We start from the raw sequence: 57274 nt of genomic DNA, 5'->3' as shown, positions 1-57274 counted from the left end.
CCGGCGAAGAACCGCCATTTCCCACCGACGGCGTACGCCTGTTCTCGCCACAGCCGCAAGACTACCCAGCAGCGAATGGCCGCGTGATCGCCGCTGATATCCTTGCCTTATCTAGCGGCCAGCGCACACTCAGCATCACCTTTGCCAGCGCCCCCAACTGTACATTGCAAGCCGCAGTCAGCACGAAGCAAGGCTGGCTGGCGCTGCCGCCCGTCACCGTGAGCAGTAGCGCCACAACCGTGGCATTCACCGTGGCCGCCGATCAACCCGCCCTCAGCCCGCCGCAGGGTTTGGATGGATTCATCGACACCACGCCGCTACTCAAACTCAGCCGCAATGACGGCCTGACAGTACCGGTCGTCAATCAGATTGAGGTCACTGTCACCCTCCCCGCCGATGTCGCCTTTCGCACGCAAGACGGCGTCGCGCAGCCGGATCAACCCTGCCTGCCTTTCGGCGCCGAGGTGCCACAAGGCTCGGCGGTACGGCTGATGGCGCCGGACTGGTGCCGAAAATCCCAAGCCATCCAAGTCACGCTGACGCCGGAATGGCAAGGCTTGCCGGAAGGGCAGAGCTTTGCGCAGTGGTATGCCGGCTATACCAATGCGCCTGTCAACGACGACACATTCAAAGTGACGGCGGCCGCGCTGAGCGCAAACGGTTGGAAGACGCTCGACGCCGGGCAGCCCTTATTCGCGAGCAATGCCAATGCCGCCACCGCGCCCGCTGGCCGGCCGCTCACATTCACCTTCACCCAACTGCTCTGCGACGTCGTCGACAGCGCCGACCCCGATGACTGGGCCAGTCGCCTGCGGCTGACCCTGGAGCCGACCACCTTCTTACATCAGCAATACTGGCAACTCGTCAATGCAGGGGCAACCGGCTTGACCCCCCCCTACACCCCGCAATGGGCCGGACTGGACATTGCCTACACTAGCACCCAGCTTATCGAAGTTAACGCACAATACCGGCTCACCCCATTCGGCCACCAAGCAGCCGGCGCAGAGGAAGACGAACCCGCACAGCCGCAACTCTATCTGGGCCTCAGCGACATACTGCCCGGCCAGCAGCTGTCCTTGTACTGGAAACTGTGCAGCCCGCAAGCGCTGGATGTGGACTGGCAATACCTGAACCAAAACAACCAATGGATTGCGCTCAACGCCGACGTGCTGGACGGCACCGACGGCCTGTTCGCCTCCGGCCTATGGTCCGCCACCTTGCCCAACGACGCCGGCGACCAGTCCGCCCATATGCCGGCCGGCCGTTACTGGCTGCGCGGCGTAATGACCCCCACTCAGCCCCAGAAGTCGGATCTAGGCGCAACCACCTCTGACTACCCGCAGCTGCAAGGCCTGCTGGCCAATGCCATGACCGCCACCCTGGCCGACCCGGATACCATGGCGGCTGATCATTTCGCCCAGCCTCTGCTGGCCGGCCGCGTGTCGAAAACCATGAATGCGGTGCTCGGCCTGGCCGGCGTCACCCAGCCCTGGCCTTCGCAACACGGCCGCCCGCTGGAAGCCCTAGACGACTTCAACCGCCGCATCGCCCAGCGGCTGTCCCACCGCGGCCGCGCGCTGCGCCAACACGATCTGCAAATGCTGCTGCGGGATCTGTTTCCAGAAGTGGGCTCCGTCATTTTGCCGGAGGGTCCCGGCACACCTGGCAAGCAATTGCTCACCGTTATCCCGGCGCCGGACTGGCGCGACAACGACGACCCCAAGCGTCCGGCATTCAACCCGGCCCGGCTGGATCGCATGCGCCAGGCTATGCAGCGCCTGACCTCGCCTTGGGCGGAAATCGATATTCTCAATCCTGTCTACATCGGCGTCCTAGTGACATATGCAGTTACCTTTGTCGAAGGTATTAGCCCGGCTTTCGGCAATCGCCAAGTGGATGAGGCGTTAGTGCGCCAATATATCCCTTGGACTGGGAATAAAAACCGTACAGTCATCTCAGACAATATACTGGACTACTACGAAATATTATCTTTTATACAGCGGCAGCCATTGGTAGAAACTGTGCACACACTGTTTTTGAATGGAAAAACCGAGTCTATCACGGCTGCACGGGGTGTCGTGTTGATTCTAGAGCCAGGACATGAAACAGTTAAAATTCAGTTGGCAAACCCAGCCAGATTTTAATTAGATGGGACGTATTTGATTGGGGAAAACATGAACCATCACACATGTAATATCGACACCACTTTAGGACCTTTGACCACAATAACCTGCTCCTGCCAAAGTTACGGCAACAGTCTGGTGGCCAAGGCAAAAGTCAGCAACACCCACGACAATCCGATCATTGCCGACAGGTATAACAACCAGATCCGCAAGATCAACGATTTCTAACGCACGCCCCACACCCGGCAACCTTTTGAAGAAAGCCGCCCATGACCCAACGCACTGTGGTCGACCCCGTCGTCCTCCAGGCCATCCACTTCGACACCCTGTGGCAGCAGGCACAAGACACCCTGAAGCAACAGTCCGGCCAGGTGTGGACCGACACTGACGAACACGATCCCGGCGTCACCCTGCTGCAGGCACTGAGCTATGGCATGTCCGACCTGGCCTACCGCCACATCCTGCCGTTGCGCGACATACTGACACCCGCGCCTGACCTCCAAAACGGGGATGGCTTGTTTCCCCATTCGTTCAGCCCAAATGAGGTGCTAACCGTATCGCCCATCACCGAGGAGGACTACCGCCGAGCGCTATTAGATCTCGTGGGCAAGGTCAACGGCGTCACGCGCTTTTTATTCCGCAATGCCCTGCTGCTTCCGGAAACCATCGATCAAAGATATACGTATTACTACGATCCAAAACTGCGCGAGTATCATTTCACCAGCGACGAAGACGAGGGCAAACAGAAGTTCACCGTACAAGGCTTTTACCGCTTGCAGGTAGAGTTGAACCGTGACGTGCCCCAAGCAATAGCCGAGCCTATCCTGCAGGAATTTTTACAGAACCACCATAATGTGTGCGAAGGCGTGCGCGGAATCGTCTGGCTAGCGGCACAACCCGTCAATGTGGAAATCACGCTGGAGTTGGAAGACGATTTCCAGAACTACGCCATCCTGATGGCCCAGCTGTATCTATGCGTGGAGAGCTACATCAGCCCGCAGGCACAGCGCGCGACGGCCGCGGAGCTACGCGCCGCGGGCTGGACCAATGATGAAATTTACCAAGGCCCCAATCTGGCGCATGGCTGGATTAGCACGCTGCCGCCCGTAGAGGATCATAATACGGCGCACACCCTGAACCTTAACCCCCTGGCTTCGCCGCTCCAGATGCTGACCGGCGTCAAAAGCCTGCAGGCCTTGCGATTTGACAACGGGACTTGGGAAGTCAGTATCCCCGCCCAAAAGTACCCGCAGCTTTGGGGCCGCACGCCGCTTCAGGTCTTGGCGGCAGGGCAGCGAGTGAAACTGATGAAGCGCGGTCAGAAGGTAACCATAAGTGAAGAGGAAATCAAGCAAGCCCTCCCCTCCACCCCCGTACTCAACGAAGCCTGGGTATCCCTTGAGTACGGCCGCCACCGCACCCCAGAGCGTTACTACCCAGCCAGCGCAAAAATCCCGCCATGTTATCAACTGCAAGACGACTTGGCGTTGCACACCACACGGCATCTTCACCAGTATCTCTTGCCATTCGAGCAATGGCTGGCCAGCGGTTGCGACCAACTGCGTCTGCTACCGAGGTTGCTATCGTTTAACCAACAGCTCGACACCACGGTCTGGGGCAATCAATGGCCCTTCGTCAATGACACCGTGGCCTATGCCGTGCATCAGGCATATCAGCCGGCACTGTTGGCTAAAACCACCATGCAAAGCCAAAACGAAGAGCAGAAATTAGCGCTGCTCAACTACCTGCTGGGCTATTTTGGCCAGCAGCGCGCCGACCGCACCTTGCTCAACGCGCCGGACTACTTATCATCACAATGCTCGCTGATTCGTCTGAACAGCCAGTTGAATTACCAGGCCGGCCAATTCTCCGCCAACGCCATGTCCAGCATACAGCGCCGCATTGCTGCGCGCTTGGGTTTTGACGAAGGCGTATTTAATGAGCCGCCGGATTGGACTCACTTGCCTTTCTACTTGATGGAGCACGCTGCGCTCTTGACCCCGCCGCCAGGAACGGCAAATCTCTCGTGGCAAAAAATCACCCATCTCCAGACAGAAGACGAGTCCTTGGCCCTCACCTCGGTCACTCCTGTGAACAGCGTCTTCCAAGGACAATTGCTGGAACTGCAATACACTTCCGACTCCAACGCAACGCCAATCATCCTAAACGCCTGCGTGGTATTGAAAGTGGATAGCGACACCAAGACCATCGCCCTAGAGATCAACCCAGCGCTACGCTCCTTCCTACAGGAACTCCTAGCCGCCCCAAGCGCAGTGCAATGGCGCACCAGCCGCCTCTGGATGCAGGACACCACCTTTCCCCTGATCTATCCACCCGCTAACGTGCAATCACCCCAGCTGTCCCCTCAGCCGGGGCAGAAAATCATCACGGCGGACAACTTTCCGTCCAGCTTGGCGGTAGGCGACAAACTCGTGCTCTATCGCCATTTTTCACCGGAGGGCAACTTACAACATGCCCCCTTAGCCGAGGGTGATTGCGTTGCGATCGTGCGTGGCATCGATACGCTACGCCGGCAGTTACTCATTGAGGCAGACGCAAACTACACCTTGCCGGAAGACCAGCATCAGAATCGTTACCGTTGGTATTTCGATCGAGATCGCGAGTCCGCCCTGCCAGACCGTTTTTCTTTCATCGTAAGCGCAATATTCAACGAAGACTTGCTACTGGGCCCGCAGAGCCATGTCACAGAGCCTCAAGTCACCGCAGCCTGGGTTGAGCAGATTGTACACGAAGAGCTGCCATGTCATGTCTGCGCCGAAATGCATTGGTTGGAAAGCCGCTATTTCAACAACTTTGCGCATACCTACGCCAAGTGGATAGCAAACGATAGACTCTTAGGAGTGTCATCGTTCCATCTATTGGACTACCTCGCCCTGGGTACCCTGCCTTCCGGCCTGGAGGGTATTGGCAACATGCGCATCGCCACCGACGCCCAATTCAAAGAGGTATTCGCGGGAGCCGCGCCAGGAGAGTGGAACGCAGAAGTCATTCATGACAATGCATTATTTTATGTTCCCGCCGAGCCATCTAGCACCTCAATCATACTAGACTCAGTTGGAGAGGCCGCCGCGCCAGGGCCGATTCAACACTAGTCCAGCTACATATTTATCACCGCCAACTCACAGACCGGAGAAAGAATATGAAAAAGAAAAATCAAAACCAAGGCCCCTTGGAAGGCACCGCAGACTCGATAACACCCAGGATCAATGTGAGCTCAAATGAGCTCAAGGCCAAATTCGCGGCACGGTCGATTCCGCTGGAGGGCGATTTTGCAAATCTGATCGATATGGCGGACGCGGGCTGCCGAGCGTTGGGACAGGGGAAGGGCCAGACCGGGCCCGGTGCGGGCTTACAGCTGGATACCATCAGTGGGCTGTTGTCGGCGAAGACGGATACAGCGGCAGGCCTATCAGTGAGCACGAGCGGGGTCGGCATTAACACAGCCGTCTCCAAGGGATTAGCGGTAAGCTCAGCCGGACTAACTGTCCAACTAGATGGCACGGCCTCGGGGCTCGCATTAAACTCGGGAGGTCTGGCGATTAAAGCGAACACAGCGGCAGGCCTAGCAGTGAGCACGAGCGGGGTCGGCATTAACACAGCCGCCTCCAAGGGATTAGCGGTAAGCTCAGCCGGACTAACTGTCCAACTAGATGGCACGGCCTCGGGACTCGCATTGAACTCGGGAGGCCTGGCGATTAAAGCGAACACAGCGGCAGGCCTAGCAGTGAGTACGAACGGGGTCGGCATTAGCACAATCCCCTCCAAGGGATTAGCAGTAAGCTCAGCCGGACTAACTGTCCAACTAGATGGCACGGCCTCGGGGCTCGCATTAAACTCGGGAGGTCTGGCGATTAAAGCGAACACAGCGGCAGGCCTAGCAGTGAGCACGAGCGGGGTCGGCATTAACACAGCCGCCTCCAAGGGATTAGCGGTAAGCTCAGCCGGACTAACTGTCCAACTAGATGGCACGGCCTCGGGACTCGCATTGAACTCGGGAGGCCTGGCGATTAAAGCGAACACAGCGGCAGGCCTAGCAGTGAGTACGAACGGGGTCGGCATTAGCACAATCCCCTCCAAGGGATTAGCAGTAAGCTCAGCCGGACTAACTGTCCAACTAGATGGCACAGCCTCGGGGCTCGCATTGAACTGGGGAGGCTTGGCGGTGAAGGTTCCCCCTACCTCAGAGCTGAAGCTTGGGCCTGAGGGGATAGAGCTGGATGCGAGGGTGGCCTTAGCCCGAGGAATGGGAGCGTCACATGTGGCCTGGGGACACGGGGCGACGGCGTTCTATGGTAATAACAACAGCGTGTATTGGATGCAGTTCGTAGGGGCCCCAATATCCCAGCTCGCCCCGCAATCGGGGACGTTTGGTCCGACGATTATTATCCACGGGGACAGCACCGGAAATTGGTTTTCACGTGTGATGTCAGTGACAGGCCATGAGAGCGATTGGATTGACTTCATAGGCAAATTGATTTGCCATGTCCTAGCGAACCCCAACGCCAGCTATTGGGGTTGGAAGCCGGTCTGGAACGCGGTATAGCCGCATGCGCGAGCAAATTTAGGCGAGGAGACGCGAATGCAATGCCTCCATTTTCGAAGATATGCTCCAATACGTTCATTCGACGCCCTTTACTCATAAAGCCGGGCAATCCGCATCGCGCCGCCGTAAAGCCTCCGCAGAGATGAGTCCGGGGCGAAGCTGAGCCCCAAAAGCAGACGCCGCGCCTGACGCAAACGATAATTCCATATCCGAATACTGGCGCAGTGTCAAACCGGAAAAACGGTATTGACCTGCGCCGCAACGCGGCGCAGCTGACAGCGGCACTGGTCTGTCCCGAGCTCGGTGGACGGTTGGTTAAGCTCTGAGCAGCGCCTGGCGCTGCTCAAATTCTATCGGGCTCAGATAGCCTAGCGTTGAGTGGCGGCGCTGGTGGTTGTAGAACCGAATGTAGTCAAATATATCCCACCGGGCTTCGTCGTAGCTCCGATAACGAGTCAGGTAAACCCGCTCCGCTTTCAGTGAACGAAAGAAGCTCTCCATTGCCGCATTGTCCCAGCAGTTTCCTGCACGGGAATGGCTCGGCAAAATGCCGTGCCGTTTGAGCAGGACCTGATAGTCGTACGCGCAATACTGACTACCCCGATCGGAATGCAGCAGTACTTCCCCTTTCGGCTGACGTCGAGCTACGGCCATCGTTAAGGCAGCATGGACCAGCTCTTGCTGCACACGGTGATGCATCGCCCAACCCACCACTGCACGCGAGTGCAAATCCAGCACGATGGCCAGGTATAGCCATCCTTGCTCGGTCCGAATGTAGGTCATATCCGACACCCAGCGTTGATTCATCCCGGGGGCCGCAAACTGGCGCTCCAGTCGGTTCGGTGCCACCGGCAGCACATGTTTGCTACCAAGAACAGGCCGCCAGCGTTTACGTGAGCGCACCTGCAAGCCACTTTCCCGCATCAGACGAGCGATCCGATGCCGTCCGCAGTTCATCCCCTGTGCGAGCAGTTCGGCATGAATCCGCCGATGCCCATAAATGCCGCTCACCTCGGCAAACACCAAACGGATTTCCCGTAACAAGCGACGATTGGCCATCTCTCGCGCTGAAGCGCGGACGCTGCCGCCATGCATAGTAGCCACTGCGAGAGACACGCAACAGCCGGCACATCAGCGCCACCGGATACCGTTCGGCTAGCGCTTCAATGACCTGAAACCTTACTTCGTGGGGTGCGAGAAGATGGCGAGCGCCTTTTTTAACACGTCGCGCTCCATGGTGACGCGTGCGAGTTCGTCGCGTAGCCGTTTGAGTTCAGCGGCTTCTCCGAGCTGTTTACCGTTGCCAGGGAAGGCCTGTTCGCCGGCCGTTAGATACTGGCGCTTCCATTTGCCCAGTAATGCCTCAGTGATGTCGAGCGCCTGGGCCACGTGACGTAGCGAGCTGCCGGCCAGCACTTGCTCGACGGCTTCGCGTTTGAAAGATTCGGGAAAGCTTCTACGGGTTTGGGTCATGAACACTCCTTGGTGGAGATTATCCACCTTAAGTTAGTGTCCACTGAGCCCGGGACAGACCATTCGGCATCCCCATTGTGCCAGACTGGCGAGTCGGTCCTCCAACACGAGGGCAGCAGCAGGATGGCATGCTTAAGCTTCTGCAGTGGTTGTGGGGCTGGACCCATTTAACAAACCAAACCATCGGAAAGTTTCCATTCGATGATTTGTGGCGGGATCTTGAAGCTGATATTGAAGCTGAAAGTGGTTTTTGGTGAGTTTATTGCTGCCAGATAAAAGATATCGAGCCCACTTGCTCCAGAATCATCTCTGAGCGATTACGACTCATCTTTTTCCTTCAGCCAAGCGTCTTCGTAGCTCTGCGCGCTTTTTGGCGAAATAAATTTCAGCCTCCTCATGTGGGACACCAGGAGCAGGGTCATCTATGGCCGCTTGGACTGCTTGGCGTACATAAGCGTCATAGGCCTCGGAGGAGGAGGTCTCCACGGGAGCTGTTGGTTTGGGCTTTTGCATGGTTTGTATCCTTGCTGGCAGGGGTACGACTTTGGTCTTGGTTAGACCGAGAGCCTTCAGAACATCAAGTAGAGATGTCTGTTTGATCCGCGTGGCACCGAGGGTGTTGTCCTCAGTAATTCCAACGGGCAGCCCATCTTCGCAGATAGTGGTTGTTTGTCTACTTGCAAGCCAGCCGCATGAGAACTCAGCATCGTGAGTCCTGAAGAGCGACCTGCTCCGAAGGAGGGCCATCGATTCATTTTACCTGTTGTATTTCCCACCTGACACGTAAAAACACCATAAATATCAGCAATTTAAATTTTAATTTGCATAAAAATGCGTATGATTACAGTGTAATCAATGAGTGCGGCACATGACAACAACGCGAAAGCAGCAACTGGCCACAGCCCAGGACGGATATCGCAAGCGCCGGCGCAAAGAAGGTTTTTCATGTCTACAGACATGGCTTCCGGGAGAAGCTATGCAGAACCTAGCGGAACTCAGAAAAACCTTGGGGCTAGGCCAGGCAGAAATACTGGAGTTGGCAATTGCCAAGTTGCAGAAAGAGTTACAAAATCGCGATAATGAGGTGCAATTATGACAACGGCAAGCAAAATAGAGTGGACTGAGCGAACTTGGAACCCGACAGTGGGGTGCACCAAGATTTCCCCTGGGTGCAAGCACTGCTACGCAGAGGGTATGGCCGGTCGATTACAAGCGATGAAGACACCCGGTTACGAGAACGGTTTCGAATTGACACTGTTGCCACAACGTTTGGATGACCCACTGAAGCGTAAAACGCCGACCACCTACTTCGTGAATTCCATGTCGGATCTGTTTCATGAGGACGTACCGTTCGACTATGTGGCGAAGGTTTTCGATGTTATCGAGCGCGCACACTGGCACACCTTCCAGATCCTGACCAAACGGGCAGATCGCTTGGAGGCATTTTTTGCGGGTAGAACGGCTCCGCCCAATGCCTGGCTCGGTGTGTCGGTCGAGGATCGCAAGTACGGTGTGCCGCGCATTGATCACCTGCGCCGCGTCGATGCGGCGATTCGTTTCCTTTCAGTTGAGCCGCTGCTTGAGGATGTCGGCATGTTGGACTTAACCCACATTCACTGGGTCATCGTGGGTGGGGAGTCCGGACCCAAAGCACGGCCGATGAAAATCGACTGGGTCGACTCGATTCGCGGCCAATGTGAAGATGCAGGCGTCGCATTCTTCTTCAAGCAGTGGGGTGGCTGGGGTGCCGATGGTGTGAAACGTGCGAAGAAGTACAACGGTCGTGAACTGCATGGCCGCACTTGGGACCAGATGCCGGATACAGAACAACGAATCTAAGATAGAGAAGCCAGGACGGGATGACAGCCAATAACAAGTATTTGTGGAAGCTGGGGTCCCGGCCTCCAGCGTTGCAACAACACAGCGCGGTCAAACACAAAATTATTCAGTCCTATGTGCGCGACTACATCATGACACTGATGAAACGCGCCAGCATCCCCAAGCTACAACTAACCTTGGTGGATGGCTTCTCTGGCGGTGGTTGCTATCTGGACGAGGGAGGCCTGCCAGTCGACGGCTCCCCTTTGCTGATGATGAGGGCTGTGCAAGAGGCACGTGCCCTTCTCAATCTTGATCGGACTATTCCTCGTGAGGTCAATGCCGACTATGAATTCATCGACATCTGCCCCGATACGGTCGAGTACCTGCGCTATTGGCTGAACGGTCGCACAGAAGAGGGAACCATCTCTTCCTATGACACTCAGCGCGTGCGGGTGCAATGTGGTGACTTTCTCAAAGAGTTGCCACGGCTGATTGATACGATCCAACGCCGCAAGATGGGGGAGCGAGCCATTTTCGTGCTCGACCAGTACAACTACTACGATTTGCCGCTCCCCTATATCAAGCAAGTCTTGCACTCTCTAAAGAACGCAGAGGTGATCCTGACTTTTAATGTTGGTGCGATGATCACCTTCCTGTCGGATCGGGCCGCCAATCGGAAGCCGATTGAACATATCGGTCTGGATAAGCACATTCCCTGGAAAGATATCAAGTTGATTAAGGCTGAAGATCAGCAGACTTGGCGTCGCACACTACAGCGCTATATCGCGCATGGCATACGACAGGAAACCGGTGCCCACTATGCGACTCTATTTTTTGTGAAGCCACATGGCCTCAACAAGTGGGACTACTGGCTGATTCACCTCTCCAAGCACTACAAGGCCCATGAGGTGATGAAAGATCTGCATTGGCAGCACGCAACTGAGTTTGGTCATGAACTGGAGCCTGGGGTGTTCATCCAGGGCTACGATGCCAATCAGGATCAGGAATACACAGGGCAAGACACATTTGACTTTGGTAAAACGTCCAGGGACGCATGTGTGGACGGATTACGCGAGCATTTTGGCCATCAGTTGGCCGAATTGCGACAACCGATCCCGCTTGGTCAACTCGTATATGCCTGTGCTAGCCAGTCACCTGGTTCAACTCAACATTTCCTCGAGGCGGCCAAGCTGCTACACCACTCAAACGACGTGATCATCACCAGTGCCGATGGCAGGAAGCGGCAACATTCCAAACATTATCACCTGGATGATGTGATTGAGTTTTCCCCTCAGATACGGCTGATCTAAAGGCAAATCTTCGCACAGATGACAAAGCCAAATTTGTGCCAGAAACTAGCCAAATAAACCTTCCGAGGCAATCACTGGCCCAGTACGCAGTGACTTTGTTTTTAGCTTCCCGGTCAACTGCATGTTCAACAGATGGCCGGCAATACGTTTGGTGAGCTTAACGGCACTCGGGCTGGAGTTGGCTGATGCAAAAAACAAGGCAAATATGGGAGACCCTTGATCTGGTAGCTTGATTGGGTCCAGCACAACCGGAAAGATGGTATGTAACTGTCGTTGCATGTACGCCAGAATCTCGTCTTGGCTGAGCACCCGTTGCCGTTTTGTTGCAGTCTCTTCTGCCGCGAATAAGTCAGTTTGATCGGTATCCCGGTAAAAGTCCTTCATCCAATCAGTCGTGCCGAACAAGCGTGTCAGTGCTTCTGACTTGCTGGCATCGACCTTGTCGAACTGATTCGCTGCCTGCCGACACACGGCGTTGAGTGGGAATAGATACCAGAGGTCAATGGCACTGGTGGCCGCGATCTGTTGCAAGGTCTCCCAGCGCACCGCCATTCCATAGGGATCCAGAAACATGACGGCGCGACTATCCTTCCAACTGATCTTCCGGAGTAACTCACTGACTCGAGCATTGCCGTCCCCGGCCAACACCTCGACTCGTTTACCAGGATAGGCCTGCGCCAGCTTGTTGAGTGCTTTGACATGCTTGGCTTTGATATCGATGAAGTAATAATCGTCAAAGCCAGGTTGGACCTCGAGAGCTCGCTCGGCAGAGCCACTGATCCGAACGGTTTTTCCATCAAGATTGATCGCGCACTCGCCGGTGCCGGCGAAGGCGTCTATGAACACCCGCCTAAATGGCGAGCGAGGCAGTGGCTTGTCCTGCAGGGCGGTGTTAAACGCCTCCAGGTAGCGCTGCAGCATTTCCAGCTTGATCACCGTCCAGTTACCGCCAAAGCCGTGGTAGTGCAGATCGCTCATTGCCAAAGGTCCGTACCATACCATTGTCATGGTAACTCATAATCACTATGCATGACAAGGTGGAAGGCGATGGTCTCGGGGGGGATAGCAGAAAAGCGAGTGGCGTCTTGATAGTGACCTTGTTCTATTCATCCATGTAAGTTTCCTCTTGCGCCGTTCTATAACCGCTCAAAGCCAATGACAAATTCATGTTACTGAGTCGGTTCACATGGTACTCATGGGTTGGAGCAAATGATTGTCAAAACCACATGACATATTGCTATAGTATCTATTGTACGTTGAGTTGCAAGCTATTCTATCCAAACCAATTAGTTCTAACTGAAATATAGTTGACCAATTTCATTGGGGTTAAGTATGGCAGAGCGAAAGGAAATTGATCTTCGGGCCGCAATTAATGCGATTTCGGATGTGGTTCAGAACCGCCCCCGCCCACTAAGGGAAATGGACCAAATCTATATGAAAACTGGGGATATGGTTCTCCAAAGTGAGATGGTCGCTAAGTGGGCCGACGGAAAGAGGTTAGCTTTTATCGGGGACGGGGATGCAATCAGTGTGAGCGTTGCTTACCTGATGAGCCGTGAGATACTGAACTACGGACCTGCCAAGATTCAAGTATTCGATTTCGACGAACGTATCTGTGGTGCCATCAAACGCTTTGCGGACCGCGAGGGCATCGAGATGCTTGATTCAACCCTCTACAATGTGCTGGAAGCCTTCCCAAACATTGGAGAATTCGACTGTTTCTATACTAATCCCCCATGGGGGGCTAGCAACGGTGGTGACAGTGTCAACGTTTTTTCCCAGCGAGGGATGGAAGCAGTTGGAAACAAGGGGGAAGGCATGATTGTGATCGCTGACGATCATGAGCTTGAATGGCCACAGCAGGTTCTGGCCGCAGTCCAGAAGTTTGTATTGAGTGCTGGGTTTTACGTTCAGCGCATGGCTTCCAAGGTGCATCAATATCACCTAGATGATAACCCCGATCTACGCTCGTGCAATCTGATGATCAAATCTTTGCCGGGCATACTTCCACCTCAGAATTCGGAGCCGATTTCCGATCAGGCCCGCCTTGAGCACTTCTATGGTAGAGATCATCCGATCAAAATTAGGTATGTACGCGAGAAAAAGCGCGTTGATTATGGCAAGGCGCACGATGATGAATATTGCTATGAAACATTCGTTGAGGAAGGAAAGTAATGGCCGATATCATCCAGCCCAATCGGGGAATTCTATTCATGAAAGTAGGTGTTCATGCTCAAGAGACTCTTGAGGACATAATTGAACGTAAGACCAAGGAAATTAAAGATGCCGGTTTTGCTTTTTGGGGCTACGGAGGCAATACTTGTCATCCAACTACGATGGTACAGCCTTTTGTTGAAGGCCATGCGGCACGCGGAGAGAAGGTAGTTCTGTGCATGAATGAGATACTATCGAAGCACTTTGCCGACCCAGTTCGGGCCGAACTCTATTCGACCGATGGCGTCAGATGGCAAAAGGTACCTAACGCTATCAATGTCCTGGGTTCCAGATATGCGTTGGCGATCAAGGATCTTCGGCGTACAAATCTGGAGCTCCCCTTGGCAAAGTCCGCAGTCGCCATCGGAAATAGCAAGGGAATGCTGGGTGTGCAATATATCAGAGGTCGAGTTGACAAGGCATGCCTTGAGTTATGCGAAGGTGCCGATATTCCGCGAGCTCCCGACGAAAAATCTGTACAGATCGATTTAGTGGCCGAACTGTGTGAACCCTACGCTGTCTTCCTCAAAAACTAGATTGGATAGGCAACTAAGACTCCTGGCGCATCTGCTTGGCTACTGTGGATGTAGCTAACGAGACCATCTTGGCATGACTCGAGCGGACTACCACCAGAGTAGCAGCCCAGAGCCATCGTTAGGCTTATATCGATAGTTTTTGGCAGGGCGCATATGGAAGGTTGTACTGACTCTAAGCCAGACTTTTCAATCATCCATAACACCAACTGCTCAAGGGAGGCAACCTTTCCATGAATATGTTCACATGCTTCGTGCTCCCGCAGGGCTGCTATCGCTTTGATGGCACGTTTGTCACCTGTCATCATCAACTCGATTTCGCGGGCAAGCATCAAGGCGCAAAGTTGACTCTCACCCAAGTCCAAATCTACGCCGAATGCAATAGCGGCACTTTCAAGTTGAGCGGCTAGCTCCAGTTCTTCAGGATTGGGCTCAATAGCAGCAATAGAGGTTATAGCTTCTAGGAAGTGTATTTTTACTTCTTCTAACTGATGACCTTCCAGTTTCTTCTTGAATTTGCTGGCCACGACGAATTGTGCTGCAGCAATCATTCCAAAATCTTTACTCCCGAAGGGTTCAGTTTCAAGTAGAAGTTTCAATAGTTTGTATGACGTAATTTTGAGTAAAACATCTGTATCAATCAATGCCCAAGCCATTCGCGCCCCCCATAACGGCTTTCACAAAATGCACGCTCTCATCGCTTAGATTTTGCCAATCCATCTGGTGGGATGCTATGCGGTTGACGACCTTCCAAGCGGGTATGGGGTCAGTGTAAATATGCTTCATCGCATTCTGTACAATTGCCCATTCTCCAGTGGCATAACCGTAGCATAGCGCAAGCGTCCCAGGCTCAATACGGTTGTGGGAGCCTAAGGTCAATGCCTTATTGGCAAGCTCGCGTGCATTGTGGCCTTGCCCTTGTTTCGCTATCTCAAAATCAGGATTACCAGTGAGCAGCTCCAGAGCGTAACGATCCGCCTCAATCTCTTCATCGTCCTTCTCCTGTGAGTTATCATCCTCTTCCATGTCGAGGAGTGCAGACCCTGTCTCAACGTGGCCACAGGCAATATGGCCGATCTCATGTGCCAAGTAAAACGCAATCGAAGCAGGGTACAGTGAGTCTTTGGCTAGTAAAATGGCGTAGCGATCCTTGAGGCGAGCTACCATTGCGCTCATTTTTTTTGCCGCCAGTGGATACACGCGCAGATGAATCACTGGTACACCAATGCCCCACATTGTTGCTAGTAGTTCCAACAACCCCACGTGCGGGTTATTTTTAAGAATTAGATGACGTAGTTTTGAGGCTGTAACGCCATCTAGAATTTCTACCTGTTTGACTGACTTGACAAGCATTCTGGCAACCGATTTGCCAAAAGCTGTGATCGCAGGTTTATCGTGCTGGTCATTACCCCTGAAATTCTTATATTTCGCTGAGTCGTCCCAAATAAATTGAGGAGACTGTTCATCGAGCACAGTTAACGGATCGAGGCCTAGATTTCTAGCCAAAGAAAAGCGTAGCTCTGCTTGCGCCGAAGGCGAAGCATCTGCTGCGTCGCTCCACCATTCTGGCCAAGCGGCATTAATCGCGGAATCAGTCAACCCGGTAGACTTTGCAAGGCGCTGTCTGAACTCTTGTGATTTACTCGCCAAAATGTCTCCACAAGTATGATGAGCTAGTCCTAGCTTTGGCTCTTTCGCTCTTCTACGATATATGACCTTGTGCTCTCTATCAATTTTGCTAGTAGCGCTGCATGTGAGGGGCTGCCATCCCACACCTCGTCTATAAGCTTATGCAGGTCGCTAATCTGTGCACTTTCTTCAACTTCTATTCCAAAAAATGCACACAAACGAAGGGCGTTTGTTCCCTGGCTTTTTACTCCCTGTCCCAGAAGCCGGCGCACAGCATAGAAATTCACTCCACTAGCTCTCGATAGAGCAGTAGGGGAGCCTGTGTACTGAGCAAGCGCCGCATTTAATTTAGCTCTGGCAACTTCCCACTTGATTTGCGATTTGTGCATATTACTGTATAATAACAAAAAATTGCACATTTGAGACTTCAATGTTTTACAACCATGCCAGGCCACCTGCTACAACCAGCCATAGTGCCGGAGATTCCGTTCCTGATATCTTCTGCTGGACAAAGATGGGGGCTGAAGCTGGGCAAACACTCGATGCCATCATTCGGCGTAAAGAGCTGGAGCGCCTAGCGGGCAATGGAGTGTTTGCATGGGGCATCGGTAACTCCCTTGGTACAAGTGTTGACTTGGCTCGGCAAATGAGCCCCAGTGGCAGAGTCGACGTGCTATTCACGCCGATGAAGAGCCCTCCAAAACAGATTGATGCCTCACCTTCTCAAACCTTCTTATGGCTCTACTACATCGAGAGCGATGGCCGTATTGCCTCCCTTCCAGGGCACCTCCTGATCACCAGCCGGGGTGGGGAGCACAAGAAGGCGCACTATGCGCTCCTTTGCCATAGTGAAAGCAGTATTGAGGATGATGTGCTGGAGCATTACATTTATGCAGCAAGTGCACGTAACCTAGCTAGTAGTAACCGTATCGGCTCATCGCAAGTAACCTCTGTGGTGCGTTACGGTTTGGATGCTGTTGCACCCGATGATGCACCTTACAAAGTCGCTTTCCGAGCAGCGTTGCACCAGCAAGGTTTCTTGAAGTTGGTTAGTCCAGTTTGTTTGGAGGGGGCGATTGCCAAGCTATACCATCAGGCGTGTGCCGCGACATCTGCGATGGAGTGGCTCTCTTTAGCCTCGGAGGTACGCAAAATGGCTGAGGAGCTCGTTATACCAGTGCCTGGAACGGATCTATTTGCCTAGTCTGTCCAGGAGAGGCGACAAAGTGGTCAGAAAAGTGGGTAAGCATGACGCTTGCGACCTCGGGGCTGGAGCCTTATAAGTATCAAGGAAAGAAAAATGGCCTCCAATCTTGGAGGCCATCCTTCTCACCGCCTAGGCTGCGTGTGAAATCCCAAAAATCTAGAAAAGTGGGAAAAATCTAGATACTCGTGGGATCCTACACCCTCACACATCAATATTCCGCGCAATCAAGGCATTGCCCTCGATGAAGTTCCGGCGCGGTTCCACTTCGTCGCCCATCAGGGTGGTGAACACGTCGTCCGCACTCATCACGTCTTCAATGCGCACCTTCAGCAGGCGGCGCACGGTGGGGTCCATCGTGGTTTCCCACAGCTGTTCCGGGTTCATCTCGCCCAGGCCTTTATAGCGCTGGATGTTCATGCCCTTCTTCACTTCCGCCAGCAGCCAGTCCAGCGCTTCGCCAAACTCCGCCACCGGTTTCACGGTTTCGCCGCGTTTGACGTGGGCGCCTTCGCGCAGCAGGCCGCTGAGCATGTCGCCGGTTTTCTTCATTTCCGCGTAGTCGCCGGATTCCAGGAAGTCCTGGTCCATCACCGTCACCATCACGTTGCCGTGCAGTTTGCGGATGATTTTGATCAGGTGGCCGTCGTTCTTTTCATCGCGCAGCAGTTCCAGTTCGATGGCTTCCGCCGGCAGCAGCGCGCTCAGTTTGGCCAGCGCGGCGTCCGCTTCTTGCTGGCTGCTGAGGGACAGCGGGCCGGTCTTGAGCATGGCTTCCAGCACCAGCGGGTCGATTACGCGGCTTTCGCGATCAATCACGGAGCGGGTCAGCAGGAACTGACGGGCAATCTCGCCCAGGGTGTCGCCGGACAGCGCGGCGGCGCCTTCCGCCGGGATCAGTTCGGCCTTTTCCAGCGCCAGTTGCAGCAGGAACTGATTAAGCTCGGAGTCGTCCTTGAGGTAGCGCTCTTGCTTACCCACTTTGGCCTTGTACAGCGGCGGCTGGGCGATGTAGATGTGGCCGCGCTCCACCAGTTCGCTCATTTGGCGGTAGAAGAAGGTGAGCAGCAGGGTGCGGATGTGCGCGCCGTCCACGTCGGCATCGGTCATGATGATGATGCGGTGGTAGCGCAGCTTGTCCGGGTTGTATTCGTCCTTGCCAATGCCGCAGCCCATGGCGGTGATCAGGGTGGCCACTTCCTGGCTTTGCAGCATTTTGTCGAAGCGGGCGCGTTCCACGTTCAGGATCTTGCCCTTCAGCGGCAGGATGGCCTGGAATTTGCGGTCGCGGCCTTGTTTGGCGGAGCCGCCGGCGGAGTCACCCTCCACCAGGTACAGTTCGCACTGAGTGGGGTCTTTTTCCTGGCAGTCCGCCAGTTTGCCGGGCAGGCCCAGGCCGTCCATGATGCCTTTGCGGCGGGTGATTTCGCGGGCCTTGCGCGCGGCTTCACGGGCGCGGGCGGCTTCCACGATCTTGCCGCAGATGATCTTGGCGTCGTTGGGGTGTTCCAGCAGATAGGTTTTCAGCGCTTCGCTGATCACTTCATTGACCACCGGGCCAATTTCGCTGGAGACCAGTTTGTCCTTGGTCTGGCTGGAGAACTTGGGGTCCGGCAGTTTGACGGACAGCACGCAGGTCAGGCCTTCGCGCATGTCGTCGCCGGTGGTGTCCACCTTGGCCTTTTTGGCCACTTCGCTCTCTTCAATGTACTGGTTCAGCGTGCGGGTCATCACCTGACGCAGCGCGGTCATATGGGTGCCGCCGTCGCGCTGGGGGATGTTGTTGGTGAAGCACTGGACGCTTTCCTGGTAGGAGTCGTTCCACTGCATCGCCACTTCTACCGTCATACCGTCTTTTTCGCCCAGGCCGTAAAACACCTTGGGGTGCAGCACGTTCTTGTTGCGGTTCATGTATTCCACGAAGCCCGCCACGCCGCCGGAGAAGGCGAAGCTTTCTTCCTTGCCGCTGCGCTTGTCTATCAGGTTGATGCCCACGCCCTGGTTCAGGAAGGACAGCTCGCGGATGCGCTTGGCCAGGATGTCGAAGTGAAACTCCACCAGGCCGAAGGTTTCTTCGCTGGCGCGGAAGGTCACTTCCGTGCCGCGGTGATTGGTGTGGCCGGTGACGGTGAGCGGGGCCACGGCGTCGCCGCGGCGGAATTCCATTTCATGGACTTTGCCGTCGCGCCAGATTTTCAGACGCAGCCAGTCGGACAGCGCATTCACAACGGAGACGCCCACGCCGTGCAGGCCGCCGGAGATCTTGTAGCTGTTGCTGTCGAATTTGCCGCCGGCGTGCAGGATGGTCATGATCACTTCCGCCGCCGATCGCCCTTCTTCCGGGTGGATGTCGGTAGGGATGCCCCGGCCGTTGTCTTCCACGGTGATGGAGTTGTCGGGGTTGATGATGACCTTGATGGTGTCGGCATGGCCGGCCAGCGCTTCGTCAATGGCGTTGTCCAGCACTTCAAACACCATGTGGTGCAAGCCGGTGCCGTCCGAGGTGTCGCCAATATACATGCCGGGGCGTTTGCGTACCGCATCCAATCCTTTGAGGACTTTGATGCTATCCGCGCCGTATTCCTGTTCGCTCATCTGCTGCTTTCTGTATGGAGAGGGGCCGGGCGGGCCGGGAGTGACTCCTGGTGCCGCGCGGCCGGCCTCTGCCGGTCAATCTGAAAATCCGTTTGCCGGGGCGGGGGCTGGGCCTCCGCCGCCGGCGGGCTGCCGGGTGGCGGCCGACGTCAAATCCGCATGGGCATGACGATGTATTTGAAATTGCTGACGTCCGGTATGGTCACCAGGGTGCTGCGGTTGGAATCGCCAAAGGCCAGTTGCAGGGTGTCCGCCGGCAGGTTGGTCAGCACGTCCATCAGGTAGTTGATGTTGAAGCCGATTTCCAGCTCGCCGCCCTGGTAGGCGATTTCCAGTTCTTCTTCCGCTTCTTCCTGCTCGCTGTTGGTGCAGAGAATGGACATGGAGCCGGGCTTGAGCACCAGGCGCACGCCGCGGAATTTCTCGTTGGCCAGAATGGCGGCGCGCTGCAAGGCGTGCAGGAATTCCAGGCGTTCAATCAAGAAGATCTTGTCGTTGTCCAGCGGGATGACGCGGTTGTAGTCCGGGAACTTGCCGTCCACCACTTTGCTGATGATGACGGTGGAGCCAAAGCTGAAGCGCACCTGGTTGGCCAGCACTTCGATGTTGATCGGGTCGTCGATGTCCTGCAGCAGCTTGTACAGCTCGATGATGGTCTTGCGCGGCAGGATCACTTCGGACTTGGGCAGGTTGGCTTCCACGTCCGCGCTGGCAAAGGCCAGACGGTGGCCGTCGGTGGCCACCAGGCGCACCTGGTTGCCGTCGGTCTGCATCAGCAGGCCGTTCAAGTAATAGCGGATGTCCTGCACCGCCATCGCGTATTGCACCTGGGAGATCAGGCGCTTGAGTTCGCGCTGGCTCAGGCTGAAGCTGGAGTCGCTGGCGCTGCCCACGGACAAGAGCGGGAAGTCGTCTGCCGGCAGGGTTTGCAGGTTGAAGCGGCTCTTGCCGGCTTTCAGGGTCAGGCGGCCGCCGTCCAGTTGTTCCAGGGTCACGGTGGCGTTGCCCGGGATGGCGCGCAGGATGTCCTGCAGCTTTTTGGCGGAGGTGGTCAGGCGGAAGTCTTCGCCCGGCAATTCGTCGCTGCTGGCGGTGGTGATCTGGATTTCCAGGTCCGTGGCCAGGAAGCCCACTTGTCCGCCCTTTTTCTCTATCAGCACATTGGACAGGATGGGCAGGGTGTGACGACGCTCGACAATGCCGGTGACTGCCAGCAGTGGCTTGAGCAGGGCATCGCGTTCGGCTTGCAGGATCAGCATGGGGCGGGCTCCCGTTGGGTGTTTGTGAGTCGGTTCAAGTTAGGCTTCATGGTCTTAGTTACGCAGCATGGCCAGCAGCGTATCGTAATCGTGAGCGATATCGGCGTCGTTGCCGCGCATTTCGGCAATGGTCTTGCACGCGTGCAGCACGGTGGTGTGGTCGCGGCCGCCAAAGGCGTCGCCGATATTGGGCAGGGACAGCTGGGTCAGTTCCTTGGCCAGCGCCATCGCCACCTGGCGCGGCCGGGCGATGTCGCGGCTGCGCTTTTTGCTGTGCATGTCGGACAGCTTGATCTTGTAGTACTCGGCCACGGTTTTCTGGATGGCGTCCACGGTCACTTGGCGGTTGCCGGCGGCCAGGATGTCCTTGAGCGCTTCCTTGACCAGTTCCAGCGAGATGTTCTGATTGGTGAAGCGGGCGTAGGCCACCACGCGCTTGAGCGCGCCTTCCAGTTCACGCACGTTGGAGCGCACGTTCTGGGCAATGAAGAAGGCCACGTTGTGGTCCAGCTTGATGCTGTCCGCCTCGGCCTTTTTCATCAGAATGGCCACGCGCATTTCCAGCTCCGGCGGCTGGATTTCCACGGTCAGGCCCCAGGAGAAACGGGAAATCAGCCGCTCTTCCATGCCTTCTATCTGCTTGGGGTAGCTGTCGCAGGTCATGATGACCTGCTTGCCGCCCTCGATCAGCGCGTTGAAGGCGTAGAAGAATTCCTCCTGGGTGCGGTTCTTGCCGGCGAAGAACTGAATATCGTCGATCAGCAGCAGGTCCAGCGAGTGGTAGTAGCGCTTGAATTCGTCAAAGGCCTTGTGCTGGTAGGCGCGCATGATGTCGGCCACATAGCGTTCGGCGTGGATGTAGCGGATCTTGGCTTGCGGGTTCTTTTGGAACACGTGGTTGCCGATGGCCTGGATCAAGTGGGTCTTACCCAGGCCCACGCCGCCGTAAACAAATAGCGGGTTGTAGGCTTGGTCACCCGGGTTTTCCGCAATCTGCATGGCCGCGGCGCGCGCCAGCTGGTTGCCCTTACCGGTCACCAGGGTGTCGAAGGTGAACGAGGGGTTGAGCCGGGTGCTTTCGTGGCTGCCGCCAATGGCTTTGACCGCGGCCTGCTTGGCCTGGGACGGCGCGCTGGGCGTCGGCACGCTGGGCGCGGGCTTGGCTTTGGCCGGCATCACCGCGGGCGCGGCGGCTGGACGGCCGGCGGGCGCGCCCAGGCGCAGTTCCACCAGGCATTCCCCCACCAGCTCCACCGCCAGTTCTTCAATGCGCGCCAGGAAGCGGTCCTTGATGAACTGCATGATGAAGCGGTTGGGCGCAAACAGCGCGATGCCCTCTTCCGTGGTTTCGGCCGATAGCGGCTTGATCCAGGTATTGAACTGTTGCGAAGACAGTTCGGCCTCCAGGCGGGCCAGGCAGCCAGGCCAAAATTGATCCAGTTCGGTCATTACATATACGCAAGTAAAAGCGAAAAACCCGCTGTCGGCTTTAAGGCCAAGCGGCGGGAGAAGCCGCCGCGCCCCGCGCTTGGGGCGGACGACGTGTGTTCGGCATGATTCAAGGGCCGCGTTCCGCGCATCGCCGGGCCGCAAGACGGGCCAGGCATGGACGGAGCGGCCCCCGAGAACCGCTGGCAAAATTCCTGGATCCGGCACGCGCCGCGCTTGCGCGGGCGCGCGTTGCTCCAGTGGGTGGGGCTGAATTTTGGCAGTGCTTCTCTGGGTTGGCGTTCCGCCCCGGCGCGCGTTCAATAATTGCGCAGCGGACTCGGAACGGTAAGCCTTGGCATTCTAACGGTTTTTCTCAAAGTTATCCACAGGTGCTTAGAAAATTCCTCATTGACAAACCGGCGTTTATCCTGTCAAATCACGCGTTTATTTCCGTTTCGAAACAGGAATTCCAATCATGAAGCGTACTTACCAGCCCTCCAATACCCGTCGTAAACGCACCCACGGCTTTCTGGTCCGCATGAAGACCCGCGGCGGCCGCGCAGTGATCGCAGCCCGTCGTTCCAAAGGCCGCAAGCGTCTGGCCGTATAAGCCTTTGTCGGCTTACCGCTTTCGCCGTGCGCACCGGCTATTAAAAACGGATGAGTTCTCATCCGTTTTTAGTTTGCGGATGTCGCGCAGCAACGCCACGTTCCAGGTATCGGCCCGGCCCAATGAATTGGGGCACGCGCGGCTGGGCCTGGTGGTGGGCCGCAAGGTCCACAAGCGGGCCGTGCGCCGCAATTACATCAAGCGCACGGTGCGCGAGTGGTTCCGCCTGAACCGGCAAACGCTGCCGGACATGGACTTCGTGGTCCGCGCCAAGGTGCCTTTTACGCGCGCCGAGCGAACTGAAGTGATCACGGCTTTGTCTTCTCTGTTTGCTAAACTGGCACGATGTCGCGCCTCTTCATCCTCCTGATCCGTTTTTACCAGCTGGCTATCAGCCCGTGGCTGGCACCGCGTTGCCGCTTCCAGCCCACCTGTTCCAGCTACGCGATCGAGGCCATGAAAAAGCACGGCGCACTCAAGGGCGGCTGGCTGGCCGCCAGACGCATCGGACGTTGCCACCCCTGGGGCGGCAGCGGCTACGACCCAGTTCCCTGAACTTAAATCCGGTATCGAGAGATGGATTCCAAGCGCCTCATAATCTTCATCATGCTGTCCCTGGGCATCCTGCTAGGTTGGCAGGAGTTTTTCGCGCCCAAGCCGACGCCGCAGCAGGTGGCCGCGCAAAAACAGGCCGCCACGCAGCAGCAGGCCGCCAACAGCGCGTCCCACAACGCCCAGCCGGTGGATTCCAACAAGCTGACTTCCGGCCAGCGCATCACGGTGAACACCGATGTGCTGAAAGCGGAAATCGACACCGTGGGCGGCGATCTGCGCCAGCTGACGCTGTTGAAGCACGATTCCGCCGTGGACAGCAAAAAGCCGCTTGATCTGCTGACGGACCGGAACGGCCGCGTCTATGTGGCGCAAACCGGCCTGGTGGCCGCCAGCAACCCGGCGCTGCCCACCCACAAAACCGTGTTCACCGCGGAAAAAACCAGCTACGAGCTCTCCGGCGACAAGCTGGAAGTGAAGCTGACCGCGCCGGAAGCCAATGGCGTGAAGGTAAGCAAGATCTACACCTTCACCAAGGGCAGCTACAAGATCGGCGTGCGTTACGACATCGCCAACGGCGGCGCCGCCCCGCTGGCCGCCACCGCTTACTACCGCCTGCTGCGCGACAGCCAAACGCCGGAAGGCGAAGGCCGCCTGGCCCACACCTTCACCGGCCCGGCGGTGTACACCTCGGAAAACAAATTCCAGAAGGTGAGCTTCGACGATCTGGCCAAGGGCAAGGGCGATTACGCCAAGACCGGCAGCGACGGCTGGGTGGCGATGATCCAGCACTACTTCATGTCCGCGTGGATTCTGAAGCCGCTGGACGGCGCCAGCGTGTGCAAGGACGACAAGTCCTGCCGCTTTGAGCTGAAGCAGAGCAACGGCCTGAACTCCGCCGCCGCGCTGGTGGATTACGCCACCATCGCCCCGGGCCAGAGCCTGAGCGTGTCCGTGCCGCTGTTCGCCGGCCCGGAAGAGTACGATGTGATCAGCAAGCTGGCGGACGGCATGGAATACGCCAAGGACTTCGGCATCTTCCACATCTTCGCCTCCCCGCTGTTCTGGCTGCTGACCAAGCTGCACCTGCTGGTGCAGAACTGGGGCTGGGCCATCGTGCTGCTGACCCTGACCGTCAAGGCCATCTTCTACCCGCTGACCGCCGCGTCCTACCGCTCCATGGCCAAGATGAAGGCGCTGGCGCCGCGTCTTGAGCGCATGAAGGAGCAGTACGGCGACGACCGCATGAAGTTCCAGCAAGCGGTCATGGAGATGTACAAGTCCGAGAAGGTGAATCCGCTGGGCGGCTGCCTGCCCATGCTGATCCAGATCCCGGTGTTCATCGGCCTGTACTGGGCGCTGCTGGCTTCGGTTGAGCTGCGCCAGGCGCCGTGGATCCTGTGGTACACCGACTTGGCCCGCCCGGACCCGTTCTATGTGCTGCCGGTGATCATGGCGGCCACCATGTTCCTGCAGACCTTCCTGAACCCGCCGCCGGCGGACCCGATGCAGGCCAAGATGATGAAGATCATGCCGGTGGCCTTCTCGGTGATGTTCTTCTTCTTCCCGTCCGGCCTGGTGCTGTACTACGTGGTCAACAACATCTTGTCGATGGCCCAGCAGTGGCAGATCAACAAGAGCATAGAGAAGAAAAGCAAGGCCGCGCTGCAATCCTGATTGCCCCGCGCGCTCTGAACCCCAAACCCGGCCGCATGGCCGGGTTTTTTGCTGGATAATTGAAGCGTACTCGCCACGACGCCCCGCCGCGCGGGGGCCGCGGCCCAGATTCCAAGGAATGCCCATGAGCCTCAGCTACACCCCCGCCACCATCTGCGCCATCGCCACCGCACCCGGCCGCGGCGGCGTCGGCGTGATCCGCGTGTCCGGCAAGGATTTGCTGCCTTTCGCCGCCGCCGTCAGCGGCGGCAAAACGCCCAAGCCGCGCTATGCGCTGTACACCGATTTCGTCGACGCCCACGGCCAGCCGCTGGACAACGGCCTGCTGCTCTACTTCCCCGGTCCCAACAGCTTCACCGGCGAGGACGTGATCGAGCTGCAAGGTCACGGCGGGCCGGTGGTGCTGAAAATGCTGCTGGCGCGCTGCGTGGAGCTGGGCGCGCGGCTGGCGGAGCCGGGCGAATTCACCAAGCGCGCCTTCCTCAACGACAAGCTGGACCTGGCCCAGGCGGAAAGCGTGGCGGACTTGATCGACGCCAGCAGCGAAACCGCGGCCAAGAGCGCGCTCAAATCGCTGAAGGGCGCCTTCTCCAAGGAAATCCACGTGCTGGTGGACGAGCTGATCACCCTGCGCATGCTGGTGGAGGCGACGCTGGACTTCCCGGAGGAGGAGATCGACTTCCTCAAACAGGCGGACGCGCTGGGCAAGCTTGAACGGCTGCGCGGCCGGCTGGTGCAGGTGCAGGCCACCGCCAAGCAGGGCGCCATCCTGCGCGAAGGCATGCACGTGGTGCTGGTGGGCCAGCCCAATGTCGGCAAATCCAGCCTGATGAACGCGCTGGCCGGCGACGACATCGCCATCGTGACCGACATCGCCGGCACCACCCGCGACACCGTGCGCGAGGAGATCGTCATCGACGGCGTGCCGGTGCACATCATCGACACCGCCGGCCTGCGCGACACCGACGACGTGGTGGAGAAGATAGGCATAGAACGCACCTGGCAGGCGGTGGAGCGCGCGGACCTGGCCCTGGTGCTGGCGGACAGCCGCGACGGCCTCACCGGCGAGGTGCAGGCCATCCTGCAACGGCTGCCGGCGGCGCTGCCGCACGTGCACGTGTTCAACAAGGTGGACCTGTCCGGCGAAGCGCCGGGCCTGGCTGATGAAGACGGCCACCCGCTGGTGCGCCTGTCCGCGCGCACCCACGTCGGCGTGGATCTGCTCAAGGCCAAGCTGCTGGAGATGATAGGCTACAGCGGCGGCGGCGAAGGCGTGTTCCTGGCGCGCCAGCGCCACCTGGACGCCATCCGCCGCGCCGCCGAACACCTGGAACTGGCCCACGCGGATTGGGAACAAGTGGAAATCTTCGCCGAGGAATTGCGCATGGCTCAGAACGCGCTGTCCGAGATCACCGGCGAATTCAGCGCCGACGATCTGCTGGGCGTGATCTTCAGCCGCTTCTGCATCGGCAAGTAAGCCCTCCCCTACCGCGCCGCCGTTAGGCCGACAGCGTCACCCCGGGGTGGAAGGCTATCGTCGGCAACACCTCGTCCAGCACCTGCAAAAAGGTGAAGGCGGCCGGCGACAGCGGCACGCCGCGCCGGGTGAACACGTGGACGTCCCGCTGTAGCTCGGCCGACTCAAACAAGCGGTAGGGCAGATCCCGCGCCGACGGATGGGAGGCCGCCAGCGCCGACAACACGCAAGCGCCCACTCCGGCGCGGATCAGGCAGAACTGCATGTCCAGATTGGTGACGGTGATCTTGCTGGCCACCTGCTGCCAGAGCTCGGGATGGCTGCGCTCCAGCGCGGACATGATGCTGGTGTCGCTTTCGTCCTGCAGCAAGGGCCATTGCCGCAGGGATTGGCAGTTGAGCGGCCCCGCCGGCGGCTCGAAGCCCGGCGGAAACATCAGCCCCAGCCGGGCGGACAGCAGCTGGCGCTTGTCAATCTTGTCTCCGGCCGCGCCCACATAGGAGCCGATGCCGATGTCCACCTCGCCCGATTCGATGCGGCGCACCACGCCGCCGCTGGTGTCGTCCAGCAGACGCACATGGATGCACGGGTAATCTCTTCTCAGCCGCTTGAGCACCTCCGGCAGCACGCTGGACGCAAAAGCCATGCCGCTGGCCACGTAGACGCTGCCGCTGCTGCCGGCGGATTTTTCGCGCAGATCGGACAGCAGCAGTTCAAAGTCGTTCAGCAGCCGGCGGGCCACCGGCAGGAAGGCGTTGCCCTGCGTGGTGAGCGCCACTTTGCGGGTGGTGCGCTCAAACAGCGTCAGCCCGATCTCCTGCTCCAGCTCGCGTATGGTCTTGGTCAGCGTGGATTGCGTCAGAAACAGCTGGCGGGCCGCGGCGGTGAAGCTTTCGGCTTCGGCAACGGCCGAAAAGGCGCGCAGGTGGCGAAGGGAGATATTCATGACGAAGTGGAATTGATTGGCTTTATTAATTCATTTTACACCAATAACTTTCAACGCTTGCGCGTTTGAAGTTCACGCCCTTCATCATGGAACGGCCATCCCGGCTTTGCCGATAAAACTCAAGCGCAAGCCGCTGACGCCGGGTTTTGGCCGCCATCGAATCCCCCAGATCGTCACCCACCGCAGGCCTCAGAACCTGTTCAAAGTCCGCTGCGCTTCAGCGGGATGGTTGAACCGCTTCTAAGGCCCCGCCCCTTTGGACGGCGTCAGGGTCCGGTATCGGCGCGCCCACCAGCGCCAGGCGGGCGGTAGTTACGTTGCGGAAGCCCGCCAAGAGATAACATTGCTGCGCGCAGAGATCGCGGCTGCTCCATTTCCCGGACGCCCACATCGCCAATAAGGCGGCGCGGGCCGGCTCGTGCTCGCCCTGCCACCGGCTCCAATAATAAAAGTCCGCCAACGCCCGCTTGATCTGCCGCTGAACCGCCGCGGTGTTGTCCGGATGGAGCGGGTTGCTGTCCTTCAGCGCAATCACTCCCAGGCGCATCTCGTAATCGACAATTAAACGCGCCGCGCCTTTGAGCGCCTCATTGTGTTGGATCAGCAGCTTCATCATGGCCATGTTCTCCCTGTCCAAGCGTCACAGCACGCCGTTGACGTGCTCCAGACCGCGTTGCAAACGCTGCTGTATCGGCTCCAGCAAGGCCAGCGCCTCCTCGCTGCTGAACAGCAAGGGCTCGTCGCGGCGTTCCAGCAAGGTCAGCAGCGCCAACAACCCGGTGTGGGCGGCGCGCATGTCCATCACCCCGCTCAACAGAGCGGAGTCCAGCTCGATATAGCAATCGTTCAGTTGGCGGCCCAGATCGCCCAGCAGCAGCACATTGCCGGCGGCGGCGGGCAAGCGCTGAGCGCAGGAACGCAGTTGCTCCATCACCGGCGCAGCGGCGGGCTCGGGGCGTTCTCCTGCGCCATGGGGACAGGCGGGAGGAGGCATTGCGGGGGGAAAGGTGGAAAAGGTCATCACGGTCTCCATGTCAGCTTTGGAAACCTGCCCAGGCGAGGCTGGGACAGGCACATGACAAGGTGGCAAGACCGGCTTACTAGACCAACGACCGGCAGTCCAGAGGACTCCCTGCCACGGCCCGTCCCGAATGGGTACGGCGTGGCAGCAGACGTAGCAGTGCCAAAGGCGGACACGGCTTGTCTGCGGTCTAGTAATTTATAGGCTTGCCAGCCCGACGCGGCGTGATTGAGCGCAGCGCGGGACCAAGCCTAAACAGGCTGGCAGAGGCCGTCAAGGCGCTGGGGAGACACGGGCCTCAGGCGGCAACGGCCGCCGCCACCTGCCGGCTCAACTGATGCAGACGATTGGCCAAAGGGCAGCTCAGCGCCAGTTCCTGCCGGCCGTGTCCGCGCAGCAGCAGCGCCTGCCAGCTGCCGTCCGGGCCGGGCACCAGGCCGCCGCAGACGAAGCCGGCCTGTTGCAAGGCGTCCGCCGCGCGCGGGGCGTCCGGCCCCAGCGCCAGCCTGACGTAGACCAGCCGCCCGGCCGGCAGCGCCGCCACTTCCCGCAGCCGGCCGCCGCTGACGTCCTCCAGCCCCACTTCCAGCCGCCGGCCGTGGCTGGCGATGCTGAGTCCGCCGGCCGGCCCCTGCGCCGGCGGCGGCGCGCTGCCGAAGGCGCGGGTCAGCGGCGTCAGCCATTCCCGCCACGCCGCCGGCCAGTTCAGCGCCGGGATCGGCCGGCTTTGCAGCGGCAGGCAGCCCAGCACGATGCTTTCCGGCTGCGGCTGGCCAAACGGCGAGGCCACGTAGTCCAGCAGCAGGCCGGTGGTGTGGAAGCCCAGGGTCTTGGCCAGGCGCTGGCTCTGGCCGTGGGACGACACTTGCTTGATGGTGAGCATGCTCAGGCCCAGGGCTATGCCTTGGGCGCGCAGATGGCGGCCCAGCGCGGTGGCCAGGCCCTGGCCGCGGGCGTCCGGATGCACCACGTTGAGCGCCAGCTCGGCGCTGCCCGGACAATGCGGGTCGCGCCACAGCGCGGCGTGGCCCAGCACCCGGCCGCCGCTCACGGCGACGGCGGAATGCCAGCGGCCGGCGGCGTTGTGGCGGCGGATCATAGACGGCAGATACACGTCGGGATAGACGTAGTGTTCGCCGTAGATGGCGCGGAACAAGGCGCTGACGCCGGCGGCGTCGTCCGCCTGGAAATCGCGGATGGCGATGCTCATGCCGCCACCTCGTCGTAAGCGCGCTGGTCCACCACGCGCATCAGCTTGCCGGAACGCGGATGGGTGAGCATGGCCTCCGGCGCGCAATAAGCGACGTCCAGCCGCAGCAGGCCCTGGCGGCAGAGTTCGGCCAAGGCCGGTTGCGCGGCCAGCAGCCGTTCGCGCAGCGGCTCCGCCGCCGGGGCCGGCGCGTATTCGCTGGCCACTCGCAGGCTGAGGGTGTCGACGCCGTCGCGGCGGCCCACCAGCAGCTGCCAGGCCAGCACGCCGTCCTGCCCCCGCAGCAGCGGGTCCAGTTCGTCCGGGAATAAGGACAGCGTGCAGACGCGCACGCGGTGGCCGCGGCTGGCGCGCCCTTGCAGCGCGAACTTGCGTTCCGGCCGCCCGGCCGGCTCGCGCCAGCAGGCCAGATCGCCGGTGGGGTAGCGGATCACCGGCATCAGCCGCCGTTGCAGATTGCTGACCACCAGCAGGCCTTTGCGGTCCGGCTCCGTGATCGGCAGGCCGCTGGCCTCGTCGATGATTTCGACGATGGTGTCGGCGTCGAACACGCGGTGTTCGCCCTGGGCGCAATCCGGCCCGGCGGCGCCGATCAGGCCGGCGTCCACGCTGGCGCAGCCTATGGAGCCGATGCGGGCATTGGGAAACACCCGGCCCAGCAGGGCCAGTTGCTCGGCGAACAGGCTTTCGCCGCCGTAAAGCAGGCAGCGCACGCCGGGCAGCGCGCGGCCGGCCTGTTGCAGCCAGCTGGCGAAGCGCACCAGTTGCACCGGCACGCCGGCCAGCACATTGATGTCCAGCGCGGCGATGGCGTCGGCCAGCGCCGCGTCCTCGACATTGCAGGTGAAGGGAAACTCCACCACCGGCGCCGGCGAGTGCGACAGCGCGCCGTGGATGAAGAGCAGGCTGGTGTAGAGATCGCCGGCGAAGAACAGGTTGGCGACGCGGTCGCCGGGCAGCAGTTGCCGGCCCAGGCCTTGGCCGAAGGCGCGCACGAAGGCCTGCCATTCGTCGCGGCGGAACACCGACAGCTTGCCCTCGCTGGTGGAGCCGCCGGTCTTGAACACATGGCCGTCCGCCAGCGGGCCGCTCAGCACCGGCCAGTTTTCCAGCGGCTGGCATTGGCGCCAGTAGTCCGCCGGCTCGATCAGCGGCAGATCGCTCAGCGTCCAGTCCGCCGGCAGCTCGCGGTACAGCGCGCTGAAAAACGGCGAGTGGGCGCGGGCGTGTTCCACCAGCCGGCGCAGCCCGGCCTTCGTGGCGGCCTTCATCGCGCCGGCTCCGTGTTGCGGCGCAGGTCCAACACCAGCGGGGTCTTGCCGCTTTGCGGATGGCGCTGGAACTGGCCGGCCGGGGTGGCGATGACGTCCAGTTGCAGCAGGCCGCCGCTGACCACCTCGTTCAGCATCGGGTGTTGCAGCAGGCGGGCGCGCACCTGCGCGGCGTCGCCGTCGGCCAGCACCCGGATGCGGTCGCCGCCGCTGGCGGCGTGGTCCACCAGCCATTGCACAGCCAGGCCCAGCGGCGCGGACAGCGCTTCCGGGTTGACGAAGATGGTGCCGGCGCGCAGCAGCGCGCCGTGGCGGCCGGTGAGCTGGAAGCGCGGCGCCGGCAGGCCGCAGCCGCAGCGGCCGGGCAGCCAGCGGCCCAGATCGCCCAGGTCGTAGCGCCGCACGCTCTGGCCTTCTCGCGCCAGCGAGGTGAAGGCCAGGCGGCCGACGGCGCCGGGCGCGGCCGGGCGGTCGCTGTCCTGTTCCAGGATTTCCAGCCACTGGATATCGGCCAATAGATGGAATTCGCCGTCGCGGCCATGGCCGCAGGCGTGGCCCAGCGGGCCGGCGTCCACCGACCCGTACATCGCGGAGCGGATCAGCTCCACGCCGAAGCCGGCCAGGAACTGGCGCTGGCCGTCGCTGATGTGTTCGCCGCCGCAGAACAGCTTGCGCACGCCGCCGTAGGCGCGCAGCGCGGTTTCCTCGCATTCGAACAGGCGCTGCAAGGTGCCCGGCATCCCCACCAGGGTGTTGACGCCTTGGGACACGATGAAGTGGGCGATCTGGCTGAAGTCGTCGTCCACCGGGCCGCCCATCGGGTATTGCGGCACGCCCAGCTTGTCCAGGATGGTGAAGAAGCTGAGCATGCCGCCGTAGAGGTTGCCGCCGTAGAGCAGATTCATCACCCGGTCATGCGCCGGGTCCAGGCCGGCGGCGAGCAGGCCGTCCGCCGCCGCCTGCATCTGGCGGTGGTAGTCGCGGTAGCTGAAGCCGGCCAGTTTGGGTTCGCCGCTGCTGCCGCCGCTGCGGAAGAACAGCTGGGCGGCCGGCCCCATTTCAGCTTGCTGGAAGGCCGTTTTGTCCATCACCGGCAGCGCGTCCAGGCCGGCCGGCGGCGGCGGCAAGGCGTCCAGCGTCGCATGGCCCGGCAGTTGGCCGTCGCGCAGGCTGACCGACACCCGCCGCGTCAGCCGGCTCAGCGCGTAAACGCCGTCGTGCGGCTCGCCGGCGTAGCCGTCGTGCATCGCTCCCGCCGGGCACAGCCGGCCGACGCCGGCGTCCAGCAGCAAGCGGCTGAGCGCCGGCAGCTGTTCCGGCGCGGCGATCAGCCCGCAGCTTTGCAAATGGGTGCGCCAGGGCAGCAGCAGCTCCACCAGCCGCGCGCGCGGCGCCGGCCGCAGTTGCAGGGTGCGGAACAGCGGCGAGGCCGCCAGTTCCTGGCGCTGCGCCCAGGCCACGCGCCAGCCCTCGCCCTGCTCCACCGCGCCGGCCACGCCGGCGAAAGACTGGTCCAGCCGCATCATGGCCAGCTGGCTGGAGATTTCCGCGGCTTCCTGCACGTCCGGCTGCAGGGCCGGCCAGGCCGGCGCGCGCCGCGCCAGCGCGGCGGCCATGGCCTGGGCCGCGCCGCGCAAGACGGCTTCGTCCTCGCTGTCCACCAGCAGGCATTGCGGGCTGGAGCAGGCTTGCTGGTCGAAACGGCAGACGTCGTCGGCCAGCGCGTCGTAATCGGCCTCCGTCGCCGCGGCCGGGTCCAGGTAGGCGAAGCTGATGCGGTGGCCCCAGGGTATCCAGCGGCAGCCGGCCGGCACTTGGCGGCGGATCGCTTCCAGCGCGGCGTCGCCGCCCCAGGCGGACACGGCGTCGGCGCGGGCCAGCAGGCCGGCCAATTGGTCGGTGGCCAGCGGCAGCACCGCCACGTGGGCGGCCAGATCGCCGGCGGCGTCGTGGCTCAGAAAATCGGCCAGCAGCCGCGCGCTGCGGCCTTGGTCGCTGCCGCTGGGGCGCAGCCAGTTGACGTTGCCGGCCAGCAAGCTTTCCAGCACCGCCATGAAGGGCAGCAGCGGCGCGTTGGCCGGGGTGATGTGGGCCACCAGGCCCAGCGGCCGCCAGCTTTCGAAGCGCGGCTGGCGGTAGTCGAAGCGGCGCAGCGAGAAGGCCTGTTCGCCCAGCTCGCGGCCGACCTTGGCTTCCAGCGCCTCGCGCCGGCAAAAACCTTGCAGCGCGTCGACGGCGGCGGCGTCCAGGCCCAGGGCCTCCGCCCGTGCCGGCAGCGCGGCGGCGAAGCGCTCGGCGCAATCCAGCACCGCGTCCAAGGCCGGCGGCCGGGCCAGCGCGGCCGGCAGGCCGGCTTGCAATTGCGCCAGCGCGGCGGCGGCGTCCGCGGCGGCGTTCAGTGTTCCGTTCAATAGATACATATCAGGATTCCTTGATCAATTCGGAGGCGGCCACCGCGCAGCTGCGGCTCTTGCTGGTGCCGGCGCGGCCCAGCAGTTCGAACCAGTCGGTGGCCAGGCCGCAGCCGCAGCTCTCGGCCGGATGCAGCACGGCCAGATCGCCCATCACGATGCTGTGGGCCGGGCTGGAGGTGATGTAGGGCGACAGCAGGTTGAGGAAGCCGGCGGCTCCGTAAGGCTGCGGCCGCAGGCTGGCGGTGTCGCGGATCACCGCGCGGGCGTAGCTGGGCAGGTGGAAGCGGTGGCGTTCGCATTCCACGTAAGGCACCGGGTGCTCCACCGCGCCGTAGCCGTCGCGGCAGCGCGCGTCCGGAATGCCCAGTTGCTCGCCCAGCCGCCGGTACAGCTCGGCCTTGGGAATGGCGCGGTCGGCGTGGGTTTTCCAGCCGCCGCCCAGGAACACCAGCGATTCCGGGTGCAGTTGCAGCGGCGGCAGGCCCAGTTCCCGCATGCGCTCCAGCGCGAACCACAGGAAGGCGGGGAAGCCCAGCATGCGCACCGGCAGGCCTTGTTCGGCGAAGTCCTGCAGGGCGCGGATCACGCCGAAGGGATCGAACTCATTGCCGTGGCCGTTGTGGCGCAAGGCGTAACAGGCCTGGTTCACCGGCGCGTATTTGCACAGGAATTGGTCGGTGTAGGCGGTGCCCAAGGTGATGGCGCCGGCCGGCTCGTAGCTGAGCAGCAGGTAGTTGCACGGCTGTTGCGGCGTGTCCCAGCCGTAATGCCGGAAGATGCGGTCCACCATGCTTTGCGCCGCGCCCAGGCTGCGCGCGTCGTAACGCATGCGGCTTTTCTGGCCGGTGGTGCCGGAGGAGGTCAGCTCCAGCGCGTCCTGGCCGGCGGCGCTCACCACCAATTGGCGTTTGAAGTAGTTGGCGAACAGCGGCGGCAGCCGCGACCAATCGTCCAGACCGTCCAGCGCGGCGGCGTCCAGGCCGTTGGCCTGCAGCCAATGGCGGTAGCCGGGCGTGTGTTCGCAGTGGTAATGGCTCAGCTCGCGCATGGCGGCGTCGAACAGGCGGTCGCCGTCGGCATCGGCGCGATAAGGGTGTTCCAGCGCGCACAGCGCGTCGACATGGTTCAGCATGGTGGAGCTCCGGGAATGAGGAAGGGGATTCAAGCCGCTTGCAGCGCGTAAGCGCGCTGCTTGAGCAAGCGCCACAGCGGCCAGGCCGCCAGGCCGGCGCCCAGCGCGGCCCAGCCGGCGAAGGCTTGCAGGCCGGCGCCTGCGCCCAGCCAGGCCAGCGCGCTGCAACCCAGGCCGAGCAAGGCGGTGGAGATCATGCCCAGCATCGCCGCCACCGCGCCCTTGCCGCTGTCGCTGGCGTAGAGGGTGAAGCGGTACAGGGTGGCGTGGCCCAGGCCCAGGCCGAAGGCGTACAGCGTCAGGCCCGCCGCCAGCGCCGGCAGCGCGCCGCTGGACCAGGTCAGCGCCAGCATCGTCGCCAGGCCGCCGAACAAGGGCAGCAGCGCCAGCCGCAGCACCCGCTCCAGCTCCAGGCGCGCCGCCAGCCGGTTCAAGGTCAGATTGCCGGCGATCAGGCCGCCGAACACCGGCAGCTGCCACAGGCCGTATTCAATGCCGGACAGGCCCAGGCCGCGCATCAGCAGCAAGGGCGACAGGCCGATCCAGCCCACCAGCGGAATGGACAGCAGGCCCAGCGCCACGCTGCCCTGTATGAAGGGGGCGTTGCGCAGCAGCGCCGCGTACTGGCGCGCGCTGCGGCCCAGGCGCAGCGGGCTTGCCGCCAGCCGGCTGCCGTCGCGACGCTCCGCGCCCAGGGTTTCCGGCATCCAGCGCCACAGGCCGACGGCCACCAGCGCCGCCAGCGCGCCGATCAGCGCGAACAGGCCGCGCCAGGGCAGCAGGCCCAGCAACAAGCTGCCCAGCAGCGGGCCGACCAGCGGCGACAGCAGCGCGATATTGGCCAGCAAGGCCATCAGGCGCACCGCGTCTTTTTCCGGAAACGCTTCTTGCAGCGCCGGATAGCTGACCACCATCACGAAGCCCAGCGACAGGCCCTGGATGAAGCGCAGCAGATTGAACAGCTCGATGTCGCGGCTGCCGACGGCGGCGAGACAGGCCAGGGCGAAGCCGACGGCGCCGGCCACCAGCAGCGGTTTGCGGCCGTAACGGTCGGACAATGGGCCAATCAGCCATTGCAGGGCCACCCCGCCCAGCAGATAGGCGTTGAGCGCGGTGGGCACGTGGCGGGCGTCGGCGTTCAAGTCCGCGACGACTTGCAACATGGCCGGCATCACCATATCGCTGCCGATATACGTCAGCAGTTCAAAAGCGGCCAGCAATAGGCAAAAGCCTAGCGCCCGGCCCCGGGAAATAGGCAGCAGGGATTGAATTGAGTTTTGACTCATAAAATATCTAGGTAATTTAATGGCGGCCCTATAAAAAACACGGACCATTTAAAACCGACAATAAAAAACGACGCGGAAAAGTGAACTGCGCGGCATTTGTTTCGGTGATCAAGCAGCGCCGAAGAATGACATCGGCGTACTCAGAAGGGGCGAGATTATAGACAGGCTTGCGAATTGAATTGACTGCCCTATTGGACAGTTATCCTAGAGTAAATATATTAATATCCAAGTTTGGCGACGGATATTTATACAAATAAACCATAACATAAAATAATATGCAAATGGCAAGTCAATTAATATTTGGAGGGACGATTCCAATCAAAACCACCAATTGATTGAATGATGATTTTCCAAATCAGAATTTAAATCGCGCCGCCTCATGCCGGCGGCCAGCCCGCAAAGAGCTCGTTTTCATTGCTTTGCAACAAGCATGACAATGGATTCCCATGGTTAAAATGTCATCTTCACTGACATCCCCCATGCCTTCAGGAGCCCATCCCCATGAGATCCGTCCTGCCCTTTGCCGCCTTCCTGTCCATGTTCTGCGCCGCGCTAGCGCTGGCCGGCGCGCCGCCGGCGCTGGTGGTCACCGGCCAGATCAAGGTGTCCAATCAGACCCGCGCCGGCGAATACCACTTCAGCAAGGCCGATCTGGAGCGCCTGCAGCAGCGCACCATCCAGACCAAGACCACCTGGACGCCGAAGTCGGCCTTTACCGGCCCCACGCTCTCCGCCATTCTGCGCGCCGTGGGCGCGACCGGGCGGCCGGTGGAAGTGGTCACAGAAGACCAGTACAAGGTGGTGATTCCGCCCGGCGACCAAAGCCGCTATCAGCCCATCCTGGCGCTGCGCATCAATGGCCGGCCGCTGGAGGAGATGGGCTTCAGCCAGTGGATGATGTATCCGCTCAACGACTTCCGCGAACTGCAAACCGCCGACATCGACGCCAAGCTGGCCTGGCGGGTGAAGGCGCTGGTGGTGCGTTGAGCGCGGCGTAGCGCTTAGACCCGCTAACAAAACTCCTGATGCTGCGTTGCGCCGACTTGCCTCAGCCGTAAAACTGAGTTTTGTTAGCGGCTCTTAAGCCGCTAGCCAAGCGCTGATGCCGCGTTGCGCCGATTGGCCTCAACCGCGAGAGCGGTTTTTATGAGCCGCTTTTAGCCGAATTCTCGACTAAAAATGTCAATGCGCTGAATAAATCCAGTTAGTCCCAAGTAAATATTTACCTGAATAAAATAAGAACTTTGGAATAAGAAGCGGACTCCAGTGGGTAGGCTCCCGCCCTTCATGCCGGCGGGAGCCAGGGCGCAACCCGCAACTGGACAGGCCGTGCCCTGCGCCCGCAGCAGTCCGGCATGGCCTGATGGAATAAGAGAAATATGCACGCATTTAAGCTCAGTTCCTGTCTGTGGCTTGGCGCCGCGATGGCCGCCAGCCTGCCCTCTCTGTCCGCCTTCGCCGACGCGCCGCGCCAGCTGACGCTGGAACAGCGCGGCGATCCGGGAGAATGGCTGCTGGCGCACCGCCGCGGCTTCCTCACCCATCCCACCCAGTCCACCGGCTATTGGGCCCGCAAGGGCGAAGCGCTGAGCGTCAATATCGCCTATCAGGGCACGCCGCCCAATCTGCCCCCGGAGCTGTGGCTGGTGCCTATCGCCAACGCCAACAGCGCCATGCCGTCCAATCAGGTGGTCCAGCTGCGCCCCGGCCTCAATCAGATCACCGCGCAGAACGACGGCGTGATCTATTTCGCGCCGCGCAGCCAGCCCGGCAGCGGCAAAATCGTGGCCACGCTGCAAAGCGGCGGCCGCGAAATACCGCGTTTCGTGCTGGGTCAGCACAGCAGCGCGGACTGGAACGCCATGCTGAACCGCCTGTCGGCCGAGCCCTACGCGGAGCTGGTGGGCAAGCGCATGATCGTGACCATGCCGCTGCCCATCCTGCGCCAGCAAGTGGACGATCCGGCCGCCGCCATGACGCTGTGGGATCGCATCGTCACCCTGGCCGAGGAACAATACGGCCTGGCCGCCGGCAATCCTTACCCGCACGCGGCGACGCCGTTCCAATACCAGTTCGTCACCAAGCCGGACAGCAGCGGCGGCTATATGTCGGCCAGCAATTACTGGCTGGGCACCAATGTCGGCGGCGCCGGCTCGGTGGCCAACTCCAAATTGCTGCAGCAGGACGGCTGGGGCCCCTGGCATGAGCTGGGTCATCACTACCAGATGCCGGCGATGACTTGGAACGACCAGACCGAGGTGACGGTGAACCTGACCTCGCTCTATGTGCAGCGCGCCTTGGGCCAGCGTTCGCGGCTGGAAACCGGCGGCAAATGGGACCTGGTGCGCCAGCACCTGAACCAGGCGCAGCCGTCTTACGAGGCGCAAACGGACTTGTTCGTGCGCGCGGCGATGTTCTGGCAGCTGGACCTGGCTTTCGGCAAGGACTTCTACAGCCGCCTGGGACAGCGCTACCGCAGCATGCCCTTCGCCGAACTGCCCGCCAGCGACGAGGACAAGCGCCAGCGCTTCATCATCGAAACCAGCCGCGTCGCCGGCCAGAATCTGACCCCGTTCTTCGACAAATGGGGCTTGAAGGCCAACTCGAGCACCCGGCAAACCGTGAGCAGCCTGCCCGTCCTGTCGCAGCCGATCTGGCTGAACCGCGACGAAAACCTGCTCTATCGCTATCCGCTGGAACAGCAGGGCCTGGCCGGACGCGTGTCGCTGCCGGCCGCTGTCAACGCCGGCGGCACGTTCAACGTGGAGGCGCGGGTCGTCAACGCCGGCGGCAAGACCCTGCGTTACCAGTGGCAGGTGCCGACCGGTTTCGGCGGATCCCCCGGCAATGGCGCGACGGCGACGCTGACCGCGCCCGCTCAGGCGCTGCAAGGCGCGTACGCGCCGATACGCGTCACCGTCAGCGACGGCGTCACCCAGATGACGCTGGGCAGCGCCATCCAGCTGCGCCGCCCCGGCGCGCAAGGCTACGACGCGATGATTCTGGCCGCCTACAACAAGGGTGCGCTGCAAAAATGGAGCGAGAGCCGCGCGGGCACGCCGGGCGACGTCTACGTCTACGACAACCCCTACCGCAACACCCGCGACTACTTCCAGCTGAAAACCGCCAGCTACGGCTATTTCCCGACCGAAGGCGGCAGCAACGCCGGCTGGCAGTTCCTGGACAGCTATAACGGCGCCCCGCTGTCCGCCACCCAGTCCTACGATCTGGCGATATTGACCGCGCAGCGCAAGAGCCGCCTGAACAGCTGGAGCGACAGCCGAACCGGCACGGTGGGGGACGTCTATGTCTACGACAACCCCTATCGCTCCACGCGCGACTACTTCGTGCTGAAGAACGCGAACTACGGCTACTTTCCCACCACCGGCGTCAGCAACAGCAATTGGACCTTCGTCGGCTCCTATGACGGCAGCCAGTACCTGACCCCGTAAACCCGGGTTCCGCAACCGGCGCCGGCCTCCCTCGTCGAGGCCGGCCCGGTCGCCCGGGTGACGGCATTGGTCGCTCCCGTGCGCTACTATTCGGCGCCGCCCGCCTAGATTGGTCCTTGCGCTCCGGCTCCCTCCGAGTCCGCGGCGTCGACATGGTCACGGCCATGCCTTCCAACCCAGCGGCCCGACGCTGCCCGTCGGCGACGGAACCGCTTGCGGGAGAAGCCGACATGAAACTCACCACCCCCTGGCTGGCGCTGCTGTGCGGCGCGCTGGCCGCCCAGGCCTGGGCCGCGGAGCCGGAAAGCTGTCGCAAGATACGCTTCGCCGACATCGGCTGGACCGATATCGCGGCCACCACCGGCCTGGCCTCCGCCGTGCTGCAAGGCTTGGGCTACCAGCCCAGCACCCAGCTCGCCTCGGAGCCCATCGCCTTCACCGGGCTCAAGAACCAGCAGATCGACGTGTATCTGGGCTATTGGGTGCCGTCGCAAACGCCGGCCATCACGCCCTTTCTACAGGCCAAGGCGCTGCAAGTGCTGCCCGAGCCCAATCTGAGCGGCGCCAAATACACGCTGGCGGTGCCCAGCCAGCTTGCGGAGCAGGGCCTGCGCACCTTCGCCGACATCGCGCGCTTTCGCAAACAGCTGGACGGCAAGATCTACGGCATAGAATCCGGCAGCCAGGGCAACGCCATCATCAAGCGGATGATCGCCAACAACGATTTCGGCCTGAAAGGCTTCACCCTGGTGGAGTCCAGCGAAAGCGGCATGCTGGCCGCGGTATCCCGCGCCATCCGGCAACAACGCATGGTGGTGTTCCTCGCCTGGGAGCCGCATCCGATGAACTACCTGATGCGGCTAAGCTATCTGGCCGGCGGCGACCAGGTCTTCGGCGCCGAATACGGCGGCTCCAAGGTCTATACCGTGGTGGCCAACGGCTTCATGCAGCGCTGTCCCAACGCCGGGAAGCTGATCAGCCAGCTGCGCTTCAGCCTGGACATGGAAAACCAGGTGATGAACGCCATCCTCAAGCGGGTCCCGCCCGCGCGCGCCGCGCGCCAATGGCTGCAATCCAACCCTCAGCCGCTGGAACGCTGGCTGGACGGCGTCTCCTCCTTTGACGGCAAAGCCGGCCTGCCCGCGGTCCAGGCCTATCTGCGCCAAGGCGAAGGGAATGGGCCATGAACCGGGACATCGTGCTGAGCTGCGCCGTCACCGGCGCCGGCGACACCGTGGGCAAGCACCCGGCGATACCGGTCACGCCTAAGCAGATCGCCGCCGCCGCGGTGGAGGCGGCCCGCGCCGGCGCCACCGTGGTGCACTGCCATGTGCGCGACCCGCTCACCGGCAAGGGCAGCCGCGAGCCGGCGCTGTATCGGGAGCTGGTGGACCGCATCCGCGCGTCCGGCGTGGACATGATTCTGAATCTGACCGCCGGAATGGGCGGCGACGTGGAGATCGGCCCCGGCGAGCGGCCGCTGCCGCTGGGGCCGGGCACGGACCTGGTCGGCGGCCTGGAGCGCCTGCTGCACGTGGAGGAACTGCGCCCGGAAATCTGTACCCTGGACTGCGGCACGCTCAACTTCGGCGACGGCGACTTCCTCTACGTGGCCACGCCCGGGCAGCTGCGCGACGCCGCGCGACGCATTCAGCAACTGGGCGTCAAGCCGGAGCTGGAAGTGTTCGACACCGGCCACCTGCGCTTCGCCAAACAATTATTGAGCGAGGGGCTGCTGGACGCGCCGCCGCTGTTCCAGCTCTGCCTGGGCATCCCCTGGGGCGCGCCGGCCGACACCACCACGATGAAGGCCATGGTGGACAGCCTGCCGCCGGGCGCGCAGTGGGCGGCCTTCGGCATCGGCCGGCTGCAAATGCCCATGGTGGCGCAAGCGGCCTTGCTGGGCGGCCATGTCCGGGTGGGGCTGGAAGACAATCTGTATCTGGCCAAAGGGGTGTACGCCAGCAACGGCGCGCTGGTGGAACAGGCGCGGCGATTGCTGGACCTGATGGGCGCGCGGGTGCTGACGCCGGCGGAAGGCCGGATCCGCCTGGGCCTGCCGCCGCGCGGCGTAAAAGGAGATTGAGATGCACCGTACCGACATCGCCACCCTGGGCCTGCTGGGCGCCGGCGTCATCGGCGGCGGCTGGGCCTGCCGCGCGCTGGCGGCCGGCCGCGACGTGCTGGCCTGGGACCCCGCGCCGCAGGCCGAAGCGCGTCTGCGCGCCCAAGTGGAGCGCGCCTGGCCGGCGCTGGAACGCCGCGGCCTGGCCGCCGGCGCCGCGCCCGAGCGGCTGCGCTTCGTCTCCCGGCTGGAAGACTGCGCCGCCGCCGCCGACTTCATCCAGGAAAGCGCGCCGGAAACGCTGGCGCTGAAACGGGAGCTGCATCGCCGCGCCGACGCGGCCGCGCCGGAGACGGTCATCATCGCCTCTTCCACCTCCGGCCTGCTGCCTTCCGAGTTTTACCAGGATGTCCGCCGTCCGGCGCGCTGCGTGGTGGGCCACCCCTTCAATCCGGTCTATCTGCTGCCGCTGGTCGAGGTGCTGGGCGGGCGCGACACCGCGCCGCAGGCGCTGGACGCCGCCGAGCGCGTCTATACGGCGCTGGGCATGCGGCCGCTGCGCGTGCGTCACGAGGTGCCCGGCTTCATCGCCGACCGGCTGCTGGAGGCCCTGTGGCGGGAAGCGCTGCACCTGGTCAACGACGGCGTGGCCACCACCGGTGAAATCGACGACGCCATCCGCTTCGGCGCCGGCCTGCGCTGGGCCTTCATGGGCACCTTCCAGACTTACGCCCTGGCCGGCGGCGAAGCCGGCATGCGCCACTTTCTGAGCCAGTTCGGCCCGGCGCTGCAACTGCCCTGGACCCGGCTGCCGGCCCCGGACTTGAGCGAGGCGCTGATAGACCGGGTGGTGGACGGTTGCGCGCGCCAGCTGGGCCAACGCTCCATCGCCGATCTGGAACGCTATCGCGACGACTGCCTGATTGGAATCATGGAAGCGGTGGCGGCCGCCAAGCGCAAGCATGGGCTGGCCGCGCATGAATAAGCGCCTTGTTCTGCTCCGCGCGCAAACGCGGCCGGAATGGCTGGACTACAACGGTCATGTCCGCGACGCCTATTACCTGCTGGTGTTCAGCCACGCGGTGGACGCGCTGATGGAGCGCATCGGCATGGACGCCGCGGCGCACGAGCGCGGCGGCCACACCCTGTACACGGCGGAGCTGCATCTGCGCTATCTGCGCGAAATCCGCCAACAAGCCGAGCTGAGGGTGGAGGGGCGGCTGCTGGAGCACGACGCCAAGCGGCTGCGGCTCTATCTGAGCCTGCATCGCGACGAGGAAGCCGACGCCGCGGCCGGCTGCGAGCTGATGCTGCTCAATGTGGACCCCGGGCTGGGCCGGAGCGCGCCGTTCTCCGCGCCGGTGCGGCACAGCCTGGACGCGCTGGCGCGGCGACAAGCCGGCCTGCCCTGGCCCGAGGATTGCGGCCGCCGCATCGAGATGCGCTGAGAAGCGGTTCACGCCTCGCGCCGCTCCGTCCCCGGCGCGCAGCCGAAGCGGCGGCGATAAGCGCGCGCGAAGTAGCTGGCGGACTCGAAGCCGCACGCCGCGCTGACCTGGGTGACGTTGAGCCCGCTCTGGCGCAGCAAGCGCCGGCCGTGTTCCAGGCGCAGGCCCAGGTAAAAGACATTGGGCGCCGCGCCCAACTGGGCGCGGAACAAGCGTTGCAGCTGGCGCGCCGTCACCCCCGCCCCGGCCGCCAGGGCCGCGCTGTCCAGCGGCGCGTCCATATGTTTTTCCATCAGGGCCAGGGCCTGGATCAGCTTGCGGCTGTGCACGCCGTAACGCGCGCCCAGTTCCAGCCGTTGATGATCGCTCTGGGCGCGGATGCGCCCCAGCACGAATTGCTCCGAAACCTGCACCGCCAGATCATGGCCATGACTGCGCGCCATCAGGGCCAGCATCATGTCGATGGAGGCGGTGCCGCCGGCGGAACTGATGCGCCGCGGCCCCAGTTCGTAAAGCTCCTGCGTGGCGTTGAGCAAGGGATAGCGCTCGCGGAACGCCGGCAGCGCCTCCCAGTGCAGGGTCAGCCGCTGCTGCCGGAACAGTCCGGCCTCGGCCAGGATGAAACAGCCGGTGTCGATGCCGCCCAACACCCGGCCGGCGGCGTCCTGAGCGCGCAGCCAGGCCAGCAGGCCGGCGCCGCCGTGGCGCAGCGGATGAAAGCCGGCCACCACCAGCACCGCGTCGGCCGCCTCCGACTCGCCCCAGGCGCCATGCGCCGCCAAGGACATGCCGTTGCTGGCGACCACCGGCCGGCCATCGACGCTCAGCAGCCGCCAGCGATAGGCGCCGCCGTGAAAGCGGTTGGCCACGCGCAAGGGCTCGGTGGCCGCCAGCAAACCCAGCATGGAAAACTCGGGCAGCAGCACAAAGCTGAAATCCCGCATGCTCAGCCCTTGTCCGCGGCAATGATGAAACCCATGGCGCGCCTTCGTTAAACATGTTTACAATCAACAGCCTACCGTTCATCCACTGAAAACGGCAAGCCGACGCGCGGCGATCCACGCCGGTCCGCGCCGCGCCAGCCAATGGGACAGGTTGCCGATGCGGACATTTCCAATACCATATTGTTTCCATGGTTTTTTTCGGAACGGTGAATTTTTCCGCCCGCGCCGCGCCAGGCCGTCCGATAATGACCCACTGGCCGCAGTCGGCAGCGCGGGGCCGCCGACGCCCGTTCGCACCTGTTCATCATTGTGAAACTCAAGTCTCTTTTGGCTCTGGTCTGCCTGCTGGCAGGCATGCAGTGCGCGGCGGCGGAGCCGACACTGGTCTTCGCCTACAATCTGTTCCCGCCCTGGAAGACCATGGACGCCCATGGCGTGCCGCAAGGTCCGTACACCGAGCTGATGCGGGAGGTGGCCAGGCGCGCCAAGCTGCGGCTGGTCTTCCTGCCCTGCCCGCTGGCGCGCTGCCTCCAATACCTGCGCCAGGGCAAGGCCGATGTGGTGATCGGCGTGAAGAACACCGCCTCCCGCCGCGAATTCATCGACTTCATCGAACCCGCCTTCGCCAGCGGCAGCCGGCTGGCCCTGTACCAGCGCGCCGACGACCCGCGGCCGCTGCGCAGCTATCGCCAGCTCTATCCCTTTTTGATCGGCGTGGTGGAAGGCGTCCGCTATCAGGACGAGTTCGACGGCGATCTGCGCCTGCGGCGCGAGCCGGCCCCGTCGCTGGACTCCAACTTCCGCAAGCTCAAGGCCGGCCGCATCGACGCCTTGATCGCCGACGAGCGCCAAACCGCCGAGCTGGCCGCCGAAGCCGAATTCCGCCAGCACGTGAGACGCGCGCCGCTGCTGCTGTATTCGCCGGAGCCGCGCCGCATCGGCCTGTCTCCGCGCTCCCCGTACAAGCGCCGCATCTCGCTGGCGATGCGCTCCATGCTGCAGGACGGCACCGTGGCGCGGCTGCTGGCGGAAGCCCAGCGGCCGGCCTCCTAGCCGGCCCCGCCGTCGCGCGCGCGCAACAGCCGGCGCCCGCCGCCGCCGCCGCGCGCGCCGGCTGACAACTGGCGCTTGTCGCAGCTTTACAAGCCGCGCCATCAACGCTAGTGTCCTGCATAAGCCTTGCCGGCAGCATATGCGCGTCGACCGGCCGCACCCGCCTCCGCGCCTTGTTCCGCCTGCCCGCCAACGGCCGCTTCGCCGTCTTTCTTCCGCATTCCCGCTCCAACAGCCGCTGACTGGCCTCTGTCTGATTCACGTCACATCGCTGCTGTAGGGTTTTGCTAGCATCCGGCCCTTTCACTGTCGAAATTGTCCGACGGTATACGGTCGGCAATATAAGTGTTGCGCGGAAAAATCCCGCATGCCTTTAATTGAATTCAAACGCTCGTTCGATTTTGCGCCGCACGGGCGTTCGCTATCTGGAAACTTTGTTATCTAATCGCAGGAAAGGAAGACCATGCATATCGCTATCCCAGCCGAGAGGCTGGCCGGTGAACACCGCGTGGCCGCTACGCCGGACACGGTGAAGAAGCTTGTCGCCGGCGGCCACGCCGTCACGGTGGAAAGCGGCGCCGGCCTCGCGGCCGCGCAGCCGGACGCGGCCTATCAGGAAGCCGGAGCCGCCATCGCGGCGGACCGCGCCGCGGCGCTGGCCCAGGCCGACATCGTACTGACGGTACGCCCGCTGGACGAGGACGGCATCGCCGCGCTGAAGGACGGCGCGGCGCTGATCGGCCAGCTCAACCCCTATCACAACCACAGCCTACCGGCGCTGGCCGCCAAGCGCGTCTCCGCCTTCGCGCTGGAGCTCTTGCCGCGCAGCACCCGCGCGCAGAGCATGGACGTGCTCTCCAGCCAGAACAATATCGCCGGCTACCGCGCGGTGCTGCTGGCCACCCAGCACTATCCGCGCTTCATGCCCATGCTGATGACCGCGGCCGGCACGGTGAAGCCGGCGCGGCTGCTGATCCTGGGCGTGGGCGTGGCCGGCCTGCAGGCCATCGCCACCGGCAAGCGCCTGGGCGCGGTGGTGGAGGCCTTCGACGTGCGGCCGGCCACCAAGGAGCAGGTGGAATCGCTGGGCGCCAAGTTCATCGAGGTGCCGATGAGCGAGGAAGAAAAAATGGCCAATAGCGGCGTCTACGCCAAGGAAATGTCCGAGAGCTACCGCCAGCGCCAGGGCGAACTGGTGGCCAAGCACGCCAAGGCGGCGGACATCGTGATCACCACCGCGCTGATCCCCGGCAAGCCGGCGCCCAAGCTGCTGTCGGCCGATGTGGTGGCGGAGATGAAGCCCGGTTCGGTGATCGTGGACCTGGCGGCGGAAACCGGCGGCAACTGCGCGCTGACCCGCCCCGGCGAGACCGTGCGCCTGGACAACGGCGTCACCGTCGTCGGTCAGACCAATCTGCCCGGCCTGCTGGCGGCGGACGCCTCCAGCCTGTACGCCAAGAACCTGCTGACCTTCCTCGGCCTGCTGCTGACCCCGGAAGGCCTGAACCTCAATCTGGAAGACGAGATCCTGTCCGCCACGCTGGTGACCCACGCCGGCCAGGTCCGCTTCCCCGCCGCCGATTAAGGAGAACAAGATGGTCGATCCTTTCATCACCAGCCTCACCGTCTTCGTGCTGGCCGTCTTCGTCGGCTACCACGTGGTCTGGAACGTCACCCCGGCGCTGCACACCCCGCTGATGGCGGTGACCAACGCCATTTCCGGCATCATCATCGTCGGCGCCATGCTGCAGGTGGTGGACATCAACGGTTCCGAAATCACCCTCACCTCGGTGTTGGGCACCATCGGCATCTTCCTCGCCAGCATCAATATCTTCGGTGGCTTCCTGGTCACCCAGAGGATGCTGGACATGTTCAAGAAAAAGAAGAAATAAGGGACCACGATGGAAAACCTGTCCGCAATTCTTTATCTCGTAGCCGCGGTGCTGTTCATCCTGGCGCTCAAGGGCCTGTCCAGCCCCGCCTCCGCCTTGCGCGGCAACCTCTACGGCATGATAGGCATGCTCATCGCCGTGGCCACCACGCTGCTGATCATGGACAAGCCGGTGCTGGCGCTGATCGCCTCCGCCATCGTCGCCGGCGGCGCCATCGGCGCGTGGAAGGCCAAGACCGTGCAAATGACCGGCATGCCGGAGCTGGTGGCGGCGATGCACTCGCTGGTGGGCCTGTCCGCGGTGCTGATCGCGGTGGCGGCCATCTTCCACAGCGGCGTGGAGCACACCCAGGTGCAAAAGGTGGAGCTGTTCATCGGCGCCTTCATCGGCGCGATCACCTTCACCGCCTCGGTGATCGCCTACGGCAAGCTGTCCGGCCGCTTCGGCTCCAAGGCCGTGAACTTCAAAGGCCAACACCTGCTTAATCTGCTGCTGGCCGTCGCCATGGTCGGCTTCGGCGTGGTCTATTTCCTCAGCGACAGCCAGGCCGCCTTCCTGACCATGCTCGCCATCGCGCTGGCCTTGGGCGTGACGCTGATCATTCCGATCGGCGGCGCCGACATGCCGGTGGTGGTGTCCATGCTCAACTCCTACTCCGGCTGGGCGGCCGCCGGCATCGGCTTCACGCTGAACAATCCGGTGCTGATCATCGCCGGCGCCTGCGTCGGCGCCTCCGGCGCGATTCTGTCCTACATCATGTGCAAGGCGATGAACCGCTCCATCGTCGCGGTGCTGCTGGGCGGCTTCGGCGCCGAGGCGGGCACGGGCGGCGGCGCCGGCGACGGCGGGCCCAAGAACCACAAATCCGGCTCCGCCGAGGACGCGGCCTTCCTGATGGCCAACGCCGACAGCGTGATCATCGTGCCCGGCTACGGCCTGGCGGTGTCCCGCGCCCAGCACGCCTTGCAGGAGTTCGCCGAAATCCTGCATCAGAAAGGCGTCAACGTGCGCTACGCCATCCACCCGGTGGCGGGCCGGATGCCGGGCCATATGAATGTGCTGCTGGCCGAGGCCGAAGTGCCCTACGAACAGGTGCAGGAGATGGAGGAGATCAACTCCGACTTCTCCAACACCGACGTGGTGCTGGTGATAGGCGCCAACGACGTGGTCAACCCGGCCGCGCAGAAGGACAAGACCAGCCCGATCTACGGCATGCCCATCCTGGACGCGCACAAATCGCGCAGCGTGATCGTGGTCAAGCGCTCGATGAACGCCGGCTACGCCGGTCTGGACAATGAGCTGTTCTATATGGACAAGACCATGATGGTGTTCGGCGACGCCAAGAAGGTGGTGGAGGAGCTGCTCAGGGGAGTGGAGCAGTTGTAAGGCTCCGCCCCATGCCTCCCGCATTTCAAAACCGCCCAATGTTTTAAGCTTGGGCGGTTTTTTGTTTCCATCTATTTCTATCCCCGCTTTTCCACCCCGCCGCGCTTCACAAGCGGCGCCCGCCCGGTGTATTGTAAACAAATATTAGTTTTTGTTTATACATGGAGTATGGCAATGCAAAATACTGGCTTCTCCGCCCGGCGCCTGGCGGCGCTGTGGCTGGGCGCGCTGGCCTTGCCGCTGCCGGCGCTGGCCATGCCCAATCTGCAGGGAACCGAATGGCGGATGGTGGAACCCGCGCCGGTGGGCCAAACGGCGCCCACCCTGGCTTTCCACCCGGGCAAGATGACCGGCTTCGCCGGCTGCAACCGCTTCGTCCGCACCCTGGACGCCCAGGGCAAGCCGCAGGTGGCCACCACCCGCATGGCCTGCCGGCCGCCGCTGATGGAGATGGAGCAGCACTTCGTCGCCTTCCTCTCCAGCCCCTTCCGCGTCTTGCCGGACGGCCGCGCGCAGAAACTGGTGCTGAAATCGGAGCGCGCCGAATACCGCTTCGTGCGTCTGACCCCGGACGCCGATCCGGCGGCGCAGCCGGCCAAGCTGCAATACCTGTACGTGGCGCCGGAACGCCAGGCCTGCCGCAACGGCGAAGCCGCGCGCGACTGCCTGCAGGTGCGCGAACGCGCGGAACAGAGCTGGCGGCCGCTGCAAGGCGAAATCGCCGGCTTCCACCCCAAGCCCGGCGTCAGCTATTACATCAAGCTGAAACCGGCGGAGCAGGCCGACGCCGGCTCGCGCTGGACGCTGGACCGCATCGTTTACAGCGAGGAAGTCAGCAAGCTGCGCTGAACTCTTGAGAACGGCGGGCGCTCCAAGTGCAGCCCGTCCCTGCCCTTAACCACGGAACATCGATAATGAAAAAATCGCTTTTGCTCGCCGCACTGACCGCAGCCGCCCTGAGCGCCTGCGCCACCCCGCAAACCGGAGCCAAAATGGACGCCCAAGCGGATATCAAACTGGAGGCGCTGGCCGGCCAATGGAAGCAGGACGCCGCCGAACACCCGATCACTCTCAGCTTCAAGGACGGCGGCGTGTCCGCCCGCGCCGGCTGCAACGGCATGTTCGGCCCGGTGTCGCTGGAAGGCGGCAAGCTGGTCAGCAAGCAGTTGGCCAGCACCTTGATGATGTGTCCGCCGGAGGCGATGGAGCGCGACCGCGCGCTGGCCGCCTTCCTGGGCGCCAAGCCCGCGGTCAAGCTGGCCGGCGACAAGCTGACCCTGCAGGCCGGCGACAAGACGCTGAGCTTTGACCGCCAGCCCTCGCTGGAAGGCGGCGTCACCCGCTTCGTCTACGTGGCCGCCGAGCGCAAGCCCTGCACCGGCGTGGCGCCGATGCAATGCCTGCAGATCCGCGAAAGCAAGGATCAGCCGTGGCAGCTGCACTACGGCGAGATCGAGGGCTTCAAGCCGGAGCCGGGCATCGCCTACCGTCTGCGCCTGAAGGAATTCAAGGTGGCGAACCCGCCGGCCGACGCTTCGTCCCTCCGCTGGGTGCTGGACATGGTGGTGGAGCAGGAAGTCGTTAAGAAATAACAGCCCATTCACGAGCTCGCGAGCAAGACCGGGCGTTGCGGCGGAGAAAGCGGAGCGCGCACAGGGCGCATGAGCATGTCGAGGCTGTTTTCAACGCCGTATCGCCGCCACGCGGCAAATCGTGCACAGCGGGCGTGATCCAAACAAAACGCGAGGCCTCGGCCTCGCGTTTTCATTGGTCCGCCGTCCGGCTCAGCACTTGCAGTCGTCGGCGTTGACCTGCCGGTACAGCTCGATCAAACGGCGGGTGGAGCTGTCGTGCTCGGCGTGCTTGAGCTTGCCGGTCAGTTCCGCGTGTATGGTCTTGGCCAATTGCTTGCCCAGTTCCACGCCCCACTGGTCGAAGCTGTTGATGTGCCAGATCACGCCCTGAACGAAGATCTTGTGCTCGTACAGCGCGATCAGCGAGCCCAGATTGCGCGGGTTCAAGCGGCTCATCAGCAGGGTGTTGGTGGGGCGGTTGCCGCCGAACACCTTGTGCGGCACCAGCGCTTCCAGCGCCTCGCCCTTGAGGCCCTGCTCCGCCAGCTCCGCGCGCACCTCGTCCGCGGTCTTGCCGCGCATGAAGGCCTCGGCCTGGGCGAAGACGTTGGCCAGCAGGATTTCATGGTGGCCGGGCAGGCTGGAGCAGTTCTGCACCGAGGCGATCAGGTCGATCGGCGAGATATGGGTGCCCTGGTGCAAAAGCTGGAAGAAGGCGTGCTGGCCGTTGATGCCGGTCTCGCCCCAGATGATGGGCGCGGTTTCGAAATTCACCGGCTGGCCGTCCAGCATCACCTGCTTGCCGTTGGACTCCATGTCCAGCTGCTGGATGAAGGCCGGCAGACGGTGCAGGTATTGATCGTAGGGCGCGATCACATGGCTGCCGCCGCCGTAGTAGTTGATGTACCAGACGCCTATCATGGCCAGCAGCACCGGCATGTTCTGCTCGAACGGCGCGTTTCTGAAATGCTGGTCCATGATGTGGGCGCCGTTGAGGAGTTCGGTGAAGTTCTCCTCGCCCAGGTAGAGCATGATGGGCAGGCCGATGGCCGACCACAGGCTGTAGCGGCCGCCCACCCAATCCCAGAATTCGAACATATTCGACGGGTCGATGCCGAAGTCCGCCACCGCCTTCTGGTTGGTGGACACCGCGACGAAGTGCTTGGCCACCGCGCTTTCATCGCGCGAGCGCTGCAAGAACCAGTCGCGCGCGGTCAGCGCGTTGGTCAGCGTCTCCTGGGTGGTGAAGGTCTTGGACTCCACCACGAACAGCGTGGTCTCGGAATGGACCTTTTTCAGCGTTTCCTTGAGCTGGGCGCCGTCCACATTGGAGACGAAGTGCATGTTCAGCCGCGGGTGGCCGAAGGGCTTGAGCGCGCTACAGACCATCAGCGGGCCCAGGTCCGAGCCGCCGATGCCGATGTTGACGATGTCGGTGATGGGCTGATTGGTATAGCCCAGCCATTCGCCGGAGCGCACCGCGTGGGCGAACTTGCCCATGCGCTCCAGCACCGAGTTGACCTTGGGCATCACGTCTTCGCCGTCCACGTGGATGGGCGAATTGGTGCGGTTGCGCAAGGCCACGTGCAGCACCGCGCGGTTTTCGGTACTGTTGAGCTTCTCGCCCTTGAACATGGCCTTGATCTTGGCCGGCAGCCCGGCTTCGCGCGCCAGCTGCATCAGGCCCTTCAGGGTGTCGTCGGTAATGCGGTTTTTGGAGTAATCGAGGAACAGGCCGCCCACCTCCAGCGCATAGCGCTCCGCCCGCTCCGGATCGGAGACGAACAAATCGCGCATGTGCTGGTGCTTGGCCTCGGCAAAATGGTCCCATAGTGCCTGCCAGGCCGGTAGTTCGGTCAGTTCGCTCATGATGGTCAATCCTCTTCGGTTTTGTTGTCCAGCCTTCGGTTCTTCAGGCTGTGCTTGGTTTTTTCCAGCTGGCTGATCAGGCCCGGCCCGCGCTTGAGCGCCACGCTCACCGCCAGGATGTCGATCTGCACCAGGTGCACGATGCGCGAAATCATCGGGCTATAGGTTTCATTGTCTTCCAGCGTGTCGGCGATCAAGGCCACGGTGGAGCGGCGCGCCAGCGGCGAACCGCTGGTGGTCAGCGCCACCACGCTGGCGCCGGCGGACAGCGCCACGTCCACGGCCTCCAGCAATTCCAGCGTGCGGCCGGAGCTGGAGATCGCCACCAGCACGTCGCCCGGGCCCAGCACCGAGGCCGCCATCATCTGGATGTGGGTGTCGGAATAGGCGACGGTGGGAATGCCGAAGCGGAAGAATTTGTGCTGGGCGTCCGCGGCGATGATGCCGGAGTTGCCCAGGCCGTAGAATTCGATGCGGCGCGCGTCGGTCAACAAGCGGACCGCGGATTCTATCGATTGCGGATTAACGTCGTTGCGGCACTTGAGCAGCGCGGACACGGTGTTGTCGAACACCTTGGCGACGATTTCCGAAGTCGGATCTTCCGGGCGCACGCTGGAATGCACATAGGGCACGCCGGTGACCAGGCTGCCGGCCAGCTTCAGTTTGAAGTCCGGCAGGCCGGAACAGCCCACGGTGCGGCAAAAGCGGATCACGGTGGGCTGGCTGACGCCGGCGTTCTTGGCGATGTCGGCCACCGCCGCCTGGATCACGGTGTAAGGCTGTTCCAGCACCAGCTCGGCCACTTTGCGCTCGGCCGAGGACAGGATCTCCAATTGGCTCCTGATACGTTCAAGCATGTATTTACTCTCCTGCCGCGCCGTCGTCAGGATGCGCCCGGAGTCGGGCGCGGGCACTCGCCAGTTCGGCCGCCAGATGGGCGGCCACGCCCGGCAGAGCCGGGTAGGAGCTGACGATCAGATAGACCGGAATCGCGGCCAGATAGCCGGACATCCGTCCCTTATCCTCGAAGCGGCGGCGGAATGGTGATTGTTCAAAAAAACCGCGTAGACGCGGCACGATACCACCACCTAGATACACGCCGCCACGGGCGCCGAGATTCAGGGCCAGATTCGCCGCCGCGCCGCCCAGCATGCCGCAGAACACTTCCAGGGTTTCGCGGCAGTGCGGACAGGCGCCGGACAGACCGCGCGCGGTGACCTCGGCCGGGTCCAGCGCTGCGGCCGTTTCGCCGGCCCGCTCGCACAAGGCCTGATAAATCAAGGGGATGCCTGAGCCGGACAACAGACGCTCGGCGGACACGTGTCCGAAGCGCCGCATCGCGTAAAGCCAGATGTCGGCCTCGCGCTCGTCGAAGGGGGCGAAGCCGACGTGGCCGCCCTCGCCGGACAAGGGCGCATGGCCGCCCGGATACGGAATCAGCGCCGACACGCCCAGGCCGGTGCCGGGGCCGATCAGCGCCAGCGGCGCGCCGGCTTCCGCCTCGCCGCCGCCGATTTGCAGCAGTTCGCTCGCCGGCAGATGCGGCAGGGCCAGCGCCAGCGCGGTGAAATCGTTGATCACCAACAGCGTGGTCAGGCCCAGCGCCTGGCGCGTGGCCTCGATGGAGAAGGCCCAATGGTGATTGGTCATCTGCACCCAGTCGCCCAGCACCGGGTTGGCGATGCCGAAAGCCGCGTGGGCGACCGCGCGCGCGCCGGCCAGGTCCAGATAGGCGCGCACCGCGTCCAGCAGCGTGGGATGGCCGGCGCAGGGCAGCACCTCGATGTCCTCGATCACGCCGGGCGCGGTCTCCAGCGCGAAGCGGGCGTTGCTGCCGCCGATGTCGGCCAGTAGCCGCGGCCATTGCTCAGGCAGACCAGTAGACATCCAGCTCCACCTTGTTCTGAGCCAGGAAATGGCTGATGGGCAGCGCGTCGCTGACGCCCTGGGCGGCGGCGTCCAGCACCTGACGCTTCTTGTCGCCCTGGATGGACAGGATCAGGCAGCCGGCGCGCAAGAGCGCGGCGTAACTCATCGACACCCGGCGGTGCGGCGCGGTCTTGGGCGTCACCGCCAGGAAGGCGGCGGCGGACGCCGGGTCCAGGCCGGCCGCCAGTTCGTCGGCGCCGGGGAACAGCGAAGCGGTGTGGCCGTCCTCGCCCATGCCCAGGATGGCGACGGTGGGCGGAACGAAAGCGGCGTTGGCGCGCGCCACGTCGGCGTCGATGTCCGCGGCGTCGCCGACCAGGGGCAGGAAGCGCGCCTCCACGGCGCGGTCGCGCAGCAAGTGGACGCGCACCAGCGCGGCGTTGCTGTCCGGGTGGCTGTCCGGCACAAAACGCTCGTCCACCAGGGTGACGGTCACCTTGGACCAGTCTATCGCCATGGTGCTGAGCATATGGAAGAAGGGGATCGGCGATTTACCGCCGGACACCGCCAGCACGGCGGCGCCCTGGCTGGCGATGGCGGCGGACAAGCGCGAGGCCACGCTATTGGCCAGCGCGGTGGACTGTTGCTCGCTATCGGAGAATTCTACGCAGTTCATCAGCGGCGCTCCGCGGGTAAGAAGTTAAGGTCAAACACTGGTGCGGTCATCGTCGCGAGCGCCTCGAGGTCGAAGCGAGAAGCGCAGCCGTACAATGGTACGGCGAGCATCGCAGCATTCGAGATCGGGACGCGCAGCAGATGGATCAGCATTCCTCGTGCCAGCCTATCCCATCGCGCGATAACAAAGCGCTGGACGCCGCCGGGCCCCAGGTGCCGGCGGTGTACTGCTTGGGCGGCAGATTGCTGCTGCGGCTCCAGCTGTCCATGATGGGCTCCACCCAGCGCCAGGCCTCGATCAGCTCGTCGCGGCGCATGAACAGCGCCAGCTTGCCGCGGATCACGTCCAGCAGCAGGCGTTCGTAGGCGTCGGCGCGGCGCACTTTGAAGGCTTTATAGAAGTCCAGGTCGAGGTAGGCCGGCTGCAGGCGCATATTGTCGCCCGGTTCCTTGGCCAGGAAGTACAGGCGGATGCTTTCTTCCGGCTGCAGGCGGATCACCAGCCGGTTGGCGGTGTGGCTGCCGCTCATCGGGCCGTTGAACAGCTGGTGCGGCACGTCGCGGAAGTTGATGACGATCTCGGCGACCCGCTCCTGCATCCGCTTGCCGGTGCGCAGGAAGAAGGGCACGCCGGCCCAGCGCCAGTTGTCGATCTCGGCCTTGAGCGCGACGAAGGTTTCGGTCTGGCTGTCGGCGGGGATGCCTTGCTCGTTCAGATAGCCGACCACCGGCTGGCCGCCGACGGCGCCGGCCTTGTACTGGCCGCGCACGGTCTTGGCCGCCACATCCTGCTCGCTGAACGGGCGCAGCGCCTTCAGCACCTTGAGCTTTTCGTCGCGCACCGCGTCGGCTTCCATATTGGCCGGCGGCTCCATCGCCACAATGCACAGCAGTTGCAACAGGTGGTTCTGCACCATGTCGCGCAGCGCGCCGGTGCCGTCGTAGAAATCGCCGCGGCTGCCCACGCCCAGATCTTCGGAGATGGTGATCTGCACATCGTGTATCCATTCGCGCCGCCACAGCGGCTCGAACAGCGCGTTGGCGAAGCGGATCGCCATCAGGTTCTGCACCGATTCCTTGCCCAGGTAGTGGTCGATCCGGTACAGCTGCTCTTCCTTGAAGAAGCGCGCCACGTCGTCGTTGATCTCGTTGGAGGAATCCAGGTCGGTGCCCAGCGGCTTTTCCAGCACCACGCGCACATTGCCGCTATTGAGGCCCACCGCCGCCAGGTTCTCGCAGATGCCGGCGAACAGATTGGGCGCGGTGGCCAGATAACAGACCACCACGCGGTCGTCGTCGCCCTTGAGCTTGTCCGCCAGCGCCGGGAAATCCCGCGGCTGCGAGGCGTCCACTTTCAGGTATTCGATCCGCGCACAGAAGCTGTCCCAGGCGGCGGCGTCGAAATGGGCTTTGACGTGCTGGCGCGAGTTCTTCTCGACAAAGGCCAGGTAGTCGTCGCGGCTCAAGTCCTTGCGGCCCAGCGCCAGGATGCGGCCCTGCTGATTGAGCAGGCCGGCGGCGTGCGCCTGATACAAGGAGGGCAGCAGCTTGCGCATCACCAGATCGCCGGCGCCGCCGAACAAGACCATATCGAAGGCCGGGGTTGGCGTAGTACGGGTATCCATCCTGATCTTCCATCTCGAGACGTTTGTAGATGTAGTTATATTACCACCAGCTTTTACCTTGTCCATGTCATCTCACTGACGCAGGCCGCTTTTGCAACACCTTTTGCCCCAAAGCAAACAAATCTCCCAATCGCAGCACTGGCGGGTGTTGCCTCGCGCCGCCGGGCGTATCATGGCGGGACGGCGCTGGAGCGCGTCTTGCATTTTGATTGTAGTAAAACTACTATCAACCCACTTCAACACGGAACGTCATCATGGCCTTGCATTCCACCCTGTCCGCCGTTACCGAGCGCATCGTCAACCGGAGCCGGGCAACGCGCGCCGCCTACCTGGACCGCTTGCGCGCAGCAGCCCATCAGGGAAGGGTGGAGCGCTCGCAATTGTCGTGTACCAATTTGGCCCACGCCTTCGCCGCCATGCCCGACGGCATCAAGATACATCTAAAGGAAGAGCACCGCCCCAATCTGGCCATCGTCTCTTCCTATAACGACATGCTGTCCGCCCACCAGCCGCTGGAAACCTATCCGGCGCAGCTGAAGGAGGCGGCGCTGGCGGCCGGCGCCACCGCCCAGTTCGCCGGCGGCGTGCCGGCGATGTGCGACGGCGTGACCCAGGGCCAGCCGGGCATGGAGCTGTCCCTGTTCTCCCGCGACATCATCGCGATGAGCACCGCGGTGGCGCTGTCCCACCAGATGTTCGACGCCGCGCTGTATCTGGGCGTGTGCGACAAGATCGTGCCCGGCCTGCTGATAGGCGCGCTGTCCTTCGGCCACCTGCCGGCGGTGTTCGTTCCCGCCGGTCCGATGACCACCGGCATCGCCAACGATGAAAAAGCCAAGGTGCGCCAGTTGTACGCCGAAGGCAAGGTGGGCCGCGACGCGCTGCTGGAATCCGAATGCCAGTCCTACCACGGCCCCGGCACCTGTACCTTCTACGGCACCGCCAACTCCAATCAGATGCTGATGGAGATCATGGGCCTGCACCTGCCCGGCGCCGCCTTCGTCAACCCGGGCACCCCGCTGCGCGAGGCGCTGACCCGCGCCGCCGCCCATCAGGCGGCCAAGATCGCCGCCCAGGGCAAGGCCTTCACCCCGGTGGGCGAGATGATAGACGAGAAGTCCATCGTCAACGCCATCGTCGGCCTGCTGGCCACCGGCGGCTCCACCAACCACACCATGCACATCGTCGCCATCGCCCGCGCCGCCGGCATCGACGTGAACTGGGACGATTTCGACGAGCTCTCCGCCGTGGTGCCGCTCTTGGTCCGCGCCTACCCCAACGGCAAGGCCGACGTGAACCACTTCCACGCCGCCGGCGGCATGGGCTTCGTGATCCGCGAACTGCTGTCCGCCGGCCTGCTGCACGAGGACGTGGGCACCGTGGCCGGCCGCGGCCTGTCTCGCTACGCGCAGGAACCGTGGCTGGATCAGGGCGAACTCAAATGGCGGGACGCGCCCGCCGACAGCGGCGACGACAGCGTGCTGCGCACCGCCGCCGACCCCTTCTCCGCCGACGGCGGCCTCAAGCTGCTGTCCGGCAAGCTGGGCCGCGCGGTGATCAAGGTGTCCGCGGTCAAGCCGGAACACCGGGTGGTGGAAGCGCCGGCGGTGATCTTCCACGACCAGAACGACATGCTGGCGGCGTTCAAGCGCGGCGAGCTGGAAAAAGAC

Annotated in this window: 52 protein-coding genes (2 of these 52 only partly in view); 28 read left to right on the top strand and 24 right to left on the bottom strand. The window is 62.3% G+C overall.

What is annotated here, in order from left to right:
• The 3 genes in view from JC616_RS00495 to JC616_RS00485 are tightly spaced (at most 41 nt apart) and all read left to right on the top strand, a layout consistent with a single transcriptional unit that may run on beyond the window.
• A protein-coding gene (locus tag JC616_RS00495; RefSeq protein ID WP_227106107.1) for a baseplate J/gp47 family protein crosses the window boundary here: on the top strand, window positions 1–2144 show its 3' portion. The gene continues 577 nt to the left of window position 1, outside the view; the window shows 2144 of its 2721 coding nt (coding positions 578–2721); its start codon lies off the left edge, out of view; it ends in the stop codon at window positions 2142–2144.
• A 30-nt stretch (window positions 2145–2174) separates the two neighbouring features.
• Window positions 2175–2351, top strand: coding sequence for a hypothetical protein (locus JC616_RS00490; RefSeq protein ID WP_227106105.1), 177 nt, complete (start codon window positions 2175–2177; stop codon window positions 2349–2351).
• 41 nt (window positions 2352–2392) lie between these two features.
• The gene (locus JC616_RS00485; RefSeq protein WP_227106103.1) at window positions 2393–5236 is read left to right on the top strand and encodes a hypothetical protein; all 2844 of its coding nucleotides are present in this window, start codon (window positions 2393–2395) and stop codon (window positions 5234–5236) included.
• A 1766-nt stretch (window positions 5237–7002) separates the two neighbouring features.
• Here the strand turns inward: JC616_RS00485 and JC616_RS00480 are convergent.
• A complete protein-coding gene (locus JC616_RS00480; protein WP_227106101.1) occupies window positions 7003–7782 on the bottom strand; it encodes an IS3 family transposase in 780 nt (259 codons plus the stop codon).
• An 84-nt stretch (window positions 7783–7866) separates the two neighbouring features.
• Window positions 7867–8160, bottom strand: coding sequence for a transposase (locus tag JC616_RS00475; RefSeq protein WP_227106099.1), 294 nt, complete (start codon window positions 8158–8160; stop codon window positions 7867–7869).
• 128 nt (window positions 8161–8288) lie between these two features.
• Here JC616_RS00475 and JC616_RS24485 point away from each other — a divergent pair, with 128 nt between their 5' ends.
• Complete coding sequence (locus JC616_RS24485; RefSeq protein WP_255701169.1) at window positions 8289–8417, top strand: hypothetical protein; 129 nt, start codon at window positions 8289–8291, stop codon at window positions 8415–8417.
• A gap of 67 nt (window positions 8418–8484) precedes the next feature.
• Here the strand turns inward: JC616_RS24485 and JC616_RS00470 are convergent, their stop codons facing one another.
• A complete protein-coding gene (locus JC616_RS00470; RefSeq protein ID WP_227106097.1) occupies window positions 8485–8673 on the bottom strand; it encodes an antitoxin PaaA2 family protein in 189 nt (62 codons plus the stop codon).
• A 355-nt stretch (window positions 8674–9028) separates the two neighbouring features.
• Here JC616_RS00470 and JC616_RS00465 point away from each other — a divergent pair, with 355 nt between their 5' ends.
• The 3 genes from JC616_RS00465 to JC616_RS00455 are packed head-to-tail and all read left to right on the top strand — an operon-like array spanning window position 9029 to window position 11291.
• A complete protein-coding gene (locus JC616_RS00465) occupies window positions 9029–9256 on the top strand; it encodes a hypothetical protein (RefSeq protein ID WP_227106095.1) in 228 nt (75 codons plus the stop codon).
• Window positions 9253–9999, top strand: a complete 747-nt coding sequence (locus JC616_RS00460; protein ID WP_227106093.1) for a DUF5131 family protein — start codon at window positions 9253–9255, stop codon at window positions 9997–9999. The genes JC616_RS00465 and JC616_RS00460 overlap by 4 nt, the downstream gene beginning before the upstream one ends.
• A gap of 20 nt (window positions 10000–10019) precedes the next feature.
• Window positions 10020–11291, top strand: a complete 1272-nt coding sequence (locus tag JC616_RS00455; RefSeq protein ID WP_227106091.1) for a three-Cys-motif partner protein TcmP — start codon at window positions 10020–10022, stop codon at window positions 11289–11291.
• A gap of 45 nt (window positions 11292–11336) precedes the next feature.
• On the opposite strand, the gene JC616_RS00450 is transcribed toward JC616_RS00455, so the two are convergent.
• Entirely contained in the window at window positions 11337–12269 is a 933-nt protein-coding gene (locus JC616_RS00450; RefSeq protein WP_227106089.1) for a three-Cys-motif partner protein TcmP, read from the bottom strand.
• 354 nt (window positions 12270–12623) lie between these two features.
• Here JC616_RS00450 and JC616_RS00445 point away from each other — a divergent pair, with 354 nt between their 5' ends.
• Window positions 12624–13466, top strand: a complete 843-nt coding sequence (locus JC616_RS00445) for a bis-aminopropyl spermidine synthase family protein (protein ID WP_227106087.1) — start codon at window positions 12624–12626, stop codon at window positions 13464–13466.
• A complete protein-coding gene (locus JC616_RS00440; RefSeq protein WP_227106085.1) occupies window positions 13466–14041 on the top strand; it encodes a hypothetical protein in 576 nt (191 codons plus the stop codon). Before JC616_RS00445 ends, JC616_RS00440 begins: the two co-directional genes overlap by 1 nt.
• On the opposite strand, the gene JC616_RS00435 is transcribed toward JC616_RS00440, so the two are convergent.
• Both JC616_RS00435 and JC616_RS00430 read right to left on the bottom strand, forming a co-directional pair.
• Entirely contained in the window at window positions 14038–14694 is a 657-nt protein-coding gene (locus JC616_RS00435; protein ID WP_227106083.1) for a hypothetical protein, read from the bottom strand. The two genes, JC616_RS00440 and JC616_RS00435, sit on opposite strands and share 4 nt — an antisense overlap.
• Window positions 14675–15688: an ImmA/IrrE family metallo-endopeptidase gene (locus JC616_RS00430; protein WP_227106081.1), complete on the bottom strand. Its 1014-nt coding sequence runs from the start codon at window positions 15686–15688 to the stop codon at window positions 14675–14677. Before JC616_RS00430 ends, JC616_RS00435 begins: the two co-directional genes overlap by 20 nt.
• 409 nt (window positions 15689–16097) lie before the next feature.
• On the opposite strand from JC616_RS00430, the gene JC616_RS00425 reads away from it, so the two are divergent.
• Window positions 16098–16871 (top strand): hypothetical protein, encoded by a 774-nt coding sequence (locus tag JC616_RS00425; protein ID WP_227106078.1) that lies wholly within the window; start codon window positions 16098–16100, stop codon window positions 16869–16871.
• Window positions 16872–17075: 204 nt separating this feature from the next.
• On the opposite strand, the gene gyrB is transcribed toward JC616_RS00425, so the two are convergent.
• The 3 genes from gyrB to dnaA form a co-directional block, all read right to left on the bottom strand.
• Window positions 17076–19466, bottom strand: coding sequence for a DNA topoisomerase (ATP-hydrolyzing) subunit B (gyrB, locus tag JC616_RS00420; RefSeq protein ID WP_227106076.1), 2391 nt, complete (start codon window positions 19464–19466; stop codon window positions 17076–17078).
• Between the two features lie 149 nt (window positions 19467–19615).
• Complete coding sequence (gene dnaN / locus JC616_RS00415) at window positions 19616–20725, bottom strand: DNA polymerase III subunit beta (RefSeq protein WP_048408090.1); 1110 nt, start codon at window positions 20723–20725, stop codon at window positions 19616–19618.
• A 54-nt stretch (window positions 20726–20779) separates the two neighbouring features.
• Window positions 20780–22174 (bottom strand): chromosomal replication initiator protein DnaA, encoded by a 1395-nt coding sequence (dnaA, locus tag JC616_RS00410; RefSeq protein ID WP_107801092.1) that lies wholly within the window; start codon window positions 22172–22174, stop codon window positions 20780–20782.
• 457 nt (window positions 22175–22631) lie between these two features.
• Here dnaA and rpmH point away from each other — a divergent pair, with 457 nt between their 5' ends.
• The 5 genes from rpmH (at window position 22632) to mnmE (ending at window position 26472) form a co-directional block, all read left to right on the top strand.
• A complete protein-coding gene (gene rpmH, locus JC616_RS00405) occupies window positions 22632–22766 on the top strand; it encodes a 50S ribosomal protein L34 (RefSeq protein ID WP_048408088.1) in 135 nt (44 codons plus the stop codon).
• Window positions 22767–22770: 4 nt separating this feature from the next.
• Window positions 22771–23136 carry a ribonuclease P protein component gene (rnpA, locus tag JC616_RS00400; protein ID WP_039753648.1) on the top strand — a complete coding sequence of 122 codons (366 nt, stop codon included), beginning with the start codon at window positions 22771–22773 and terminating at the stop codon, window positions 23134–23136.
• The gene (yidD, locus tag JC616_RS00395) at window positions 23112–23321 is read left to right on the top strand and encodes a membrane protein insertion efficiency factor YidD (RefSeq protein WP_107801093.1); all 210 of its coding nucleotides are present in this window, start codon (window positions 23112–23114) and stop codon (window positions 23319–23321) included. Before rnpA ends, yidD begins: the two co-directional genes overlap by 25 nt.
• A 21-nt stretch (window positions 23322–23342) precedes the next feature.
• Window positions 23343–24995, top strand: coding sequence for a membrane protein insertase YidC (yidC, locus tag JC616_RS00390; protein WP_227106074.1), 1653 nt, complete (start codon window positions 23343–23345; stop codon window positions 24993–24995).
• A gap of 124 nt (window positions 24996–25119) precedes the next feature.
• A complete protein-coding gene (gene mnmE / locus JC616_RS00385) occupies window positions 25120–26472 on the top strand; it encodes a tRNA uridine-5-carboxymethylaminomethyl(34) synthesis GTPase MnmE (protein WP_227106072.1) in 1353 nt (450 codons plus the stop codon).
• Window positions 26473–26494: 22 nt separating this feature from the next.
• Here the strand turns inward: mnmE and JC616_RS00380 are convergent, their stop codons facing one another.
• The 8 genes from JC616_RS00380 to JC616_RS00345 form a co-directional block, all read right to left on the bottom strand.
• Entirely contained in the window at window positions 26495–27418 is a 924-nt protein-coding gene (locus JC616_RS00380; RefSeq protein ID WP_227106070.1) for a LysR family transcriptional regulator, read from the bottom strand.
• 217 nt (window positions 27419–27635) lie between these two features.
• Entirely contained in the window at window positions 27636–28034 is a 399-nt protein-coding gene (locus tag JC616_RS00375; protein WP_227106068.1) for a hypothetical protein, read from the bottom strand.
• Between the two features lie 24 nt (window positions 28035–28058).
• A complete protein-coding gene (locus JC616_RS00370; RefSeq protein WP_227106066.1) occupies window positions 28059–28439 on the bottom strand; it encodes a hypothetical protein in 381 nt (126 codons plus the stop codon).
• Between the two features lie 298 nt (window positions 28440–28737).
• Window positions 28738–29649, bottom strand: a complete 912-nt coding sequence (locus JC616_RS00365) for a GNAT family N-acetyltransferase (protein WP_227106064.1) — start codon at window positions 29647–29649, stop codon at window positions 28738–28740.
• Complete coding sequence (locus JC616_RS00360) at window positions 29646–30920, bottom strand: phenylacetate--CoA ligase family protein (protein ID WP_227106062.1); 1275 nt, start codon at window positions 30918–30920, stop codon at window positions 29646–29648. Before JC616_RS00360 ends, JC616_RS00365 begins: the two co-directional genes overlap by 4 nt.
• Window positions 30917–33340: an acyl-CoA reductase gene (locus JC616_RS00355; RefSeq protein WP_227106060.1), complete on the bottom strand. Its 2424-nt coding sequence runs from the start codon at window positions 33338–33340 to the stop codon at window positions 30917–30919. Before JC616_RS00355 ends, JC616_RS00360 begins: the two co-directional genes overlap by 4 nt.
• 1 nt (window position 33341) lies before the next feature.
• Window positions 33342–34466: a LuxE/PaaK family acyltransferase gene (locus tag JC616_RS00350; protein WP_227106058.1), complete on the bottom strand. Its 1125-nt coding sequence runs from the start codon at window positions 34464–34466 to the stop codon at window positions 33342–33344.
• Window positions 34467–34495: 29 nt separating this feature from the next.
• Window positions 34496–35752, bottom strand: coding sequence for an MFS transporter (locus JC616_RS00345; RefSeq protein WP_227106056.1), 1257 nt, complete (start codon window positions 35750–35752; stop codon window positions 34496–34498).
• A gap of 501 nt (window positions 35753–36253) precedes the next feature.
• On the opposite strand from JC616_RS00345, the gene JC616_RS00340 reads away from it, so the two are divergent.
• From JC616_RS00340 to JC616_RS00315, 6 genes are all read left to right on the top strand, one after another.
• The gene (locus tag JC616_RS00340) at window positions 36254–36739 is read left to right on the top strand and encodes an oxidoreductase (protein WP_107801495.1); all 486 of its coding nucleotides are present in this window, start codon (window positions 36254–36256) and stop codon (window positions 36737–36739) included.
• A gap of 392 nt (window positions 36740–37131) precedes the next feature.
• Window positions 37132–39204, top strand: coding sequence for a M60 family metallopeptidase (locus JC616_RS00335; protein ID WP_227106054.1), 2073 nt, complete (start codon window positions 37132–37134; stop codon window positions 39202–39204).
• A 230-nt stretch (window positions 39205–39434) separates the two neighbouring features.
• The gene (choX, locus tag JC616_RS00330) at window positions 39435–40391 is read left to right on the top strand and encodes a choline ABC transporter substrate-binding protein (protein ID WP_227106051.1); all 957 of its coding nucleotides are present in this window, start codon (window positions 39435–39437) and stop codon (window positions 40389–40391) included.
• Window positions 40388–41290, top strand: a complete 903-nt coding sequence (locus tag JC616_RS00325) for a BKACE family enzyme (RefSeq protein WP_227106049.1) — start codon at window positions 40388–40390, stop codon at window positions 41288–41290. The genes choX and JC616_RS00325 overlap by 4 nt, the downstream gene beginning before the upstream one ends.
• Before the next feature lies 1 nt (window position 41291).
• The gene (locus tag JC616_RS00320) at window positions 41292–42254 is read left to right on the top strand and encodes an L-carnitine dehydrogenase (RefSeq protein ID WP_107801499.1); all 963 of its coding nucleotides are present in this window, start codon (window positions 41292–41294) and stop codon (window positions 42252–42254) included.
• A complete protein-coding gene (locus tag JC616_RS00315; protein WP_227106047.1) occupies window positions 42247–42717 on the top strand; it encodes a thioesterase family protein in 471 nt (156 codons plus the stop codon). The genes JC616_RS00320 and JC616_RS00315 overlap by 8 nt, the downstream gene beginning before the upstream one ends.
• Before the next feature lie 8 nt (window positions 42718–42725).
• Here JC616_RS00315 and JC616_RS00310 read toward each other — a convergent pair whose 3' ends face one another.
• Complete coding sequence (locus JC616_RS00310) at window positions 42726–43661, bottom strand: GlxA family transcriptional regulator (RefSeq protein WP_227106045.1); 936 nt, start codon at window positions 43659–43661, stop codon at window positions 42726–42728.
• Window positions 43662–43988: 327 nt separating this feature from the next.
• Here JC616_RS00310 and JC616_RS00305 point away from each other — a divergent pair, with 327 nt between their 5' ends.
• From JC616_RS00305 to JC616_RS00280, 6 genes are all read left to right on the top strand, one after another.
• On the top strand, window positions 43989–44714 hold the full coding sequence (locus JC616_RS00305; RefSeq protein ID WP_227106043.1) for a substrate-binding periplasmic protein: 726 nt from the start codon (window positions 43989–43991) through the stop codon (window positions 44712–44714).
• 463 nt (window positions 44715–45177) lie between these two features.
• Window positions 45178–46299, top strand: a complete 1122-nt coding sequence (locus tag JC616_RS00300) for a Re/Si-specific NAD(P)(+) transhydrogenase subunit alpha (RefSeq protein ID WP_107801503.1) — start codon at window positions 45178–45180, stop codon at window positions 46297–46299.
• A gap of 10 nt (window positions 46300–46309) precedes the next feature.
• The gene (locus JC616_RS00295) at window positions 46310–46606 is read left to right on the top strand and encodes a proton-translocating transhydrogenase family protein (protein WP_019101645.1); all 297 of its coding nucleotides are present in this window, start codon (window positions 46310–46312) and stop codon (window positions 46604–46606) included.
• Window positions 46607–46615: 9 nt separating this feature from the next.
• Entirely contained in the window at window positions 46616–47992 is a 1377-nt protein-coding gene (locus JC616_RS00290; RefSeq protein ID WP_107801504.1) for an NAD(P)(+) transhydrogenase (Re/Si-specific) subunit beta, read from the top strand.
• 174 nt (window positions 47993–48166) lie between these two features.
• Entirely contained in the window at window positions 48167–48841 is a 675-nt protein-coding gene (locus JC616_RS00285) for an META and DUF4377 domain-containing protein (RefSeq protein ID WP_227106042.1), read from the top strand.
• A gap of 65 nt (window positions 48842–48906) precedes the next feature.
• A complete protein-coding gene (locus JC616_RS00280) occupies window positions 48907–49584 on the top strand; it encodes an META and DUF4377 domain-containing protein (RefSeq protein WP_227106041.1) in 678 nt (225 codons plus the stop codon).
• Between the two features lie 192 nt (window positions 49585–49776).
• On the opposite strand, the gene pgi is transcribed toward JC616_RS00280, so the two are convergent.
• Genes pgi through zwf form a run of 6 tightly spaced genes read right to left on the bottom strand, consistent with a single transcriptional unit; the run spans window position 49777 to window position 55604 of the window.
• On the bottom strand, window positions 49777–51435 hold the full coding sequence (gene pgi / locus JC616_RS00275; protein WP_107801507.1) for a glucose-6-phosphate isomerase: 1659 nt from the start codon (window positions 51433–51435) through the stop codon (window positions 49777–49779).
• A 5-nt stretch (window positions 51436–51440) separates the two neighbouring features.
• Window positions 51441–52292: a transcriptional regulator HexR gene (hexR, locus tag JC616_RS00270; protein WP_048415130.1), complete on the bottom strand. Its 852-nt coding sequence runs from the start codon at window positions 52290–52292 to the stop codon at window positions 51441–51443.
• A gap of 4 nt (window positions 52293–52296) precedes the next feature.
• Complete coding sequence (locus JC616_RS00265) at window positions 52297–53322, bottom strand: glucokinase (RefSeq protein ID WP_227106040.1); 1026 nt, start codon at window positions 53320–53322, stop codon at window positions 52297–52299.
• Complete coding sequence (gene pgl, locus JC616_RS00260) at window positions 53303–53980, bottom strand: 6-phosphogluconolactonase (RefSeq protein ID WP_107801509.1); 678 nt, start codon at window positions 53978–53980, stop codon at window positions 53303–53305. The genes JC616_RS00265 and pgl overlap by 20 nt, the downstream gene beginning before the upstream one ends.
• Window positions 53980–54132, bottom strand: a complete 153-nt coding sequence (locus JC616_RS00255; protein WP_227106039.1) for a hypothetical protein — start codon at window positions 54130–54132, stop codon at window positions 53980–53982. Before JC616_RS00255 ends, pgl begins: the two co-directional genes overlap by 1 nt.
• The gene (gene zwf / locus JC616_RS00250; RefSeq protein ID WP_107801510.1) at window positions 54126–55604 is read right to left on the bottom strand and encodes a glucose-6-phosphate dehydrogenase; all 1479 of its coding nucleotides are present in this window, start codon (window positions 55602–55604) and stop codon (window positions 54126–54128) included. Before zwf ends, JC616_RS00255 begins: the two co-directional genes overlap by 7 nt.
• 254 nt (window positions 55605–55858) lie before the next feature.
• Between zwf and edd the strand changes: the two genes are divergently transcribed.
• Window positions 55859–57274, top strand: the 5' portion of a protein-coding gene (edd, locus tag JC616_RS00245) for a phosphogluconate dehydratase (protein WP_227106038.1). The gene runs 435 nt beyond the window's last position; the window shows 1416 of its 1851 coding nt (coding positions 1–1416); the start codon lies at window positions 55859–55861; its stop codon lies off the right edge, out of view.

This window comes from Chromobacterium rhizoryzae (assembly GCF_020544465.1).
GTDB lineage: Bacteria > Pseudomonadota > Gammaproteobacteria > Burkholderiales > Chromobacteriaceae > Chromobacterium.
This window is presented reverse-complemented; position numbering and strand designations above follow the sequence as displayed.

Coding starts and splice junctions, on each gene's coding strand:
- JC616_RS00445 (WP_227106087.1), top strand. CDS start 12,624: ATGGCAGAGCGAAAGGAAATTGATCTTCGGGCCGCAATTAATGCGATT.
- choX (WP_227106051.1), top strand. CDS start 39,435: ATGAAACTCACCACCCCCTGGCTGGCGCTGCTGTGCGGCGCGCTGGCC.
- dnaA (WP_107801092.1), bottom strand. CDS start 22,174: ATGACCGAACTGGATCAATTTTGGCCTGGCTGCCTGGCCCGCCTGGAG.
- JC616_RS00460 (WP_227106093.1), top strand. CDS start 9,253: ATGACAACGGCAAGCAAAATAGAGTGGACTGAGCGAACTTGGAACCCG.
- hexR (WP_048415130.1), bottom strand. CDS start 52,292: ATGCTTGAACGTATCAGGAGCCAATTGGAGATCCTGTCCTCGGCCGAG.
- JC616_RS00265 (WP_227106040.1), bottom strand. CDS start 53,322: ATGTCTACTGGTCTGCCTGAGCAATGGCCGCGGCTACTGGCCGACATC.
- JC616_RS00360 (WP_227106062.1), bottom strand. CDS start 30,920: ATGAAGGCCGCCACGAAGGCCGGGCTGCGCCGGCTGGTGGAACACGCC.
- yidC (WP_227106074.1), top strand. CDS start 23,343: ATGGATTCCAAGCGCCTCATAATCTTCATCATGCTGTCCCTGGGCATC.
- JC616_RS00295 (WP_019101645.1), top strand. CDS start 46,310: ATGGTCGATCCTTTCATCACCAGCCTCACCGTCTTCGTGCTGGCCGTC.
- JC616_RS00315 (WP_227106047.1), top strand. CDS start 42,247: ATGAATAAGCGCCTTGTTCTGCTCCGCGCGCAAACGCGGCCGGAATGG.
- yidD (WP_107801093.1), top strand. CDS start 23,112: ATGTCGCGCCTCTTCATCCTCCTGATCCGTTTTTACCAGCTGGCTATC.
- JC616_RS00310 (WP_227106045.1), bottom strand. CDS start 43,661: ATGCGGGATTTCAGCTTTGTGCTGCTGCCCGAGTTTTCCATGCTGGGT.
- mnmE (WP_227106072.1), top strand. CDS start 25,120: ATGAGCCTCAGCTACACCCCCGCCACCATCTGCGCCATCGCCACCGCA.
- JC616_RS00335 (WP_227106054.1), top strand. CDS start 37,132: ATGCACGCATTTAAGCTCAGTTCCTGTCTGTGGCTTGGCGCCGCGATG.
- JC616_RS00490 (WP_227106105.1), top strand. CDS start 2,175: ATGAACCATCACACATGTAATATCGACACCACTTTAGGACCTTTGACC.
- JC616_RS00470 (WP_227106097.1), bottom strand. CDS start 8,673: ATGCAAAAGCCCAAACCAACAGCTCCCGTGGAGACCTCCTCCTCCGAG.
- JC616_RS00435 (WP_227106083.1), bottom strand. CDS start 14,694: ATGGCTTGGGCATTGATTGATACAGATGTTTTACTCAAAATTACGTCA.
- JC616_RS00370 (WP_227106066.1), bottom strand. CDS start 28,439: ATGACCTTTTCCACCTTTCCCCCCGCAATGCCTCCTCCCGCCTGTCCC.
- JC616_RS00325 (WP_227106049.1), top strand. CDS start 40,388: ATGAACCGGGACATCGTGCTGAGCTGCGCCGTCACCGGCGCCGGCGAC.
- JC616_RS00285 (WP_227106042.1), top strand. CDS start 48,167: ATGCAAAATACTGGCTTCTCCGCCCGGCGCCTGGCGGCGCTGTGGCTG.
- JC616_RS00280 (WP_227106041.1), top strand. CDS start 48,907: ATGAAAAAATCGCTTTTGCTCGCCGCACTGACCGCAGCCGCCCTGAGC.
- JC616_RS00475 (WP_227106099.1), bottom strand. CDS start 8,160: ATGACCCAAACCCGTAGAAGCTTTCCCGAATCTTTCAAACGCGAAGCC.
- gyrB (WP_227106076.1), bottom strand. CDS start 19,466: ATGAGCGAACAGGAATACGGCGCGGATAGCATCAAAGTCCTCAAAGGA.
- dnaN (WP_048408090.1), bottom strand. CDS start 20,725: ATGCTGATCCTGCAAGCCGAACGCGATGCCCTGCTCAAGCCACTGCTG.
- JC616_RS00440 (WP_227106085.1), top strand. CDS start 13,466: ATGGCCGATATCATCCAGCCCAATCGGGGAATTCTATTCATGAAAGTA.
- JC616_RS00365 (WP_227106064.1), bottom strand. CDS start 29,649: ATGAGCATCGCCATCCGCGATTTCCAGGCGGACGACGCCGCCGGCGTC.
- JC616_RS00350 (WP_227106058.1), bottom strand. CDS start 34,466: ATGCTGAACCATGTCGACGCGCTGTGCGCGCTGGAACACCCTTATCGC.
- JC616_RS00480 (WP_227106101.1), bottom strand. CDS start 7,782: ATGCATGGCGGCAGCGTCCGCGCTTCAGCGCGAGAGATGGCCAATCGT.
- JC616_RS00425 (WP_227106078.1), top strand. CDS start 16,098: ATGTTTTACAACCATGCCAGGCCACCTGCTACAACCAGCCATAGTGCC.
- pgi (WP_107801507.1), bottom strand. CDS start 51,435: ATGAGCGAACTGACCGAACTACCGGCCTGGCAGGCACTATGGGACCAT.
- JC616_RS00255 (WP_227106039.1), bottom strand. CDS start 54,132: ATGCTGATCCATCTGCTGCGCGTCCCGATCTCGAATGCTGCGATGCTC.
- JC616_RS00320 (WP_107801499.1), top strand. CDS start 41,292: ATGCACCGTACCGACATCGCCACCCTGGGCCTGCTGGGCGCCGGCGTC.
- JC616_RS00355 (WP_227106060.1), bottom strand. CDS start 33,340: ATGTATCTATTGAACGGAACACTGAACGCCGCCGCGGACGCCGCCGCC.
- JC616_RS00300 (WP_107801503.1), top strand. CDS start 45,178: ATGCATATCGCTATCCCAGCCGAGAGGCTGGCCGGTGAACACCGCGTG.
- rpmH (WP_048408088.1), top strand. CDS start 22,632: ATGAAGCGTACTTACCAGCCCTCCAATACCCGTCGTAAACGCACCCAC.
- JC616_RS00465 (WP_227106095.1), top strand. CDS start 9,029: ATGACAACAACGCGAAAGCAGCAACTGGCCACAGCCCAGGACGGATAT.
- zwf (WP_107801510.1), bottom strand. CDS start 55,604: ATGGATACCCGTACTACGCCAACCCCGGCCTTCGATATGGTCTTGTTC.
- pgl (WP_107801509.1), bottom strand. CDS start 53,980: ATGAACTGCGTAGAATTCTCCGATAGCGAGCAACAGTCCACCGCGCTG.
- JC616_RS00455 (WP_227106091.1), top strand. CDS start 10,020: ATGACAGCCAATAACAAGTATTTGTGGAAGCTGGGGTCCCGGCCTCCA.
- JC616_RS00380 (WP_227106070.1), bottom strand. CDS start 27,418: ATGAATATCTCCCTTCGCCACCTGCGCGCCTTTTCGGCCGTTGCCGAA.
- JC616_RS00450 (WP_227106089.1), bottom strand. CDS start 12,269: ATGAGCGATCTGCACTACCACGGCTTTGGCGGTAACTGGACGGTGATC.
- JC616_RS00290 (WP_107801504.1), top strand. CDS start 46,616: ATGGAAAACCTGTCCGCAATTCTTTATCTCGTAGCCGCGGTGCTGTTC.
- JC616_RS00340 (WP_107801495.1), top strand. CDS start 36,254: ATGAGATCCGTCCTGCCCTTTGCCGCCTTCCTGTCCATGTTCTGCGCC.
- JC616_RS00485 (WP_227106103.1), top strand. CDS start 2,393: ATGACCCAACGCACTGTGGTCGACCCCGTCGTCCTCCAGGCCATCCAC.
- JC616_RS00345 (WP_227106056.1), bottom strand. CDS start 35,752: ATGAGTCAAAACTCAATTCAATCCCTGCTGCCTATTTCCCGGGGCCGG.
- JC616_RS24485 (WP_255701169.1), top strand. CDS start 8,289: ATGCTTAAGCTTCTGCAGTGGTTGTGGGGCTGGACCCATTTAACAAAC.
- JC616_RS00375 (WP_227106068.1), bottom strand. CDS start 28,034: ATGATGAAGCTGCTGATCCAACACAATGAGGCGCTCAAAGGCGCGGCG.